Below are 57,671 nucleotides of genomic sequence, written 5' to 3'. Positions count from 1 at the left end.
GTTCTGCTGCGTGGCCTGGTCCATCTCGACGATGGCCCGGTTGACCTGGCCGATGCCATCGCTCTGCTCGGCGCTGGCGGCGGTGATCTCGCCGACGATATCGGCCACGTGACGCACGCTGGCGACCACCTGCTCCATCGTGCTGCCGGCCTGGCCCACCAGGGCGCTGCCGGTGCCGACCTTGGCCACCGAGTCGTCGATCAGGCCCTTGATCTCCTTGGCCGCCGCCGCCGAACGCTGGGCCAGCGAGCGTACCTCCGACGCCACCACCGCGAAGCCGCGCCCCTGTTCGCCGGCGCGGGCCGCTTCCACCGCGGCATTCAACGCCAGGATATTGGTCTGGAAAGCGATGCCGTCGATCACGCTGATGATGTCGACGATCTTGCGCGAAGACTCATCGATCGCGCCCATGGTCGAGACCACCTGGCTGACCACGCCGCCGCCCTGCTGCGCCACCGCCGAGGCCGAGGCCGCCAACTGGTTGGCCTGGCGCGCATTGTCGGCGTTCTGGCGCACGGTGGAGGTCAGTTCTTCCATGGCTGACGCGGTTTCCTCCAGCGAACCGGCCTGGCGCTCGGTACGCGCCGACAGGTCGAGGTTACCGCTGGCGATCTCGCGCGAGGCGGTGGAAATGGCGTCGGTGCCGCTGCGTACCTGGCCGACGATGCGCGCCAGGTTGCCGGTCATGGCCTGCAAGGCATGCAGCAGCTTGCCGGTTTCATCGCGGCGCGATGCCATGCGCGCGTCCACTTGCACGGTCAGGTCGCCGGCGGCCACGGTCTCGGCCACGTCGACCGCCCGTTCCAGCGGGCGGGTGATGCCCAGCGCCAGGCGCCAGGCGAACAGCCAGCCCAGCACCAACAGCAACGCGCCCAAGGCCAGCATCAGGTTGCGGCTGTGCTCATAGATCGCCTGGATGTCCCCGGCGATCCGGTCAATGCCTTCCCGCTGTACATTGAGCAATTGCTGCAGCAGGTCGAGGTAGCCCTTGGCCGCCGCATCGTAAGGACCGGCCAGGATCTTCTCGACCTCCTCGACCTGGCCGTCGGCCTTGGCCTTGGAGATGGCGTCGCGGTATTTGATGTAGTCCTTGCGAACGGCCGAGAGTTTGTCGAAGACGGCCTTCTCGGCATCCGAACTCAGGAGCGCCTCGATCGCCTTCTGTTGCCCGCTCGACAACTTGGTTGCGGCAGCGGCATCTTCGGCGAAAAAGGCGGCCAGGCTGGCGTCGGAACTCTTGGCGATTGCCGTGGTGCGGCGCACGCTGGTATGGATGGTGCGGTACCAGTCCGACACCAGGCGCTCCTTGGTCAGCGGCTGCTGCATCATGGCGGCGGTGGCTGCGGCGATGCCATGCAGGCGCCAGATGGAAAAGGCGACCACCACGCAGGCGGCAATCAGGATGAAAGCGAAGCCCAAGGTCAGGCGCCGGCCTATCTTCATATTGGCGAAGTAGCTCATTTTTTCTCCTTCCGGAGTTGTTGATTTTTCATGTCGGGGGAAGAAGCTTGCCGGCCACCGGATCGTGTTGTCGCACCGCCGTTGTGGACCGGCAGCATGGTTCCGATAGCCGCGCCGCCGGCTCTCGCTCTCGTCTCCCCTCTTGCGAAACTGCCACCCGGCGCGCCGGTATTGTGTCCATGAACGCCTGCCGGCAGATATTCGTATTTCTACCTAGCACGCAGTTCCGAGCAGCCAACCCGTTGGCGTTGCCCGCGACCTGCCTGCGCTGCGACAATCGGCCATGAAAAAAGGATGCCATGGCATCCTTTTTTGCATTTTCGTCATTTGACCGGCACAAAATCCTCAATCGTCTGGCTGGCCGGAAAGTGTACGGTAAAGGTGCTGCCCCGATCCGGCACGGACTGGATATCCAGCACGGCGCGGTGGCGCAGCAACACATGGCGCACGATCGCCAGGCCCAGGCCGGTGCCTTGGGTTTCGCGCGAGCGGCTCTTGTCGACGCGGTAGAAACGCTCGGTCAGGCGCGAAATATGCTCTGGGCTGATGCCGATGCCGGTGTCCTGCACGGAGAAATGCGCGCCCTGTTCGTCGCTTTTCCAGCGCAGCATGATGCGCCCCGACGGCGGCGTGTAGCGCACGGCGTTGGTCACCAGGTTGGTAAAGGCGCTGCGCAGTTCATCGATGTTGCCCTTCAGGTCCGGGCCGTCAACTTCCAGCGTGATGCCGTGCTTGCCGGCCGACAGCGCGCGCGCTTCTTCGGCAATGCCTTCGAGCAGCGGCCGCACCCGCACCACTTCCGAACGCAGCGGGTAATCGATCGATTCCAGCCGGGTCAGGGTCAGCATGTCATCGATCAGGTTTTGCATGCGCTGGCCCTGTTCGGTCATGAGCGTCAGGTGCGCGGCGCGGGTCTCGGGATCGAGCTTGGGCTGGGCCAGGGCGATTTCCAGGAAGCCGTTGATGACCGTCAACGGCGTGCGCAGTTCATGCGAGGCATTGGCCACGAAATCGCGCCGCATCATGTCGATGCGCTCGGACTCGGTGGCGTCATGGGTGACCAGGATCTGGCGGCGGTTCTCGAACGGGATGATCTGCACGATCAGCTTGCGCTCGTGCAGCGTCAGCGTCAGCGGCTGCTCGTAGCGGCCCAGGATGATGTAGTCGATGAAGGCCGGATTGCGGATCAGGTTGGTGACGCGCATGCCCTTGTCGCGCTCCAGCTTCAAGCCCAGGTGATGCTGCGCGGCCGGATTGCACCATTCGAGGAACAGCACATCGTCCATGATCACTACGCCATCGGGCAACAGGCTCATGGCCTGGCGAAAGCGCGCCAGCCACTCGGCCAGTTCGGCCTGGTTCTTTTCGTCGTCCCGGCGCATGCGGTACAGGCGGGCATAAACGTCGGTCCACGCCCCCCAGCCGTCCGGCAGGCGGGACTGGCCGGAATCGTCCAGCCAGCTGGAAAGGCGGAACAGGTAATGCAGGTGGGTCACCATCATCGCCCCCACGCCCAGCACGGCGACGACCAGGCCGGCAATAATGCCGAAGAAGAAACCGACGACTCCCGCTCCGGCCAGGCACAACACCAGGCGCAAAATGGCGGGAATCCAGAACAGCAGTTGTGGACTCATTGAAATCGAAAGAAAGACGTGGAGCGCTGTGCGCTTATTATGGGCCCGATTATGTCACCGGGTCCTATTCTCGCTCTATTTTGTCGACAGCATGTAACCGACGCTGCGCACGGTCTTGATCAGGAATTCCGCATCGCGCAACGCCTTGCGCAGGCGCAGCACGTGCACATCCACCGTGCGCTCTTCAATCACCACATGGTCGCCCCACACTCTATCCAATAACTGACTGCGCGAAAATACCCGGTCCGGGTGGGCCAGGAAGAACTTCAGCAGCTTGTACTCGGCATGGCCGATATCGATCTTGCCGCCCGACAAGGTCACCGAGCAACTGGCCGGATCGAGCGTGATCGGGCCGGCCGACATGATTTCCTGCGCATGTTCGGGGCTCTTGCGGCGCAGCAGCGCCTTGATGCGGGCGGTGAGCTCGCGCGGGGAAAACGGCTTGGTGATGTAATCGTCGGCGCCATTGTCGAGGCCGGCGATCTTGTCTTCTTCCATGCTCTTGGCGGTGAGCATGATGACCGACAATTGCTGCAACTGGCGGTCGGCGCGAATGCGCGAAAGCAGGTGCAAGCCGCTGCGGTCGGGCAGCATCCAGTCCAGCAACACCAGTTGCGGCGCGCGGTGCTGGACGAAGTCCCAGGCCGCGGCGGCATTCGACACGACAAAACTGGACCAGCCGGCTTCCTTGAGCGTGAAGGCAATCAGCTCGGCAATCGACGGTTCGTCTTCGACGATCAGGATAGTGGTCATTGGGTCAACGTCTTCTCAAGTTTGCGGGTCTCCCACCGCACTGCGGATTTCCGCGCGGGCCGGCAATTCAGCGGTACTGCTGCCGTTTTTCTCCGCGCGGATCCTGGTACCGCCTGTTCAGTCAGCCGCTTCGTCAACCACCTTGGCCGAACCGACGTCGGTATGGCGGATGTCGACGCCGCCCACCACATACACCACATACTCGGCGATGTTCTTGGCGTGGTCGCCGATGCGCTCGATGGCCTTGGCCACCCACAAGGTGTCGATGGAACCGGAAATGGTGCGCGGATCTTCCATCATGAAGGTGATCAGGCTGCGGGTGATCGAGCGGAAGCCGTGGTCGATGCTGGCGTCCTGCTTGATCAGCTCCAGCGCCTGCTGGTCGTCCAGGCGGGCGAAGGCATCGAGCGCGCTGCGCAGGATGTCGCCGGCCTGTTCGGCGATCATGCTGACCGTCTCGTAGTGATTGATCAGGCCGATGCTGCGCTGGTGCAGGTGGATCGCGGTGCGCGCGATCTTGGTCGCCTCGTCGCCGACGCGCTCGAGGTCGGTGATGATCTTGATGGTCGCCATCACGGTACGCAAGTCGTTGGCGGTCGGCTGGCGGCGCACGATCAGGTGGCTGCAGGCGTCGTCGAGTTCGACTTCCAGGCGATTCACCGCCTCGTCGTCCTTCATCACGCGCTTGGCCACTTCAAGGTTGCCGGTGCGGAAAGCCGAGATCGCATCCTGGAACTGATGCTCGACCAGCCCGCCCATGGCGAGCACCTTCGAACGGATGGCTTCCAGATCGCTGTCGTATTGCTTGGAGGAGTGATCGCCTGTCATGTGACGTTCCTAATTAATATAAAAATATGATGTTCTTACTGCGCTGTTGAATCGTCGGATCGGCGTAGCGAGCGCTTCGAATTCGCGTCGAGAAGCGCAGCCGTACGGATGTACGGTGAGCATCACAGGCGCGAAGTCGGAGCGCGCAGTAGCCGAGACGATGATTCCAACTTAGCCAAAACGACCAGTAATGTAGTCTTGGGTTTCCTTGCGCGCCGGATTCATGAAGATCTGGTCCGTCTCGCCAAACTCCACCAGCTCGCCCAGGTACATGTAGGCGGTGTAGTCCGAGCAACGCGCGGCCTGCTGCATGTTGTGGGTGACGATGGCGATGGTGTAGTCGTTCTTGAGCTCGCCGATCAATTCCTCGACCTTGGCCGTGGAGATCGGGTCCAGCGCCGAGGTCGGCTCGTCCAGCAGCAGCACTTCCGGCTTGACCGCCACGCCGCGCGCGATGCACAGACGCTGTTGCTGGCCGCCGGAGAGCGACAGTCCGCTCTTGTGCAGCTTGTCTTTCACTTCGCCCCACAGCGCGGCCTTGTTCAGCGCCCATTCGACGCGCTCGTCCATCTCGCCCTTGGGCAGGTTCTCGTACAGGCGGATGCCGAAGGCGATGTTGTCGTAGACCGACATCGGGAACGGGGTCGGCTTCTGGAACACCATGCCGACCTTGGCGCGCAGCATGTTCAGGTCCTGCCCGGCGTCGAGGATGTTGCGGCCGGCGTACACGATCTTGCCCTCGGCGCGCTGGCCGGGGTACAGGTCGTACATGCGGTTGAAGGTGCGCAGCAGGGTCGACTTGCCACAGCCCGAGGGGCCGATGAAGGCGGTGACCTTGCCTTCGTAGATGTCGAGGTTGATGTTCTTCAGGCCCTGGAATCCGCCGTAGTAAAAGTTCAGCTGCGAGATCTCGATCGTGGACTTCTTGGCCGCAGCGGCGTTGGCGGATGCGGTCGGAGCAGAGTTTGCCATTTGAGCAGTAGTCATGTCGGTCACTTGAAAAATTAGCCGGGGATTTGTTGCTTGAACAGGGTACGGGACAACACGTTGAGCAGCAGCACGCTGAAGGTGATCAGCAGCGCCCCGCCCCAGGCCAGCGAGACCCAGTTGTCGTACGGGCTCATCGCGAACTGGTTGATCACCACCGGCAAGTTGGCGATCGGACGGTTCATGTTGGTGCTGAAGAACTGGTTGTTGAGCGCGGTGAACAGGAGCGGCGCGGTCTCGCCCGAAATGCGGGCCACCGCCAGCAGCACACCGGTCACCACGCCGGCCTTGACGGCGCGCAGGCGCACGATCACGGCCACCTTCCAGCGCGGAGCGCCGAGCGCGAAAGCTGCCTCGCGCAGGCCGCTGGGAACCAGCTTGAGCATGTTGTCGGTGGTGCGCACGATCACCGGAATGGCGATCAGCGAAATGGCGAAGGTGCCGGCCCAGCCCGAGAAGTGGCCGACATTGGCGACGTAGATCGCGTAGATGAACAGGCCGATGACGATGGACGGCGCCGACAGCATGATGTCGGTCACGAAGCGGGTTACCTGGGCCAGCTTGCTCTCTTCGCCGTACTCGGCCAGGTAGACGCCGGCCAGGATGCCGATCGGGGTGCTGATAAGGGTGCTGAGGCCAACCATCAGCAGGCTGCCGACGATGGGGTTGAGCAAACCGCCGCCCTCGCCGCCGGGGCCCGGGGTATTTTCGGTCAGCAGGCCGAAATTGAGCGCGGCCACGCCCTTGACCACCAGCGTCAGCAGGATCCAGGCCAGCACGAACAGGCCCAGGCCCATCGCCAGGAAGGAGAACAGCATGCCGATGCGGTGCTGGAACAGGCGGCGGCGGTACACCGGGTTCATCGCCTCCGGCTTTTCCATGCCACCGGTTGCGGAAACTTGATTGGTCTGGCTCATTTGGTACCTTCCTTGCGGGCCATGCCCATCAGCATGATCTTGGCCGCGGACAGGACGATGAATGTGATGACGAACAGGATCAGCCCCAGCGCGAACAGCGAGGAGACGTGCAGCTTGCTCGACGCCTCGGCGATTTCATTGGCCAGGGTGGAGGCGATACTGTTGCCGGCGGAGAACAGCGACCAGGACAGGCGGTGCGAGTTGCCGATCACGAAGGTGACGGCCATGGTCTCGCCCAACGCGCGGCCCAGTCCCAGCATGACGCCGCCGACCACACCGGTCTTGGTGTACGGCAGCACCACCTTGCGCACCACTTCCCAGCGGGTGCATCCCAGGCCATAGGCCGACTCCTTGAGCACCGCCGGCACCACTTCGAACACGTCGCGCATGACCGAAGAAATGAACGGGATGATCATCACCGACAGGATCAGGCCGGCGGTCAGGATGCCGATGCCCATGGTCGGGCCGGAGAACAGCATGCCCAGGCCGGGGATCTGGCCCAGCGTCGCCTTCAGGAAAGGCTGGCCGTATTCCGAGAACAGCGGCGCGAAGACAAACAGCCCCCACATGCCGTAGATGATGCTGGGCACGCCGGCCAGCAGTTCCACCGCGGTGCCCAGCGGGCGGCGCAGTCTGGCGGGGCAGATCTCGGTCAGGAACAGGGCGATGCCGAAGCTCACCGGGAAAGCGATCAGCAAGGCGATGATCGACGTCGACAAGGTGCCGACGATGGCGATCATGGCGCCGTATTCGTCATTGGTCGGATCCCACTCGACGCGCGTGATGAAGCCCGGGCCGAACGCATGGAAAGCCGGCCAGGCGCCGATGAAAAGGGAAACGATGATGCCGCCCAGCATCAGCAGCACGGTCAGTGCGAAGATGAGCGTCACCTTGTGGAACAGGAAATCTTGCAGGCGCTGCCTGCGCATGACGGCCAACAGCTGCCCGTGCGCAGCCTGCGCGCTTTGAGCATCTGCCGCGGATTTTTTTACTTCGGAATTCGACATAGCCGTAGCGGGGTAATTTGCGCTCATTTTGAATTCACCATGAAAACAGGCCATCGCCGCGAATGCTCTGCTGCCCAGAGTTGCTCGTTCTCGCTTCGATGGCCCATGTGCTTCGTTGAAGGAAGCTTTCTTTTCAGCTTGCCAGCCGTCCTGGCGAGGATGCCTTGCGGCATCCCGTCAAGGGTTCGGCGATAAAGCGATTACCAGATCGCCTTGCCGCTGCTGTCCTTGATGTTGGCTTTCCAGGAATCTTCCACCAGCTTGGTGACCGAAGCCGGTAGCGGGACATAGTCCAGCTCGGATGCCGACTTGGCGCCGTTCTTGAAAGCCCAGTCGAAGAACTTCAGGACTTCCTTGCCCTTGGCGCCATCGCCAGCCTGCTCCTTGTGCAGCAGGATGAAAGTAGCGCTGGAGATCGGCCACGAAGCCTTGCCGGCTGCATCGGTGAAGTCGACGGCGAAGCCCGGGGTCTTGGCCCAGTCGCCGGCGGCGGTAGCGGCCTTGAAGGATTCGTCGTCAGGCGACACGAACACGCCGTCCTTGTTCTTCAGCTGGGTGAAGTTCAGCTTGTTCTTCTTCACGTAAGCGTATTCGACATAGCCGATTGCGCCCTTGACCTTCTGCACGTTGGCGGCGACGCCTTCGTTACCCTTGCCGCCCACGCCGGTGGGCCACTTCACGGCCGTGCCTGCGCCGATCTTGCTCTTGAAGTCTTCGTTGGCCTTCGACAGGTAGCTGGTGAACACGTACGAGGTACCCGATGCATCCGAACGGTAGACCACGGTGATGTCATCGGCCGGCAGCTTCAGGCCCGGGTTCAGGGAGACGATTTCAGCGGCGTTCCACTTGGTGATCTTGCCGGCGTAGATGTCGCCCAGCACGTGGCCCGACAGCTTCATCTGGCCCGGGGTGATGCCGTCCAGGTTGACAACCGGCACCACGCCGCCGACGACTGCCGGGAATTGGGTCAGGCCGGCTTCGGTCAGTTCTTCCTGCTTCAGGGGAGCGTCCGATGCGCCGAAGTCGACGGTCTTGGCCTTGATCTGCTTGATGCCGCCGCCCGAGCCGATCGACTGGTAGTTCAGGCTGTTGCCGGTAGCCGCCTTGTACAGCTCCGCCCACTTGGCGTAGATCGGATACGGGAAGGAGGCGCCAGCGCCGGTGATTTCTGCTGCATGCACTGCGCCGCTGAATACGATGGTGCCGGCGACGGCGACTGCAACAGACTTAATCAGTTGGTTAAACCCCATTTCTGATACTCCTATGTTTTTGAGAGATTGAGTGTCACTGAGACATCGCGATTGGAAGGATGCCCTTCTGGGACAGGGCGAACTTTAACCAGCAAATGTGACGAGTTTATGACGGAGTCTTGTCATGCAGCCCAGAGCGGGAATTTGTAAAAATCTCGAAATCCGACAACCATCCGGGCAACCGGAAAGCCACCGGAAAAGATGCGCCGATTGCCCTGGCGTCATGAAAAACGCCGTACCGGCGTGGGGTGCCGGCTTGCTGAAAAAACACGGCCGGCGATATCAAAAAGACATTCCTTCGAAAAAATATCTGTGAAGCAATAAATATCATCCCCACCTCAGCGCAATTCTGTGACAAAGGCCTTCGAGAGTTGTCATAAACTCGTCACACATCCTAAATACACTGCCCGGAAAACAAGGATGGACAGGGAACATTGAATGACCAGAAAAGCAAAACCGGAAACCAGAGACCTACCTGAACTTCCTCCCCATACGATTTACCTCAATCGCGAACTGTCGCAGTTGGCGTTCAACCGCCGCGTGCTGGCCCAGGCAGAAGATCCCAGCGTGCCGCTGCTGGAACGGCTGCGCTACCTGTGCATCTGCAGCAGCAACCTCGACGAATTCTTCGAAGTGCGCATCGCCAGCCTGCTGGCCAACCGCATCGAGGGCGAAAACATCGATCCGCCCGAACTGCGCGCCGCGCTGGAACACACCAGCGTCGAATGCCACCGCATTGTGGCGCGCCAGTACCAGTTGCTCAACGACGAGATCCTGCCCCAGCTGGCCGCCAACGGCATCCACCTGCTGCGCCACGAAGACCGCAACGAAGCCCAGCGCGCCTGGGTCAAGGGCTACTTCGACCAGAACGTGCGCCCGCTGCTCACGCCCATCGGCCTGGATCCGGCCCACCCTTTCCCGCAGGTGGTCAACAAAAGCCTGAACTTCATCATCGAACTGTCCGGCAAGGACGCCTTCGGGCGCGGCACCGGCGTCGTCATCGTCAAGGCGCCGCGCGTGCTGCCGCGCGTGATCCGCTTGCCCGACCACCTCTCGGCCAAGGGCGCGGCCTCGTTCTGCCTGCTCTCTTCGGTCATCCACGCGCATATCGCCGAACTGTTCCCGGGGCGCGAGATCACCGCGTATTCGCAATTCCGCGTCACCCGCAACAGCGACCTGTGGGTGGACGAAGAAGAAGTGAAGAACCTGCGCCAGGCGCTGGAGACCGAACTGCAAAGTCGGCAATTCGGCGTGGCCGTGCGGCTGGAAGTGGCCAGCAACTGCCCCGAGCACCTGGCCCAGTTCCTGCTGAACCAGTTCAACATCGAGCGCAATCGCCTGTACGCGGTCGAAGGGCCGGTCAACATGGTGCGCCTGGGCGAGATCGCCAACCTGGTCAACCAGCAAGAGCTGCGCTTCCCGCCCTTCTCGCCCACCCTGCCGCACCAGCTGATCAGCGATAACATCTTCCGGGTGCTCGACAAGAAGGACGTGCTGCTGCATCACCCCTTCCAGTCCTTCCAGCCGGTGGTCGACTTCATCCGCACCGCCGCGCACGACCCCGACGTGGTGGCAATCAAGCAGACCATCTACCGCACCGGCATGAACTCGGACCTGATGGAGGCCCTGATCTACGCCGCCCAGCACGGCAAGGAAGTGACGGTGATCGTGGAACTGATGGCGCGCTTCGACGAAGAGGCCAACATCAACTGGGCGGTCAAGCTCGAACAGGCCGGCGCCCAGGTGGTATACGGGGTGGTCGGCCTGAAGACGCACGCCAAGCTGGCGCTGGTGATCCGCCGCGAAGAGCAGGCGCTGCGCTTCTATGCCCACCTGGGCACCGGCAACTACCACCCTACCACCACCAAGTTCTATACCGACTTCGGCCTGCTGACTTCCAACCAGGAACTCACCTCCGAGGTCAACGAGGTCTTCATCCACCTGACCAGCCTGACCAAGCCGCGCCATCTCACGCACCTGTGGCTGGCGCCGTTCTCGCTGCAAAAGGAAATCATCCGCGCCATCCGCAACGAGGCGCAGATCGCGCGCGAAGGCCGGCCTGCGCGCATCATCGCCAAGATGAACGCGCTCCTGGACGAATCGGTGATCCGCGCGCTGTATGCGGCGTCCAGCGACGGCGTGAAGATCGACCTGATCGTGCGCGGCGCCTGCGCGCTGCGTCCAGGCGTGCCGGGCCTGTCGGAACACATCAAGGTACGTTCCATAATCGGCCGCTACCTGGAACACTCGCGCATCTATTACTTCCGCAACGACCTGGCGCACGACGTTTACCTGGCCAGCGCCGACTGGATGAACCGCAACCTGTTCCGCCGTATCGAAGTCGCCTTCCCGGTGCTGGACAAGGCGCTCAAGAAACGCGTGATCACCGAGGGCCTGAACCCGTACCTGAAAGACAACGCCAATGCCTGGCATCTCGATGCCAATGGCGCCTATACCTTGAAAAAGCCACGCAACAAGCAGCATACTTTCAGCGCCCAGCAGCATCTGATGAACACCTTAGGCATTCCGGCCACGTTGCCGGAAGAATGAAGGCCCACAGGCCATACGCTAAACAGACCGGAGCCTGAAATGGATTTGATTTTATGGCGGCATGCGGAAGCGGAACTGGGCGAGCCCGACGAAGGCCGCGCCCTCACGCCCAAAGGGCACAAGCAGGCCGGCAAGATCGCCGACTGGCTGGATCGCAACCTGCCGGAAAGCTGCCGCATCCTGGTCAGCCCGGCCACCCGCACGCTGCAGACGGTCGAGGCGCTGGGGCGCAAGTACCGGGTACACCCGGAACTGGCGCCGGACAAGTCGGCCGAGGATCTGCTGCGCGCGGCCAACTGGCCCGACAGCCGCGAACCGGTGCTCATCATCGGCCACCAGCCGACCCTGGGCCTGGTGGCTTCGCAGCTGATCTGCGGCCAGCCGCAGGAATGGTCGCTGCGCAAGGCCAACGTCTGGTGGATCGCCCAGCGCGAACGCGGCGACATCACCACCAATTACCTCAAGGCGGTCATCGCGCCGGAACTGATCGCCAGCTCGGGCAAACACCACCCGCGCTGACCCGGCGTCCATCTGACCCGGCGTCCATCCGATTGCCCCGCTGAAGCGCAAAAAAACGGCCCGGTCATCCGACCGGGCCGTTTCGCATGCAGAGGCATCATGCCGTCGGCGCTTAAAAGGTCTCCCATTCGTCGCCGTTGTCCGACGCCGGCGCGCTGCGTGCCGGCTTGGCGGCAGGCGCCGCCGCCTTCGGCGCCGGCCTGGGGGCAGGCTTGGCCGGCGGCGTTGCGGCAGGACGCACAAGTTGCGCAGGTTGCGCCTTGGCCGGCGCTGGCGCTGCAGTCACCGCTTGCACCGCATAGGAACGGGAGGATTCGGCGCCGTCGATGCGGAAGATCGACACTTCCTGCATCAGGCTCTGCGCCTGCTGCTCCAGCGCCTTGGCGGCGGCACTGGCCTGCTCCACCAATGCGGCGTTCTGCTGGGTGGCTTCATCCATCTGCGATACCGCGCGCGATACCTGGCCGATGCCGGCGCTCTGTTCGCTGGAGGCGGCCGAAATCTCGCCCATGATGTCGGTCACGCGCTGCACCGCATTGATCACGTCGCTCATGGTGGTGCCGGCCTGGCCGGCCAGTTCCGAACCGGCCTGCACCCGGTCCACCGACAGCATGATCAGCTCCTTGATTTCCTTGGCGGCGCTGGAAGAACGTTGCGCCAGCGCGCGCACTTCCGTGGCCACTACCGCAAAGCCGCGGCCCTGTTCGCCGGCGCGCGCCGCCTCCACCGCGGCGTTCAGCGCCAGGATGTTGGTCTGGAACGCGATGCCGTCGATGATGCTGACGATGTCGGTAATCTTGGTGGAGCTCTCGCGGATCTCTTCCATGGTCTGCACCACGCGGCCGACCACGGCGTTGCCGTCGGACGCAATGGTCGAGGCGTTGACCGCCAGCGTCGAGGCCTGGCGGGCATTGTCGGCATTGTGCTTGACGGTGCTGGTCAGCTCTTCCATGCTGGAGGCGGTCTCTTCCAGCGAGGCCGCCTGCTGCTCGGTACGGGAAGAAAGGTCGAGGTTGCCCGAGGCGATCTCGCGGGTGGCGGTGGCGATGGCGTCGCTGCCGCTGCGCACCGCGCGCACGGTGCGCGACAGGTTTTCCTGCATCCGCGACAGGCCTTCCAGCAACTGGCCCATTTCGTCCTTCGAATGCACGCGCACTTGCTGGGTCAGGTCGCCGGCGGCGATGGCGTCGAAATGCCGGAGCGCGCGCTGCATCGGTTCAGCGATGGCGCGCCGCAGCGACAGCCAGCTGTACAACGCCAGGATCAGCCCAAGGGCGATGGCCACGATGGAGAAGGTGCGCGATGCCTCATAGCGGCGGGTGGCGGCGGCCAGGCTATGTTCGGCCTGTTCGCTTTCATATTTGCCCAAGGCCCGCCCATCGCCCTGCATGGCGGTGTAGATGGTGCCGACCAGGCGCGCCTGGTCGCCGATCGCCTTGCGGTCGCCGGTCTTGATGGCTTCAGCGAACTTGACCAGCGCATCCTCGGTCTTTTCGATACCTTCCGAGACCTTCTTCACCAGCACCTTGCCCTCTTCGGTCTGCGGCAGCGCGGTGTACTGGGCCCACCAGTTCAGCGCTTCCTTGCGGCTGTTGGCATCCATGCCGAACATGCGCTCGGCCCAGGCCGGGTCATCGGTCAGCGCGGCCTGGTCCAGCGAGGTGCGCTGGCGGCCGATCCAGATCAGCACATTGTCAGCGGCGACGGTCTTGGGAATGCGTTCTTCGGTGAGTTCGCGGCTGATGCCGACGGCGGCCGACATGCCGAGCAAGCCGGAGGTGCCGATGGCCACCAGCAACAGCGACAGGATAAAGATGGCAATGGCGAGCCGTGCTTTTATGGAAATATTTTTGAAGGACATAAGAGACAGTGTTCCAGTGGATGAGAAAAAACACGGCAAGCCGTGCTACAGCCCAAAGAGCGCATATAACGCACGAAGGACAACCCCTGCTCTCTCAGGACATGATGCTTGAACCTTGCAGGCCTGTTCGCATTCAATCCACGCCTGTCGGCAGTTCCCGGAAGCTTGCTTGCGGATTCGAGGCGAACCGGCTCTGGCTAAACGTGCTCCCCTTGATACAGCAATGCAAAGAGCGCGCCATTGGCTGTTCTATCTTAACGGCAACATTTCAGGAAACTTCAGCTCCCGTCCATCGTCCCGGCCAGAAAAAAAGCGCCGCAAGCAGAGGCTTGCAGCGCTTTTTACATCCATTGATTCCGATTTAACTTTTTTTACATCGCCGCCGCCCGATGGGCGCCATGGCTTGCCTTTTTGACATGTGAACGAATCAGAACTCTTCGAACTCGTCGTCGCGCACCGCCTGCCCCGGTTTGCGGGCCGGCGCGGCCGGCGGCAAGCCGGCAACCGGCTTGGCTGGCTTGGCGACCACATCGATGGCGGCAGGCGGATTGACCGGACGCATCGGCATGGCGGCCAACGGCGCACTGGCGCCAGGGATTGCTGGCTCCCCCATCTTCAGCTTGAAGATGGCAACCACCTGGGCCAGCACATCGGACTGCTCCTGCAGGCTTTCGGCCGCCGCCGCGGCCTGTTCCACCAGGGCGGCGTTCTGCTGGGTGATCTCGTCGATCTGCGCGATCGCGTGATTGACCTCGGCGATGCCGGCGCTCTGCTCCTGGCTGGCGGCGGTGATTTCGCCCATGATGTCGGCCACGTGCTTGACCGAGTTTACGATCTCGCTCATCGTCGCGCCGGCTTCATCGACCAGCTTGCCGCCGGCATCGACCTTATCCACCGAATCGCTGATCAAGCCCTTGATTTCCTTGGCCGCGGTCGCCGAACGCTGGGCCAGCGAACGCACTTCCGAAGCCACCACCGCGAAGCCGCGCCCCTGCTCGCCGGCACGGGCTGCTTCCACCGCCGCATTCAAGGCCAGGATGTTGGTCTGGAACGCGATGCTGTCGATCACGCCGATGATGTCGACGATCTTGCGCGAGCTTTCCTTGATCGAGCCCATGGTCTCCACCACGTCGCCGACCACCCTGCCGCCCTTAGTGGCGAAATCCGAGGCCGACACCACCAATTGATTGGCCTGGCGCGCATTCTCGGCATTCTGTTGCACGGTCGAGGTCAGTTGCTCCATCGAGCTTGCGGTTTCTTCCAGGCTGGAAGCCTGCGACTCGGTGCGGTTGGACAAGTCGACGTTGCCGCGCGCGATCTCATGCGAGGCCACGGCAATGATGGCCGCGCTTTCCTTCACTTCGTTCAGGGTGGCCGCCAGGTTGGACTGCATCGCCCCCAATGCGTTGACCAGCGTCGCCGCCTCATCGCGGCCCCGGTCACGGAAGTCTTGCGTCAGGTCGCCGCTGGAAATGGTTTCGGCGATATTGCCGGCGCGCTTTAACGGATTGACGATGGAACGGGTGATCACGAAGGTAAAGAAGAATCCCAGCCCCAGCGTCAGCACGCCGATCACCAGCATGCCGATCTGCGCCTTGCGGTAGCTTTCCTTGGCCTCGGCATGGGCGGCATTCATGTCGTCTTGCTGGTAGACCGCCAGCGCAGCCACGCCGGACATCCATTTTTCATGGGCAGGCAAGAAGTCGCTCTTCAGCAATTGCGCCGCATCGAAATAATTGCCGCTGCCGACCTGCCCGCGGATGGTTTCGACGATGGGGAACAGCTTCTTGCGCTCGGCCACCGCCGCATCCAGCAACTCCTTGCCGCGCCCGCTGCTCGACAGCGAGGTCAGTTGGCCTTCGAAGCCGGCATACGCTTGCAGGATCTTGGTCAGGTGTTCATTCTCGGCCGTGCCTTCGGCGGCGTCGGTGGGCGTGACCACCTTGCGCAGCGCCAGCGCCAGCTGGCTGCCGGCCTCGCGCATGTTCATCGCGGTGGTCATGCCGGCCACCTTCTTGTCGATCACGTATTCGCTGCTGGTTTCCAGTTCGGCCATGCGCCACAAACCGATCAGCAGGATCGCGGTCGCGCACAGCAGGATGAGGCAAAAGCCGAATGCAAGGCGTGTGCCGATCTTGAGATTTTGGATCATGAATGTGTTCTTCCCTGTTAGAACAACCACTGTAGTGCAGGCGCCGCTCCCGTGACGGCGCACCGGCGTTCCCTCTTTTCTTCCCCCATGCATGCCGACCTGCATGATTCATGCCTGCCGCCCCACCATCCCGCAGGCGACACGCACCAAGGCATACGACAACAGGCGGCGCGCCGAAACCGGCGCGCCGCACAGCGAACATCTTGTTTTTTCTGAATGATTTGGCCGGAACCCAGCTCAGGCTGGCAATGTGCGCCGTTGCAACTGGCAAGCGGCATATTTTTGTGACGAACCGACGTGCCGCATCTTAGAAGACGCATCAGCGGCCAGCAAATGCTTTGTCTGCATGCGTTTATGTGGCTTTTGCATAGTTTGTTCAATTCGGGGCACGCGCCCCGAATAAGGGCATGCGCCTCATGTCTCCATACAACGCATTGCCGCTTCTGCAATGCCTTCTCGCCAGTGCATCAGAACTCCTCCCAATCATTGGCGCCGCCATTCGCCTTGGCCATCCTGGTCATTTCTGGCGCGTCCGTATGTTGCGGCGTCGCCTTGGCAACGGGTTGCGTAGCCGGTTTGGCCGGCGGCGCAATCCGCGGAACCGCTTTCAATGCCGGCTTATGCGGCGCAACCACCGCTGCCGGAGGAACCTCCTTGCGCTGCCGGGCTGGCGGAGCCGCCATGGTTGCCGCTTCAGTGTCGACCATCTTGAACACGCTGACCGTATCCCATAACAGCTCGGCCTGCTTCTGCAGGCTTTCCGACGCGGCGGCGGCTTCTTCTACCAGCGCGGCGTTCTGCTGGGTGATGGATTCCATCTGCACGATCGCATCGTTGACCTGGGCGATGCCGCTGCTCTGCTCCTGGCTGGCCGAGGTGATTTCGCTCATGATGCGCTCCACCTGGCGCACCGAGTTCACGATCTCCCCCATGGTGGCGCCGGCCTCATCGACCAGCTTGCCGCCGGTGTCCACCTTTTGCACCGAATCGCCGATCAGCTCCTTGATTTCCTTGGCCGCCGTGGCGCTGCGCTGGGCCAGCGAACGCACTTCGGACGCGACCACCGCGAAACCGCGGCCCTGCTCGCCGGCGCGGGCCGCCTCCACCGCCGCGTTCAAGGCCAGGATATTGGTCTGGAAGGCGATGCCGTCGATCACGCTGATGATGTCGACGATGCGGCTGGAACTGTCCTTGATGGCCCCCATGGTCTGCACCACGCTACCGACCACGTCGCCGCCGCGCACCGCCAGTTGCGAGGCGGAACTGGCCAACTGGTTGGCCTCGCGCGCGTTCTCGGCATTCTGCTGCACGGTAGAGGTCAACTGCTCCATGGCGCTGGCGGTCTCTTCCAGGCTGGAAGCCTGCGATTCGGTGCGGCGCGAGAGGTCGGCGTTGCCGGTGGCGATCTCGCGCGAGGCAATCTGGATGACGTCGATGCTGGAGCGCACATTGCCGACGATACCGCCCAGGCTGCCGGTCATCTCGTTGAGCGAACCCAGCAACTGCGCCGACTCATCGCGCCCTCGCGCGCCGCTGCGCGCGGTGAGGTCGCAAGCCGCCACGCGCCTGGCCATGTTCACCGATTCCTGGATGGGCGCGGTGACCGAACGCGTGATGAGCATGCCGATCCAGGTCGCCGCCAGCGCCAGCAGCAGGATCGAACCCAGTATCATCATCTGGCGGCTGCGCAAAACCTTGTTCTGCTCGCCGAGCTGGGCGGCGAGCACTTCGGTCACCTGCCCGATCGCCTTGAACTGGTCGTCGATCGCAGCGGTGAACGCCTTGAAGTAGGCATCCGCGGCATAAGTCACTTCCTGCGGCAGCAGCACCTGCTCGCGGGCCAGCTTGATGACGCTGTTGCCGCCACGGTTGGCGACGTCGAAAGTCGCGCCCAGTTTTCCTTGCAACGCAGGATTGGCTTCCACCGCCTTGGCGAAGGACTTCTGCGCGGAGTTCAGGCGGTCCTGCGCGCGTTCCAGCATTGCAACCAGTTCCAGGCGGTCTTCGCGCTTGATGTCTTTCCTGATCAGCAAGCCGGCGCCGCGCGCGCGGGCCCGGCCAAGATCCTCTGTCAGGGCGGGCATGGCGATGAAGGCTGCGTTGATCAGTTGGGTACTGTCGAAATCGGGGTCGGTGCTGTATTTGAAATAATCCAGCATCCGCTCGTTGAGCTCGAACAGGCCGGCGACGATCGCACTATGGCCGGCGAAACTGTCGGGGGCCGCGATGCTGTTCCCCGCCACGGCATCGCGTATCCTGGCCCAGGCGGCCTGTTGCGCCTTGAAGGCATTTTCGGCCCGGCCATCGTCCCGCATCACCTGATGCAAGCCGTCTGCCAGCGCTTGCAATGCCTGGTCGACCTCCTTCGCCTTGCTTTCGCGGGCCGGCGCCATGGCGGCATCGCCGCTGAGCAGCACGGCCGACATACCGCGGTGCTGCTGCACCAGTTGTACGCTGCGCAGCAGGCGGCGTATCGGTTCGACGCCTTCGATCTCCATCTTCTTGAAGGCGATCACCCGCTCGGTACTGCTGACAAACAACGCGGTAGGCACGCCGAACAAGACCAGCGCTATCCCGCCCAGCAAAGCAAATTTCTGCCAAAGCATCAGGTTGGCAAGCAAACGTTTCATCACATCCCCCCCAGCAACATGTTGAAAAGTGACCGCTTAGCGGAAGATTGGACATCCCCCCTTTTTTCATCGGAGGGGCTGTGGATGACCAGGCAACCGTTTCAGTTTTAGCAAATTTCGTTCCAATGGCAAGGCCGGCAAGCGCAAAGCCTTGCCTGTAACGGACATTGATGGGGAAGGAAAACCAGGAAGGGGAATGGAGAAGGAGAGCCGCATCCGCGGCCGGCCATGCTGCACAAAGGCGACATCGCGCTGCCGTCATCCGTCAAGGGGCGCGAAAGACAGCACGCAAGACGGAATGCAAGACGATTCGTATCGAGCCATCCCAAGAGGCCATCCCGCGCCCCGACCGGCCGATGATCTGGCCAGCCGAAGGCTTCAGCGCGATTCGCGCGCCGGCGCGATGGCGACGGCTACCTTGCCCGGTTCGGAAAGGTGGACATGGCGTACATGGTGCAGGTGCTGCAGGAACTGCTGCGTGGCCGACTCCCATGAACGGCGTTCGGCGTGCGAACGTACCACGTCCTTGTCCAGCCGCAGCGCCTGCAGGCAGGCCTGCCGCAGGTCGTTCTTCAATATCCCGGAGACGCCGTTATCGACCACGTCGATCGGCCCCTCCACCGGATAGGCCGCCACCGGAATGCCGCAGGCCATCGCCTCCAGCAGCACCAGGCCGAAGGTATCGGTCTTGCTGGGGAACACGAAGGCATCGGCGCAATTGTAATAAGCCGGCAGTTCGTCATGCCCCTTGGCGCCGAGGAAGCGCACCTTGGGATAGCGCTGCGACAGCTCTTCGTACTGCGGGCCGTCGCCCACTACCCACTTGGTGCCGGGCAGGTCCAGCTTGAGGAAGGATTCGATATTCTTTTCCACTGCCACGCGGCCGACGTACAGGAACAGCGGACGCTCGATGCAGGCATGGTCCTCCGCCGACGGCCGGAAGTGCTCGGTATCGACACCGCGCCCCCATAGCACGACATTGCGGAAGCCCTGCTCCTCCAGCGCCAGTTTCATCGCCGGCGTGGGCGCCATCACTGCCTGCGAACGGCCATGGAACCAGCGCAGCAGGCGGTAGGTGATGGCCTTGGGCAGCAGCTTGCGGGCCGCCAGGTATTCCGGGAAGCGGGTGTGGTAGGCGGTGGTGAAGTTGAGCTTGCGGCGCACGCAATAGCGCCGTGCCGCCAGGCCCATCGGGCCTTCGGTGGCGATGTGGATGCAATCGGGCTGGAAGCGTTCGAGCGCCTCGGTGATGCGCGCATAAGGCTGGTAGGCCAGGCGGATCTCCGGATAGGTGGGGCAGGCGAATGTGCGGAAATCGCGTGGCGTGAGCATCAGCACTTCGTGCCCCGCCGCGCGCAGACAGCGCACGGTGGAGCGCAGGGTGTTGACGACGCCGTTGACCTGCGGCTCGCCGGCGTCGCTGATGATGGCAATGCGCATAGAACGTTGATCCTGGAGGTGCTGTTCAGGCAAGAACCAGATCCCTGGCCGCGGCCTTGGATTTTCCGGCTTTCTTGAGCTGCATGATTTCCTGCCACGACACCAGGCGCAGCTCGCCGCTGGGTTCTTCGACCAGCGCCGACAGGCTTTCCACCCAGTCGCCGTCGTTGCAGTAGGTGACGCCGCCGATGTCGCGGATTTCCGGCTTGTGGATATGCCCGCAGATGACGCCGTCCAGGCCCTTCTTCCTGGCCTCGTCGGCCAGCGCGTCTTCGAACGAGGAGATGTAGTTGACCGCGTTCTTGACCTTGGACTTCAGGTATTGCGAGAGCGACCAGTAAGGCAGGCCGGCGCGCGCGCGCCAGCTGTTGAACCACTGGTTGAACTTGAGGATCATGGTGTAGAGCGAATCGCCGACATAGGCCAGCCACTTGGCGCAGGCGATAACGCCGTCGAAACGATCGCCGTGCAGCACCAGCATGCGGCGGCCGTCGGCGGTGACGTGCACCAGTTCGTCGCGGATCTTGATGCCGCCGAAATCGAGGTCGATGAACTGGCGGATCACCTCATCATGGTTGCCCGGCACGAAGATGACGTTGGTGCCCTTCTTGGCTTTCTTGAGCACCGTCTGCACCACGTTGTTGTGGCTTTGTTCCCAGTACCAGCGGCGCTTCAACTGCCAGCCGTCGATGATGTCGCCGACCAGGTAGAGCGTGTCGGATTCGGTGGCGCGCAAAAACTCCAGCAGGCGCTCGGCCTGGCAGCCCGTGGTGCCGAGGTGGATGTCGGAAATCCAGATGGTGCGAAAGCGCAGCGGATCGCGCTTGTCGTCGCCATCGGCCGCATCGCCGAACAGGCCGTGGGCATCGTCCATGAACTGTTCGCGTGGCTTCATGCGGTCCTCGTTTCCTTCAGGTAGTGGCGGGCGTAGCGGTTGTCCAGCTTGGACAGCGGCAACAGAAGGAAGAAGTCGGCCGAGTGGAAATCGGGATCCCATGCCGGTTCGCCGCATACCCATGCGCCGCTGCGCAGGTAGCCCTTCAACAGCGGCGGCACTTGCGGCTCGTGGCCCGTCTCGCGCTCCTCGATCGGGAACGGCAGGTGCGGCGTGACCCGATAGTCGGGCGGCGCCATGTTCTTTTCGGCGAACGCATGGTACAGCGCGGCGGCGTTATGCCCGCCATCGGCCAGGCTGACGCTGGCGCAGCCCATCAGGTATTCGCAGCGTTCGCGGCGCATGTAGGCGGCCAGGCCGGCCCACAGCATCATGATCACGCTGCCGCTGCGGTAGTCGGGGTGGATGCATGCGCGGCCGGCTTCGGCGATCGCGCCGCGGATGTTGTCCAGGCGGGAGAGGTCGAACTCCTGCTCCGAGTAGAACTTGCCCATGCGGCGCGCGCCGTGCGGGCTGAGCACGCGGTAGGTGCCGACCACGCTCAGGGTCTTGGAGTCGCGCACGATCAGGTGGTCGCAGTAGTTGTCGAAATCATCCTTGTCGAGGCCTTCGGCGTTGGCGAGCGCCGACAGGTTCATGGCTTCGATGAAGACTTTGTAACGCAAGCGCTGCACTTCACGCACTTCTTCCGGGGTGCTCGCGAGGCTCAAGCTCAGCTTGGAAAAACTCGGGTTGGCATCGGCAGGAATGGTAAGCAGTCTCATGCATCGTCCTTTATAGGTCATGGGATAACGCTGCACAGACTAACGATTGATTATTTCAGCCACATGACGTATGCGCCGACTTTGGCGGCACAACAACAGCGCCGCGCGCGGCGTTACAATTGCATGACAAAGACGGTGCGGCAGTCGCGGAGGAGAATGGCGTTGGATGCCTGGAACCTGCGCGCCGTCCGGGCTTCGGAGACACAGGGAAGCGCCGGGATACGGCTGCCGGCCGCTGAACTTTGCGGCACAGGCATCATCGAACCGGCATCGTGTCCGGCGCCGCTGCAGGCCCGGCCGTCAGTCCGGCGTCAGTTTCGTTTCGCATGTCCATCAACTCGAACCATAAAAGGAAACATATGCTACTCAAGGATAAAGTCGCGCTGATCACCGGCTCGGCCAGCGGCATCGGCAAGGAGATCGCCCAGGAATACGCCAGGCAAGGCGCCAAGGTGGTGATCGCCGACCTCGCGCTGGACGCCGCCCGCGCCGCCGCCGATGAGATCGTCAAGGCCGGCGGCACCGCCATGGCCGTCGCCATGAACGTCACCGACGAAGCCCAGGTCAACCAGGGCGTGGCAGACGCCGTCGCCGCCTTCGGCGGACTGGACGTGCTGATCAGCAACGCCGGCATCCAGATCATCAGCCCGGTGGTCGATCTCTCGCTGGACAACTGGCGCAAGATGCTGGCGATCCACCTGGACGGCGCTTTCCTGACCACCCGCGCGGCGATGAAGGCGATGGTCAAGCAAGGCCGCGGCGGTTCGATCATCTATATGGGTTCGGTGCACTCGCACGAAGCCTCGCCGCTGAAGGCGCCGTATGTCACCGCCAAGCACGGCCTGCTGGGCCTGGCCAAGGTGGTGGCCAAGGAAGGCGCCAAGGACAAGATCCGCTCCAACGTCATCTGCCCCGGCTTCGTGCGCACCCCGCTGGTGGAAAAGCAGATTCCCGAACAGGCCAAGGAATTCGGCATCAGCGAAGACGACGTGGTCAAGAAGATCATGCTGAAAGACACCGTGGACGGCGAATTCACCACCACCCAGGATGTGGCGCAGACGGCCGTGTTCCTGGCCGCCTTCCCGACCAATGCGCTGACCGGCCAGTCGGTCGTGGTCAGCCACGGCTGGTATATGCAATAAGCCGCCGGCATTACCGGCACCGGCAAGCCGCCCCATGTGGGCGGCTTCGTTTTTCCTGCCAGGCGCTATCGGCTATCATGGCAGCTTCATCCCCCTCCCCGCTATTGCCGGATTGCCATGCCCGCAATTTCATCCGAACCGCTCCGTGCCACCCAGCTGCCGGCCGAACTGCACCTGCGCAGCTACCGCGCCGAGACGCTCACGCACAGCCATGATTTCCCGCAGGTGGTGCTGCCGGTATCGGGACGAATCGAGCTCGACATCGCCGGGCGCCAGGGCATGGCCGACGCCGCCAACGCCGCCTTTGTGGAACCGCACGCCCGGCATGCCACCAGCGCCGCTGGCCTCAACAGCGTCATCATCCTGGATCTGGCGCCGTCGATGCTCACCGCCGAACTGATGGAACGGCTGGCGCCGCGGCCCTTCATGCCGCTGTCGCAGGCGGCCGGCAAGCTGGTCGATTTCATGGCACTGGCGATGGGGCAGCAACACAAGATGGCGCCGGCGCAATTGCAGCATTGGGTGCCGCTGCTGCTGGACACCCTGGCGATGGCGACGCCACGCCCCCACTCACGGCTGCATGCATTGATGGCGAAGATCGAGGCCGAACCCGGCCTGCCGTGGGCGGTGGCCGACATGGCAGCGGCCGCGGCAATCAGTCCCAGCCGCCTGCATGAATGGTTCCAGCAAGAAATCGCTACCTCGCCCCGCGCCTGGCTGGCCGAAGTCCGCGTGCGCCGCGTCTGCGAACTATTGAGCACGAGCGCCCTGCCCTTGTCCGAAATCGCCCTGCGCTGCGGCTACACCGACCAGAGCGCCCTCTCCCATGCCATGCGCAAGCTGCGCGACACCACGCCTGCCGCCTACCGGCGCGCGGCACACGCCGCGACGGCTTGAGGCTTATTTCACGAAAACGATGCCGACCGGCGTCGGCCCATCGGCCGGCATGCCGCTGGCATGATCGATACTGAACACATTCACTTTCCCGCTACGCTGGTTAGCGACCTGCATCCACTTGCACGAAAAATGGACTCCAAGCAATGGACTCCAAGCCATGGAATCAGCGCAATGGCATCAGAGCTTCTCGGTCTCGCCGCTCTTGGGTTGCCATTTCATCAGGCGCTTCTCGATCACGCCCACGGCCAGGTCGAGCACCAGCGCGAACACCGTCAGCACGACGATGCCGGCGAACACGGTATTGATGTCGAAGGTGCCCTCGGCTTGCAGGATCAGGTAGCCGACGCCGCGCGCCGAGCCCAGGTACTCGCCCACCACGGCGCCGACGAAGGCCAGGCCGATCGAAGTATGCAGGCTGGAGAACACCCACGAGGTGGCCGACGGCAGGTATACCGTGCGCAGCAGCTGGCGCGCGTTGGCGCCCAGCATGCGGGCATTGGCCAGCACCACCGGGCTGACTTCCTTGACGCCCTGATAGACGTTGAAGAAGACGATGAAGAACACCAGCGTGACCGCCAGCGCCACCTTGGACCAGATGCCCAGGCCGAACCACATGGCGAAGATCGGCGCCAGGATCACGCGCGGCATCGAGTTGGCGGCCTTCACGTAGGGATCGAGGATGGCCGAGGCGGTCGGCGACAGCGCCAGCCACAGGCCGATGCCAAGGCCGGAGACGGTGCCGATGATGAAGGCCAGCACGGTTTCGGTCAGGGTCACCAGCAGGTGCGAATAGATTTCGGCCGGGAAGGACAGCGTGAAGAAGGTATAGTCGCCGAAGCCCACTTCCAGCGAACCGCTGCCGACCGTGAACCACGCCCAGATGCGCTGCGCGACCTTGATCGGCTCGCCGAAGAAGAAGGCGGTCTGCGGATTGCGGGTGGCGACGTGCCAGACGATGAGCACCACCACCAGCACCAGCAGTTGCCAGAAGCGGATGTTCTTGTGATTCGGTTTCAGGTATTTCCACATGATCGGCGACTTTCTTACGCTGCGCGCTTTTGTTGTTGATAGCCCTTGAGCACTTCATCGCGCAGGACGTTCCAGATCTGCTGGTGCAGTTCCACGAAACGCGGATGCGTGCGGATTTCCGCCACATCGCGCGGGCGCGGCAAGTCGATCTTGAATTCGCCGATCGGATGGGTGCCGGGACCGGCTGCCAGCACGATGACGCGATCGGACATGGCGATCGCCTCGTCCAGGTCGTGGGTGATGAACAGCACCGCCTTCTTCTTGGCGTTCCACAGGTCCAGCACTTCGTTTTCCATCAGTTGGCGGGTCTGGATGTCGAGGGCAGAGAACGGCTCGTCCATCAGGATGATGTCGGGGTCGAGGATCAGCGTCTGCGCCAGCGCCACGCGCTTGCGCATGCCGCCGGAGAGCTGGTGCGGATAGCGGTCGCCGAAACCTTGCAGCCCCACGCGCGCCAGCCATTGTTCGCCCAGTTGCTCGGCTTCTTTTTCATCGTGGCCGCGGTATTGCAGGCCCGCGATGACGTTCTGCAAGGCGCTGCGCCAGGGCATCAGCGCCTCGCTCTGGAACATGTAGCCGGCGCGCTTGTTGATGCCGGTCAGCGGTTCGCCGAATATCTTGACGCTGCCCGACGACGGCTGCAGCAGCCCGGCGCCGACATTGAGCAAGGTCGACTTGCCGCAACCGGTCGGGCCGACCACGGAGACGAACTCGCCGGGCGCGATCGCCAGGGTGGTGTTGGCGACCGCGGTGTAGCGCTGCGATCGGTCGTCCTTCGAGATGAAGGTGCAGGTGATGTCGTCGAAAAAGAGTGCTGGGGTCATGACTGGTACGGGCTATGTGGCAAACCCGGGTTGATGGATCGTGTGTTGCCTGGTTTTACTGCTGTTCCTGCTTCTTTGGTGCTGCGCTTGCCGACGCATTGCTGCGCTGCCGCTTTCCCTTTTACGCCGCGCCAGATGGACAAATGCCCGTTGCCGGGCATTTGTCGTCCATTCGCGTTGTACGGGAATCAGGCTGTCCTGCGCCTCATTTGTACTTGGCGTTGGCCTTCGCCACGAACGCGTTGGTGAAGGTCTTGGACAGGTCGACCTGCTTGTCGGCCAGCGAAGGTTCGAAGGCCTTCAGCGTGCGCAGCGCGGTGTCCGGGCCGCCCGGCGGGAAATAGCCGTCCGGCGAGATGGCCTGGCGCACCTTCATGAAGGCATCGATGTACAGCGAACGGTCGCCCAGCAGGTAACTTTCCGGCACGGCCTTGATGATGTCGGACGGGCCGGCCTTCTGGATCCACTTCAAGGCGCGCACCATGGCGTTGGTCAGGGCCTGGGTGGTGTTCGGGTACTTCTGGATGAAGGCCGCCGGCGCGTACAGGGTGGCGGCCGGCATCGGGCCGCCGAAGACGTCGTTGGTGTCTTTCAGGGTGCGGGTGTCGGCGATGACCTTGATCTCGTTGTGCTGTTCCAGCATCGAGATGACCGGGTCCAGGTTGGCGATGGCGTCGATCTGGCCGGAGCGGATCGCCGCGATCGCGCCGGCTGCCGCGCCCACGCCGATGAAGGACACGTCGGTCGGCTTCAGGCCGGCCTTGGCCAGCACGTAGCTGGCCATGATGCTGGTCGAGGAGCCCGGCGCGGTGACGCCGATCTTCTTGCCCTTCAGGTCGGCCACGCTCTTGTAGTTGGGCATGGTCTTGTTGCTGGCGGCCAGCACGATCTGCGGCGCGCGGCCTTGCAGCACGAAGGCTTCGATGGGCTGGTTCTTCACCTGCATGTTGATGGTGTGTTCATAGGCGCCCGAGACCACATCGGCGCTGCCGCCCACCATGGCCTGCAGCGCCTTGGCGCCGCCGGCGAAGTCGGAGATCTCGACCTGCAGGCCTTCATCCTTGAAATAGCCGAGCTGTTCGGCAATGGTCAGCGGCAGGTAATAGAAAAGGTTCTTGCCGCCCACCGCGATCGAGACCTTGGGCTTTTCCAGGGCCTGGGCCGAGGCCTCGCCATTGAAAGAAAAATAGCCGGCCAAAAACAGGCCCGCAGCGATTATCAACTGCTTCCAGCTTAATTTCATTATGTCTCCTCCGTGGATTGGTGCTTCGTCTTCGTTCTTGCGGCGTATCAGGCTTGGGCGGGACGCGCGCCGCGCCGTAGCGGCGTCTGCTCGCGCCTCCCTTGTTATTGGCCTGGATTTGTCAGATCACGCGCTCCTCGCGCAATCGTTTAATTTGGGCATCATCATACCCCAGCGAACGCAGGATTTCATCGCTGTGCGCGCCCAGCTCCGGACCCAGCCATTTGGTCTGGCCGGGGGTTTCGGACAGCTTGGGGGTGATCGCCGGTAACTTGATCGGGGTGCCGTCGGCGAAACGGTGCTGTTCGAACATGCCGCGCGCCAGGAATTGGGCATCGTCCATCATGTCCCTGACCGAATAGATCTTGCCTGCAGGGACATCGGCCGCCTGCAACGTGGCCAGCGCCTGCTCGATGGTTTGCGTATCGCACCATTGCTGGATCACGGCGTCGATTTCCTCGGTGCGCGGCACGCGGCCGTCGTTGCGCGCCAGGCCGGGATCGTTGGCCATGTCGTCGCGGCCGATGGCGCTCATCAGGCGCTTGAAGATGGCGTCGCCGTTGCCGGCGATGACGATGTTCTTGCCGTCGCCGGTAGTGTAGGTATTGGAGGGCACGATGCCCGGCAACGCGCCGCCGGTGCGCTCGCGCACCACGCCGGCGTGGTCGAACTCGGGCACCATCGATTCCATCATGTTGAACACCGCTTCATACAGCGCCACATCCACCATCTGGCCCTGCCCCGCCACGCAGTCGGCGCCGGATTTTCCGTTCCAGCGGCCGCCGGTGACGTCGCGGTGGCGCAGCGCCATCATGGCGCCGATGACGCCATGCAGCGCGGCGATGGAGTCGCCGATGGAAATACCGATGCGTACCGGCGGACGGTCCGGATGGCCCGACACGTAGCGGATGCCGCCCATCGATTCGCCGATCGCGCCGAAACCGGGCAAATCGCGCAGCGGGCCGGTCTGGCCATAGCCGGACAGGCGCACCATGATGGTGGCGGGGTTGAGTTTTTTCAGCGCCTCATAGCCGAGGTTCCATTTCTCCAGCACGCCGGGGCGGTAGTTCTCGATGATGACATCGGCTTCCAGCGCCAGCTGGCGGGCGATTTCCTGGGCCCGTTCGTCCTTCATGTTGAGGGTGAGGCTTTTCTTGTTGCGCGCCTGCACCGACCACCACAGCGAAGTGCCGTCCTTCAGCACGCGCCACTGGCGCAGCGGATCGCCGTTCTCGGGCGCCTCGACCTTGATGACATCGGCGCCGAACTCGGCCAGCATGCGCGAGCAGAAAGGGCCGGCAATCAAGGTGCCGAGTTCGAGCACCTTGACGCCTGCCAGCGGGCCGGGACGTGCGGCGTTTTCCTGGTTGGATGCGGTTGTCGTCATTGTTCATGCACCGGATGCTGCGCTCGCGCATGGGGCGCGGTTCCGGTGTTCTCCTCATTTGTCTTATTGCCGGAGCGGGCTCTGCGGCCCGCGTCCATCGTTCGTTCCGTGCCTGTGCGCCGATGTCTGCGCAGACGCAGGCATGTTGCGCCGCCATATTGCCTGACATCGTACGTGCCAGCCGGCAAGCTGCCTATTCTATTGCAGCGGGCAGCCGCTGTCGCGCCTTTCAAGATCTTTTACGGGCGCAAATTTTTCATCAGAAGATCCGTTGGGTTGCGCGATCAGGTGCTGCGCCGGTCCAGCATGGCGCGCGCGATGGTGCCCGCATCCACGTATTCCAGCTCGCCGCCGACCGGCACGCCGCGCGCCAGGCGGCTGGCCTTGAGGCCGCGCGCCTTGAGCGTCTCGCTGATGTAGTGGGCGGTGGCTTCGCCTTCATTGGTGAAATTGGTGGCCAACACCACTTCGGCCACCACGCCGTCGGTGGCGCGGGTGATCAGCTTTTCAAGATGGATGTCGCGCGGGCCGATGCCGTCCAGCGGCGAGAGATGCCCCATGAGCACGAAATACAGTCCCTTGTAGGTGAGCGTCTGCTCGATCATCATCTGGTCGGACGGCGACTCGACCACGCACAGGAGCGTGTGGTCGCGCTGCGGATCCTGGCAGGTTTCGCAGATGACTTGCTCGGTGAAGGTATTGCACAGCGCGCAATGGCGGATGGTGTCGAGCGCGTGGGCCAGCGACTTGCTCAGCCCGAGCGCGGCGTCGCGGTCATGCTGCAAGAGATGATAGGCCATGCGCTGCGCGGTCTTGGGGCCGATGCCGGGAAGCTTGCGCAGCGATTCGGTCAGCAGGGTGAGACTGGATGGAGTTTTCAACCTGGATCCTGCAGTTGAATGCGTTCGCCCACACGGGAAACGCTATCGATACTGTCAATGCTTGTTTTGATACGACTCTCCAAATGATAGCAAGCGGTCAACCAGGTTTAATTGCGGTCAACCGAATAGCGGAAGGCCTCCAGCGCCTCCGCCGTCATCGAGGGGACAAATTCGATTATTTCATACTCGGCCACGCCGGCGATGTAAAAGGGATCGAGTTCGATGATCGCCTCCATTTCGGCACGGTCCGATGCATCCGCCAGAATGATGCCGCCGGTGCGCGGCACCTTGCGGCCCGACATCAGGAACACGCCGTCCGCATACTGCTGGTTGAGGAATTTCTTGTGCGCGGTCAACAGGCTGTCGATTTCGCTCGCCGGCTTGGTGTACGTGATCGAGATAATGAACATGTTCCCTCCACAATGCGGTTCCTGCCATCCTGCCGGACATCGTTGCGACAACATCCCTGCGCCGGCGCATGCACATCATCGGGCAAGGCGCGCCGGCATGCGCACTTGCCCGGCTGCCAGGCGATCAGAACGGCATCTTGAAGCCCGGGGGCATCGGCATACCGGCGGTGACGCTGGCCATCTTTTCCTGGCTGGTGGCTTCGGCCTTGCGCACTGCGTCGTTGAACGCGGCGGCGACCAGGTCTTCCAGCATGTCCTTGTCATCGGCCAGCAGCGACGGATCGATGGAAACGCGCTTGACGTCGTTCTTACAGGACATGACGACCTTGACCAGGCCGGCGCCGGACTGGCCTTCGACTTCGATCTGCGCCAGCTGGTCCTGCATTTTCTTCATGTTGTCCTGCATGGCCTGCGCTTGCTTCATCAGACCTGCCAATTGACCTTTCATCATCGCATTGCTCCTTCATCTTTCAATTCACGGAATTCTATCTTGTTTGCCCGCGGCCCCGGCGAATTCGCCGTCGGCCCCGGATCATAAGGGATGTATCGATCCCGGCACAATCGAGGCGCCGAACTCGCGCATCATGGACAGCACGAAGGGATCGTTCTGCATCTTTTGTTCGGCCTTGCGCTGGCGCTCGGCGCGGTCGGCTTCGGCCACCGCGTTGGCGGTGTCGGCCACGGCGCCGATCTCGGTTTCCACGCGCACTTCGCGGCCGAAGCGTTCCGACAGCGCCGCCATCAGCTTTTCCACGCTGCCGGAGGAACGCAGCGTCTCCAGCGGGATGCGCAGATGGAAGCAGACATTGCCGCCGGCCAGGCTTTCGCAGCGCACCAGCTCGCTCTGGAACGCCATCTGGTGCACCACCCCGCGCAGCGGCAGGCTGGCGGCCAGGCTGGGCCAGTGGCCGTCCCAACCGAGATCGGCGGCGATACGCAGGGTTTCCTGCTTCTGGGCAGGCGTCGCCGCGGGGCGCTGCGGCGCGGCTGGCACCGCAGGCGGTGCGGGGGCAAAAGCCTCTTCGCTTACGTCTGGCGGGCGGGAGTATTCAGTTTTTTTTTGAGCGTCGATGCCGGCCGGCATCGCATCCTCTTCCCACGGCGGCATGGAATCGAATGGCGGCGGTTCCGGCATGGATGGCGGCATCTCCGGCGCGGCAGATGCCACAGGCGCGGCTGCGGGCGCAGGAGCGGGTACTGGCGCAGCCGGACGCGGCGCAGAGGGCGCCTTGCCATTCTTGCCGATAGACGCGCGCGCGGCCATCAATGCAGCTTCGCGGGCCGAACTCGGCGCGGCGGCGGGGGCCGCGGAGGGTGCGGGTCGCGCTGCCGGCGCCGCTGGCGCAGGGGCCACCGGCGCACGGACCACAGGCGCACTGGTCACCGCCGCTTGTGGCGCGACCAGGGGCGCCGCCTGGCGCGCAGCGGGCGGACGCGGCCCCGGTGCGCCACCGGCTGCCGGTACCGGCGCCGCGGCGTTCGCGCTGACCGGCCGGAAGGCCAGCATGCGCAAAAGCGTCATGGAAAAGCCGGCGTATTCGTCGGGCGCCAGGCCCAGCTCATTGCGGCCATGCACGGCGATCTGGTAGAACAGCTGCACATGCTCGGGACTGAACTGGGACGACAGGCGCAGGATGTCTTCACGGTTGGGCACATCGTCGGCCAGTGCCGCCGGCACGCTCTGCGCCAGCGCAACCTGGTGCAACAAGGTGCCCAGGTCCTGCAAGGCGGCGTTATAGGACAGGCTGCGCGCGGCCATGTCGTCGGCCACGCCGAGCAGGGCCGCGCCATCTTGCGCCGCCAGGGCGTCGAGGATACGGATCAGGTAGGACTGGTCGAGCGCGCCCAGCATGCCCTGCACCGCTTCCAGCGTGACCTTGCCGGCGGCATAGGCGATCGCCTGGTCGGTCAGCGACAACGCGTCGCGCATGGAGCCGGAAGCGCCTTGCGCGAGCAGGCGCAAGGCCGGCGGGTCGAATTCGATGCCTTCCTGGTTCAGGATGTTGTCGAGGTGGCCGATGATGTGGCCCGGCGGCATCTGCTTCAGGTTGAATTGCAGGCAGCGCGACAACACGGTCACCGGGATCTTTTGCGGGTCGGTGGTGGCCAGGATGAACTTGATGTGCGCGGGCGGCTCCTCCAGCGTCTTCAGCATGGCGTTGAAGGCGTGGTTGGTCAGCATGTGCACTTCGTCGATCATGTAGACCTTGAAACGGGCATTGGACGGCGCATAGACCGCCTGCTCCAGCAACTGCGCCATTTCATCGACGCCGCGGTTGGAGGCCGCGTCCATTTCGATGTAGTCGACAAATCGCCCGGCATCGATGGCCACGCAAGCCTCGCACACGCCGCAGGGCGCGGCGGTAATGCCGCCGTTGCCGTCCGTGCCGACGCAGTTGAGCGACTTGGCCAGGATGCGCGAAAGCGTGGTCTTGCCCACGCCGCGGGTGCCGGTGAACAGGTAGGCGTGGTGCAGCCGCTGTTGCTCCAGCGCATGCGTCAGCGCGCGCACGACGTGCTCCTGGCCTACCAGGGTGTCGAAACTGCGGGGACGGTACTTGCGGGCGAGAACTTGATAGGACATGACGATGGCGGCGGTCGGCTTTTTGGCTCAGGTGGGCATTTTATTCTATTTCGCCGCCGGCATCGCCTTTGACGTGGTCGCGTCCTGAGATGCACGCCAAAAACGGCAATCCCGCCAAAACGGGATTGCCCGGTTGCCCGCGGTTACTTCTTGGCGGTTTCCGCCGGCTTGTCGCCGGCCGGCGCTGCCTTGCCGCCCTTGGCCGGCTGGCCGGAAGCCTCCGGCCTGGACTTGCCATTGACGGTCAGGCCATTGGCCGACAACTTGGCCGCGCTCTTTTCCTTGATGCCCTTGACGCGGTTCTGGAGGTCGTCCCAATCCTTGAAGCTGCCGCCCTTCTGGCGTTCTTCGAGGATACGCTTGGACATGGCCGGCCCGATGCCGCGAATGCCGTCAAGCGCGGCCTGGTCGGCCTTGTTGACGTCCACCTGGGCGAAAGCGAAGCCGGCGGCCATCAAAGCGGTAGCGATGAACAATAGAAATTTCTTCAACATATCAGGTTCCTTTCAAAATTGAGGTCTGAAAACAAAAGGCAGTTGCACCATGGGATGCAACTGCCTGTGCTAACGTGACCTCAAGACCTGCGTTGACAGAAATATAACGAGAAATGACCGTTGAAAAATCAGCGCCCGATTCAGCCTGCCAGCAACTCATCGCGCGTGACGGTCGCCGTCCCCAGCTTGCCGACGACGATGCCGCCGGCGCGATTGGCCATGGCAACCGCATCGACCAGCGAAGCGCCGGCGCCCAGCATGACCGCCAGCGTGGCGATGACGGTGTCGCCCGCGCCGGAGACGTCGAACACTTCGCGCGCCATGGTCGGGAAATGCTGCACGTCGCCCTCCTGGTACAAGCTCATGCCTTCCTCGGAACGGGTCAACAGCAATGCCTCCAGGTTGAGCGAAGCGCGCAGGTTCTGGGCGCGCGCGGTGAGGTCTTCTTCGTTTTTCCACTGGCCGACGATGCGCACCAGCTCGGACTTGTTCGGCGTCAGGATGCTGGCGCCCGCGTAGCGCTTGAAATCGTCGCCCTTGGGGTCAACCAGGATGCGCTTGCCCAGCGCGCGCGCGGCGGCGATCATCTCCGCCACGTTGACCAGGCTGCCCTTGGCGTAATCGGAAAAGACGATGACGTCGTAGTTGCCGACCAGCGAATTGAACTGCGTCAGCTTGTCGCGCAGCACGGTGTCGGTGGGCGCTTCCTCGAAGTCGATGCGCACCAGCTGTTGCTGGCGGCCGATCACGCGCAGCTTGACGATGGTGGAGATGGTGGCGTCGCGGTTGAGATGGCTGCTGATGCCCATCTCGCCCAGCATGCCTTCCACCACGCGCGCCGGCTCGTCGTCGCCGGTCACGCCCAAAAGCGCCGTCTGCGCACTCAGGCTGGCGGTATTGCGCGCCACGTTGGCGGCGCCGCCCAGGCGCTCTTCCTTGCGCTCCACGCGCACCACCGGCACCGGCGCTTCCGGTGAGATGCGGTTGACTTCGCCGAACCAGTAACGGTCCAGCATCACGTCGCCCACGATCAGGATGCGGGCGGAATTCCAGGCTGCTGCGATATCCATGCTCATCTTATTGTCCACGGGTCAGGATGGAACGGCCGATGCCGTAATACTCGATGCCGCTGTCGGCCATCACTTGCGGTTCGAACAGGTTGCGGCCGTCGAAAATCACGGGGTTCTTCAAGGCCACCTTGACGCGGTCGAAATCTGGGCTGCGGAAGGCCTTCCATTCGGTCACGATGGCCAGCGCATCGGCGCCCTCCAGCGCCGCCATCGGATTGGCCGCGAAGCTGATGCGCTCGAACAGCTTGGCGTCGTCGGCGCAGTCCAGCTTGAGTACGCGCTGCGCTTCCTTCATCGCCACCGGGTCGTACACCGATACGGTCGCGCCGCGGCGCACCAGTTCGCCCACCAGCACGCGCGAAGAAGCTTCGCGCATGTCATCGGTATTGGGCTTGAAAGCCAGGCCCCAGATCGCGAAGCGCTTGCCCGACAGATCCTCGCCGAAACGCTGGACCACCTTCTTGCCCAGCACATGCTTTTGCAGATCGTTGACCTGCTCGACCGCGCGCAGGATCAGCAGATCCTGGCCGTAGTCGCGCGCGGTGCGTTCCAGCGCCTGCACGTCCTTCGGGAAGCAGGAACCGCCATAACCGCAGCCGGCATACAGGAAACTGTGGCCGATGCGCGGGTCGGAACCGATGCCGTGGCGCACCGCCTCGATGTCGGCGCCGACCTTGTCGGCCAGGTTGGCCAACTCGTTCATGAACGAGATGCGGGTGGCCAGCATCGCGTTGGCCGCGTACTTGGTGAATTCGGCCGAGCGCACGTCCATCCAGAAGGTGCGCTCGTGGTTGCGGTTGAAGGGGGCGTACAACTTTTTCATCAGCGCGTAGGCGCGCTGCCCTTCGGGCGTCTGGTCGTGGCCGATGACAATGCGGTCGGGGCGCATGAAGTCTTCCACCGCCGCGCCCTCTTTCAGGAATTCGGGATTGGAGACCACCGAGAAACTGGCGTCGGACTGGCCGCGCCTGGCCAGCTCATCCGCAATGGCCGCCTTGACGCGGTCGGCAGTGCCGACCGGCACGGTGGACTTGTCGACCACCACCTTGAAACCGTCCATGTAGCGGCCGATGTTGCGGGCTGCCGCCAGCACGTATTGCAGGTCGGCGGAACCGTCTTCATCGGGCGGCGTGCCGACGGCGATGAACTGGATCTCGCCATGCGCCACGCTGGCGGCGATGTCGGTGGAAAACTGCAGGCGGCCGGCGGCGCGGTTGCGCGCCACCACGTCTTCCAGGCCCGGCTCATGGATCGGGATGCCGCCGTTGTTGAGGATATCGACCTTGGATTGGTCGACATCCAGGCAAAACACGTCGTTACCCAGCTCGGCCAGGCAAGCGCCGGTCACCAGGCCTACGTAGCCGGTGCCGATGATGGTGATTTTCATAGTGGATCCAGATTCAAAAAGTTGGCGTTCTCACGCCTCAGTTCATGACGTTGAGCTCTTCAGTGCGGCGCGGCGGGTAGGTTTCCCAGCGGCTGCAGCCGGGGCACTGCCAGTAGAACTGGCGCGCCTTGAAGCCGCAATGGCTGCACTGGTAGCGGGCCAGCTTCTGGGTATAGCCGTGCACCAGGGTCTTGACCACCGACAGCTCCGGCCGCACGCTCAGCGGCGCGGTCATCATGCGCGCTTCCAGGAACTTGTCCAGGCCCAGCAGCGTGGGGGTGCGGCGCAGTTCTTCGCTGACCAGGTTGTTGGCCGCTTCGACGCCCTCGGCATCGAGCACGGCCTTGAACACCACTTCCAGCAGGTCGATGGAAGGCGCTTCAGCCAGGTAGGCACGCAGCAGGTTGATGCCTTCCTGCGGACGGCCGATGGCGATATAGCCGTCCATCAGGCGCTGCGCCACCAGCGCCGTATGCGGCACGCTCTGGTGTTCGACCCGGCGCCAGGCTTCCAGCGCGCCTGCGATGTCGCCCTTGGCGCGCAGCGCATCGCCCATCAGCATGGTGGCGCGCACGCTCTTGCGGTCGGTGGCCAGGGCCTTGTCCAGCAGCGCGATGGCGGCATCGGCATTGGTGCGCACCAGTTCATCGGCGGCCAGTTCGCAATAGAACTGGGCGATCTCGCGCTGGCGACCGCCGGCGCCGGTGGCTTGCAGGATCTCGGCGGCGGAAATGGCGCGCGTCCATTCCTTTTCGCGCTGGTAGATTTCCAGCAGCGCGCGGCCGGCCTGGGCGCTGTATTGCGTATCGATGAGCTTGTTGAAGCTCTCTTCAGCGCGATCCAGCAGGCCGGCCTTGAGGTAATCCTGGCCCAGTTCATACAGCGCATGGCCGTGGTGTTCGGCCGGCAGGTCCGGGCGCGCCAGCAGGTTCTGGTGGACGCGGATGGCGCGTTCGGTCTCGCCGCGGCGGCGGAACAGGTTGCCCAATGCGAAATGCAGGTCCACCGTTTCGGGATCGAGCTTGACGATTTCGATGAAGGCGTCGATGGCCTTGTCGGGCTGTTCGTTGAGCAGGAAATTCAGCCCCTTGAAATAGCCGCGCGGCAATGTGCGCGACTCGGACAACAGTTGGTTGATATCAACCCGCGCGGCAATCCATCCCAATCCGAAGAAGACAGGAATACCGAGCAACCACCAGAATTCAAATTCCATGACGAGAGGGGAAAATTAAACCTAGATTCAGCAGTTGAATGCCTTCGCCGGCGCCGTGATCGGCGTGCCAGGCAAGGCGCGACGACGCGGCGCACTTAATGTGCGCAAGGAGGAGCAACGCCGCATGGCGCGGCGAGCGCGGTGCCGGAGAAGGCATAGCGCTCTCACCAGCAAGGTGAGCGGTATTGATACAGATAATGCTTGTGTTCATGCGGCTTTCCAAGGGATAGCAAGCGGTCAACTGCTGAATCTAGGTTAAAGGATGTGCTGCGCCATGATCACGCTGTCGGGCTGCGGCGGCTGCGCCTGGGCCTGAGCGATCTCTTCCTGTTGCTTCTGGATCTGGGTCAGCGCCTTCTTGTAGCGCGCCGCTTCGCGGCGATGGCGGAACACGATGGGCGTCATGGCCAGCACGCCGAGAATGGCGCCGACCACGAAGAACGCGAGCAGGACCAGCACCAGCGGGTCGGTACGCTCATAGCCGAGGAAGAAATGCAGCGTGACTTCCTGGGTATTGCGCAGCGCGAAGAAAAAGAAGCAGACGAACAGGATGGCCGCAATCAACCGGGAGATTATTTTCATGGCGCTTATCCTTTTTTGGGCTGGTCGATAGTATGGGGTGAAGCTTGTTCATGCGCCTTGCGCCGGATCAGGGCGCCTTGCGGCGGTCGCAGGCGTGCATGTCAGAACCTGTTCAAAGAGGTAACGAAATTGTACGTGAAAAAAAACGGCATCCAAAGATGCCGTTCATTTTGTTGATAAGCCTTTACACCCATCCTTCATGAAGTTTCAGGGCCGGGCTGACCAACGGATGTTGCTCAAGTACTGCCTGCGGGACAATGACAGCCGGTTCAATCCTCTCGAATAGGCTGTCCGACCATCGCATCCACGCGCTCGCGCAATTCCTTACCCGGCTTGAAGTGAGGAACCCGTTTTTCAGGGACCATCACCTTGTCGCCGGACTTGGGATTGCGGCCGATGCGCGGCGGACGGCGATTCAGCGCAAAGCTGCCAAAACCACGGATCTCAATGCGCTGCCCGGTCGCAAGCGCGTCGACCATCGCATCGAGTATGGTTTTGACCGCGTAATCCGCATCCTTTGCAACCAGTTGCGGATAACGCTCAGCCAAGCGGGCAATCAGCTCCGACTTTGTCATGTGGCCCGAAGAATCAGTTCTTGTTATCGAGCTTGGCCTTCAGCAGCGCGCCCAGGCTGGTGGTGCCCGAAGCAGCGTTGGAGTCGGCCGACATCTTCTGCATGGCTTCCTGGGTCTCGGCGTTGTCCTTGGCCTTGATCGACAGCTGGATGCTGCGTGCCTTGCGGTCGATGTTGATGACCAGGGCTTCGACGGCGTCGCCGACCTTCAGGTGGGTACCGGCATCTTCCACGCGGTCGCGGGAGATTTCGGATGCACGCAGGTAGCCTTCGACTTCATCGTTGAGCTGGATCACGGCGCCCTTCGGCTCCACCGACTTGACGGTACCGGTCACGATCGCACCCTTGTCGTTCAGGGCGGCGAAGTTGTTGAACGGGTCGCCTTCCAGTTGCTTCACGCCCAGGGAAACGCGCTCGCGCTCGACGTCGATCGCCAGCACGACAGCTTCCAGTTCGTCGCCCTTCTTGAACTTGCGCACGGCTTCTTCGCCGGCTTCGGTCCAGGACAGGTCGGACAGGTGCACCAGGCCGTCGATGTTGCCGGTCAGGCCGATGAACACGCCGAAGTCGGTGATCGACTTGATCGAACCCTTGACCTTGTCGCCCTTCTTGTGGCTCACGGCGAAGTCGTCCCAAGGATTCGGCTTGCACTGCTTCATGCCCAGGGAGATACGGCGACGCTCTTCGTCGATTTCCAGGACCATGACTTCGACTTCGTCGCCCAGCTGGACAACCTTGTTCGGCGCCACGTTCTTGTTGGTCCAGTCCATTTCGGAGACGTGCACCAGGCCTTCGATGCCTTGCTCGACTTCAACGAACGCACCGTAGTCGGTCAGGTTGGTGACCTTGCCGAACAGGCGGGTGCCTTGCGGGTAGCGACGCGACAGGCCGGTCCACGGATCGTCGCCCAGTTGCTTGACGCCCAGCGAGACGCGGTTCTTTTCCTGATCGTACTTGAGGACCTTGGCGGTGATCTCTTGACCGACCGACAGGACTTCCGACGGGTGACGCACACGACGCCATGCCAGGTCGGTGATGTGCAGCAGGCCATCGATGCCGCCCAGGTCGACGAACGCGCCGTAGTCGGTGATGTTCTTGACGATACCGGTGACGACTGTGCCTTCCTTCAGGGTTTCCATCAGCTTGGCGCGCTCTTCGCCCATCGAGGCTTCGATCACGGCGCGGCGCGACAGCACCACGTTGTTGCGCTTGCGGTCCAGCTTGATGACCTTGAATTCCAGGGTCTTGCCTTCGAACGGGGTGGTGTCCTTGACCGGACGGGTGTCGACCAGCGAACCCGGCAGGAAGGCGCGGATGCCGTTGGTCAGGACAGTCAGGCCGCCCTTGACCTTGCCGTTGACGGTGCCGGTGACGATCTCGCCGGACTCCATCGCCTTTTCCAGCGAGAGCCACGATGCCAGACGCTTGGCCTTGTCGCGCGACAGGATGGTGTCGCCGAAGCCGTTTTCCAGCGATTCGATCGCAACGGAGATGAAGTCGCCGACATTGACTTCGACTTCGCCGTTGTCGTTCTTGAATTCTTCAACAGGGATGAAAGCTTCCGACTTCAGGCCGGCGTTGACGATCACGAAGTTGTGGTCGAGACGGACGACTTCTGCGGAGATGACTTCACCCGAACGCATGTCCTGACGCGACAGCGATTCTTCAAACAGAGCAGCAAATTCGCTGGCGGTATCAACACCTGCAGCGATAACGGTAGTGGTAGACATATGAGAAAAAGAAAGATTTTGCCAATATTCGTCGATGCAATCAGACCGCCTTGCACTGCCGCCCTCGTTGCCGGGATGGCATGAAATATTGGGTTAGGTTTATCAACACCCGCCAGACTTTGCATCTGCCGGGCACCAATGGCACTACGGGTACTGCAACTTGCCTCTGCCCCATATGCGCCTGCCATGCCGGTAAATCAAGCGCGACAGTCGCATGCGGGCCGTATTACATGCTTTATTACATGCTTCAATGACCCAGGGCAGCGTACCAACCGAGCACCTGCTGCACCGCTTCATCAGCGGTCATATCCGAGGTATCCAGGTGATATGCGCCTTCCGCTGGCTTCAAAGGCGCCGACGCGCGGCTCATGTCGCGTTCGTCCCGCTCCTCCAAATCCCTCGAAAGGTCGTCGATATTAGCAGAAAAACCCTTGTCAATCAATTGCTTATAACGCCGGGATGCGCGCGCCGCCACACTGGCGGTCAAAAACACCTTCAGGCGGGCATTCGGAAAGATCACCGTGCCCATGTCGCGCCCGTCCGCCACCAAGCCGGGCGGCTGGCGAAAGCCCAGTTGCAGGCCGTACAGGGCCTGGCGAACCGTTGTCAATGCCGCAATCTTCGATGCCGTATTGCCGACTTCCTCGGCCCGGATGGCCTGGGTCACATCCTCGTTGGCAAGAAAAATATGGGCGCCGTCGAAATGGCAATGCAGGTGCTCGGCCGCCTTGGCCAGCGCGTGCTCGTCGTTGAGCGCGATATCGCGCCGCAGAACCGATAGCGCCGTCAGGCGATACAGCGCCCCGGAATCCAGATAATGGAAGCCCAGTTGCTGGGCCACTTTCTGGGCCACGGTGCCCTTGCCGGATGCGGTCGGGCCATCGATGGCGATAACCGGAATTTTTGCCTTTTCCATGCAAACCTGTCTGTGAAAATAATTTACGTCAATAACGGGATACAAACCCTTGAAAAGGGTTTATCAGATCAAGATTTGCTCGGCAATCCTTTGGAAGACCGCGAAGTAGTCCGGAAAGGTCTTGGCCACGCACTTGGGGTCATTGATGCGGATATGGTTGCCGCGGCGCAACACGCCATCCAGCGATGCCAGCGAAAAACACATCGCCATGCGATGGTCGTCATAGGTATCGATGGCGGCCGTGCCGATAGCGGCCGGCGGCGTCACCTTGAGGTAATCCGCGCCCTCCTCCACCTCGGCGCCCAGCTTGCGCAGCTCGATGGCCATGGCCGCCAGACGGTCGGTTTCCTTGACGCGCCAGCTGCCGATGTTGCGCAAGGTGCTGGGGCCATCCGCATACAGCGCGGCCACCGCGATGGTCATGGCGGCGTCGGGAATGTGATTGAAGTCGGCGTCGATGGCTTTCAACGGGCCATTGGCCGACGCCTCGATCCAGTTTTCGCCCATGCTGATGTTCGCCCCCATTTGCTGCAACGCTTCGACGAAACGCACGTCGCCCTGGATGCTGTCGCGACCGACGCCTTCGACGCGGATCGGGCCGCCGGCAATCGCGCCTGCGGCCAGGAAGTAGGAAGCCGAGGAGGCATCGCCCTCGACATGGATGCTGCCCGGGCTGCGGTAATGCTGGCCCGGCTTGAGCGTGAACTGCTGCCAGCCCTGGCGCTCGACCTCGACGCCGAAACGGCGCATCAGGTTCAGCGTGATCTCGATATAGGGCTTGGAAATGAGTTCGCCCACCACCTCAACCGACATCGGCTCGTCGCGCGCCATCAAGGGCGCGGCCATCAGCAGCGCCGTCAGGAACTGGCTGGAGACGTTGCCGCGCACCTTCATGCGGTGCGAATTGAGCGTGCCGCGGCGGATATGCAGCGGCGGATAGCCGGGGTTGCCGGTGTATTCGATGCGCATACCGACCGCATTGAGCGCATCGACCAGGTCGCCGATCGGCCGCTCGTGCATGCGCGGCACGCCATGCAGCGTGTAGTCGCCGCCCAGCACCGCCAGCGCCGCCGTCAGCGGACGGATCGCGGTGCCGGCATTGCCCATGAACAGGTCGGCCTGGTGCACCGGCAGCACGCCGTTGACGCCATGCACGATGTAATCCTGGGTGCCCTCGACCTGCTCCCATTTCACGCCCAGCGTCTGCAAGGCCATCAGCATGACCAGCGTGTCGTCGGAGGCCAGCAGGTCGAAAATGCGGGTAGTGCCGCCGGACAACGCCGCCAGCAGCAGGATGCGATTGGAAATGCTCTTGGAGCCCGGCAGCTTGACCGTGCCCTGCACATGCGGCACCGGCGCGAGATCGATATGGCGGGGATAGGAAGGCTGTTTCATCGGGATCGGGAATGAAGGTTTATCGTCACAAGCGCCGCAGGTGCGGCGGATGATGCATTGTAGCCGCGGCGGGCGTGGCCTCAGGATTCCTTGCGCTCGGCAGCTTCGATGGCCGCGGCCCATTGCAGCCGGGCATGCCGGGCGCTGGCGTAGATCTTCTCCAGCGCGGCGCCGTCGCTGTCGGCGATCATCTGCCGCATCGATGTGAGCTGGGCCAGATAGGCATCGACTTCGGTCAGCAAGGCGTCGCGGTTGGCCAGCGTGATGTCGCGCCACATTTCCGGCGACGAGCCGGCGATGCGCGTGAAATCGCGAAAGCCGCTGGCGGCATACTGGAACAGCGTGGCCGCATGCGGCTTGCCGGCGATGTCGTCGACCAGCGCGAAAGCCAACACGTGCGGCAAGTGGCTGACCGAGGCGAATACCGCGTCATGCTCTTGCGGCGAGAGACGATGGATGAGCGCACCGCAGGCCCGCCAGGCGGCAGCCACGCGTTCGACATCGTCGGCCCGGTTTTCCGGCAAGGCGGTGAGCACCACCTTCTTGCCTACATAAAGGTCGGCCAATGCCGCTTCCGGGCCGTGCATCTCGCGTCCGGCGATCGGGTGGCCCGGCACGAACTGCCCGATCTTGCCGCCCAGCGACTTGCGCGCGGCGGCGACCACGTCGCCTTTGGTGCTGCCGGCATCGGTCACGATGGCGCCAGCCGGCAGGTGCGGCGCGATGGCGGCGAGGATGGCTTCCGTCTGCGCAACCGGAGCGGCCAGCAGGATCAGGTCGGCGCCGTCGACGGCGAGCGCCGCATCGGTGGCGACCGTATCGATGATGCCCAGCTCCCGGGCGCGCGCCAGGCTCGCCGGCGAGCGGCCGACGCCGACGATCTGTTCGACTTTACCGGCATGGCGCAACGCCAGCGCGAAGGATCCGCCGATCAGGCCGACGCCGAAAATGACAACCTTTTTGAACACGGCGGACTCAGGCAAGGACGGTTTTCAGGGCGGCGATGAAAGCGGCGTTCTCTTGCGGCAGGCCGATCGAGATGCGCAGCCATTGCGGCAAGCCGTAGTTGCCCACCGGGCGCACGATGATGCCCTTTTTCAGCAAGGCCAGGTTGACCCGCGCCCCGGCGCCGTCGTCCTCGCCGACCTTGACCAGCACGAAGTTGCCGTAGGACGGCACATAGCGCAGGCCCAGTTCGTCGAACGCGGCCGTAAGCTGGCGGTAGCCGGCGCTGTTGATTTCGGCGCTCTTCTGCAGGAAGGCCTTGTCATTGAGGGCGGCCACCGCGGCCGCCTGCGCCAGCGAGTTGACGTTGAACGGCTGGCGGATGCGGTTCATCAGGTCGGTCACCTCCGGCTGCGCGATGGCGAAACCGACGCGCAGGCCGGCCAGGCCATAGGCCTTGGACATGGTGCGCGAGACCACCAGATTCGGGAACTGGCGCACCCATGCCGTCGATTCGTACTGGTGCTCGGCGGCCAGGTATTCGTTGTAGGCTTCGTCCAGCACCACCACCACCTCGGGCGGCACCGACTTCAGGAACGTTTCCAGTTCAGCGGCAGACACGAAGGTGCCGGTCGGGTTGTTGGGGTTGGCCAGGTAGACCAAGCGGGTGTCGGCGGCGATCGCTTTGGCCATTGCTGGCAGATCGTGGCCGAAATCCTTGGCCGGCACTTCGATGGCGCGCGCGCCGACCGCCTGCGTGGCCAGCGCATAGACCAGGAAACCGTACTGCGCATACACCACCGACTGGCCCGGCTGCACGAAGGCGTGCGCGGCGATCTCAAGGATATCGTTGCTGCCGTTGCCCAGCGTGATCCAGCTTTGCGGCACATCGTACTTGGCGCTGATGGCGGCCTTCAGTTCGAAACCGTTGGCGTCCGGATAACGGCCCAGTTCGGCCACTGCCTGCTGCATCGCCAGCTTGGCCGACTCGGGCATGCCCAGCGGGTTTTCGTTGGAAGCCAGCTTGACGATGGCGGCCTCGTCCAGTCCGAATTCGCGCGCCACTTCGGCAATCGGCTTGCCGGCCTGGTAGGGCGCGATGGCGCGGACGTAATCGGGTCCTAACTGAGCGGGTGCTAACTGAGCGGGTGCAAATTGTTTGGACATACTGGTCTTTCCGGAAAATGAGGGTGCGCCGCCTGGGCGGCACGATGTTCGTCAATCGTCGTCGGTATCGCTTACAGGCCCAGCGGATACGAGCCCAGCAGCTTGAAGAAAGCCGCGTTCTGCTTCAGCTCGGCCAGCGCCTGCGCGACCTTCTCGTCCTGCTCGTGGCCTTCGAGGTCGACGTAGAAGTAATACTCCCACGCCCCCATGCGCGCCGGGCGCGACTCGAAGCGCGTCATCGACACGCCGTGCCTGGCCAGCGGCGCCAGCAGGTTATACACCGCGCCGGCCTTGTTGGGCACCGACAGCACGATGGACGTCTGGTCGCGGCCGGAAGGCGCGGTGCGCAGGCGGCCGATGATGGCAAAGCGCGTGCGGTTGTGCGGGTCGTCCTGGATATGGGCATTGACGGTCTGCAAGCTGTATTTCTGCCCGGCGATCTCGCCGGCAATGGCCGCCACGCCTGGGTCTTCGCCTGCCATGCGCGCCGCTTCGGCATTCGACGCCACGGCCTGGCGCTCGATACCCGGGTAATTCTGGTTGAGCCAGGCGTTGCACTGCGCCAGCGCCTGCGAGTGGGCGCAGATGCGGGTCACGCCGTCCATGCTGCCGCCCTTGGTCATCAGGCTGTGGTGCACCGGAATCGCCACCTCGCCGCTGATGGTCAGCGTCGTCTGCAGCAGCAGGTCCAGCGTGCGGTTGATCACGCCTTCGGAAGAGTTCTCGATCGGCACCACGCCAAAATCGGCGGTGCCGGCCTCGGCGTCGCGGAACACTTCATCGATGGAGACGCAAGGCAGCCCCTCGATCGCGTGGCCAAACTGCTGGTAGACGGCCTGTTCGCTGAACGTGCCGGCCGGGCCGAGATAGGCGACCACCACGCGCTTTTCCAGCGCGCGGCAAGCCGACATCACTTCACGGAAAATGGTCTGGATATCGGCGCCCTGCAAGGGGCCGGGATTGCGCTCGGCCGCGCGGCGCAGCACCTGCGCCTCGCGCTCGGGACGGAACACCGGCGCGTTGGTCTCGGCCTTGACATGGCCCACTTCCTGCGCGACGCGGGCGCGCTGGTTCAGCAGGTCGAGAATCTGCGCATCGATGGCATCGATTTTCTGGCGCAGTGGCAGCAACTTGTCGTCACTCATTTCGCTCTTTCTTGTTCAATGGCTTGCGCCCCGCCCTGCCTTGCGCAGGTGACGGCATGGCGCCGCTATCCGGCGGCAGCCATCGCCGCACCGGGAAAGCGGCCCGCCCGCAGGCAAAAATCAGCCGTGCTTGCGTTCGAATTCTTTGAGGTAATCGACCAGGGCCTGTACGCCCTCGATCGGCATCGCGTTGTAGATCGATGCGCGCATGCCGCCGACCGACTTGTGGCCTTTCAGCTGCAGCAGCCCGCGCTCCTTGGCGCCGGCGAGGAATGCGTCATTCAGCGACTCGTCGCGCAAGAAGAACGGCACGTTCATCCGCGAACGGCAATCTTTTGCAATACGGTTGCTGTAGAAATCGGTGCCGTCGAGATAGCCGTACAGCAGTTCGGCCTTGACGATGTTGCGCTGTTCCATCGCCGCCACGCCGCCCTGGCGCTTCAACCACTGGAACACCAGGCCGGCGATATAGATCGCGTAGGTCGGCGGGGTGTTGTACATGGAGTCGTTGTCGGCCACGATCTTCCAGTCGAAGGCCGAGGGACAGATCGGCAGCGCGTGGCCCAGCAGGTCCTCGCGCACGATGACGATGGTCACGCCGGCCGGGCCGATGTTCTTCTGGGCGCCGCCGTAGATGACGCCGTACTTCGACACGTCGACCTCGCGCGACAGGATGTGCGAGGACATGTCGGCCACCAGCGGCGCGCCGTTGGTGTCGACGGCCACATCCGGCGTGTATTGGTATTCGACGCCGTCGATGGTCTCATTGCTGCAGATGTGGACGTAGGCCGCATCCTTCGACAATGCCCAGTCGGCACGCGCCGGGATGCTGGAAAACTTGTGGTCGGCCGACGAAGCGGCGACGTTGACGGTGCAGTAACGGGCCGCCTCCTTGATCGACTTGGTCGACCACGAACCGGTGTTGATGTAGTCGGCCACGCCCGGCGCATGCTGGCCGGCAGGAGAACGCAGCGCCGCCAGGTTCATCGGGATGATGGCGTTCTCGGCGATCGCCCCGCCCTGCAGGAACAGCACCTTGTAGTTCGAGGGCACCGCCAGCAGATCGCGCACATCGGCCAATGCCGCCTCGATGATGGACATGTATTCCTTGCCGCGATGGCTCATCTCCATCACGGACATGCCGCTGCCATGCCAGTCCAGCATTTCATCGGCTGCCTGCTGCAGCACTTCCTTGGGCAATACCGCCGGGCCGGCGGAAAAGTTGTAAACCATATCTGCGATCACAATCAAAAAAGGCGGCTCACCTGATATGAACCGCCTTGCGTTGCAACGTATTACGCGTCTGCGGCGGGTGTTTCGCCACCGGCAGCTTCCGTCCCTTCCGCGCCTTCGGCAGTTTCGCCGCGCTCGTCCTCGACATCCGATTCGACCACGCGCTGCAGGCCCGACAGCTTGGTGCCGTCTTCCACCGCGATCAGGGTCACGCCCTGGGTGGCGCGGCCCATTTCGCGGATCTCCGATACGCGGGTGCGGATCAGCACGCCGCCGGTCGTGATCAGCATGATCTCGTCGGTCGGCTCGACCAGGGTAGCGGCCACGACCTTGCCGTTGCGCTCGCTGGTCTGGATCGCGATCATGCCCTTGGTGCCGCGGCCGTGGCGGGTGTACTCGGTGATCGGGGTACGCTTGCCGAAACCGTTCTCGGTCGCGGTCAGCACCGACTGCTGCTCGTTCTCGGCCACCAGCAGGGCGATGACCTGCTGCGTTTCTTCCAGGTTCATGCCGCGCACGCCGCGCGCGGTGCGGCCCATCGGACGCACGTCGTTCTCGTCGAAGCGCACCGCCTTGCCGGAATCGGAGAACAGCATCACGTCATGCGCGCCATCGGTCAGCGCGGCGCCGATCAGGAAGTCGCCCTCGTCAAGGTCGACCGCGATGATGCCGGCCTTGCGCGGATTGCTGAAGTCCGACAGCGGGGTCTTCTTGACAGTGCCCAGGCTGGTCGCCATGAACACGTAGCGGTCTTCCGGGAAGGTCCGGTTCTCGCCCGACAACGGCAGCACCACGGTGATCTTCTCGCCGTCCTGCAGCGGGAACATGTTGACGATCGGCTTGCCGCGCGAGTTGCGCGAACCCTGCGGCACTTCCCACACCTTCAGCCAGTACAGGCGGCCGCGGTTGGAGAAGCACAGGATGTAGTCGTGCGTATTGGCGATGAAGAGCTGGTCGATCCAGTCGTCATCCTTGGTCGCCATGGCCTGCTTGCCGCGGCCGCCGCGCTTTTGCGCGCGGTATTCGGAGACCGGCTGCGACTTCATGTAACCGGTGTGCGACAGCGTCACGACCATGTCCTGCGGCGTGATCAGGTCTTCCGTGCCGAGGTCGGTGGCATTGAGTTCGATGGTCGAACGGCGCTCGTCCTTGGCGCCGATGCCGTAGTCGTTCTTGCCGGCATTGAGCTCGTCGGTGATGATCGCGGTCACGCGCGCCGGCTTGGACAGGATGTCGAGCAGATCGGCGATCTGCGCCATCACGTCCTTGTACTCATTGACGATCTTGTCCTGCTCCAGGCCGGTCAGGCGTTGCAGGCGCATCTGCAGGATTTCCTGGGCCTGCTCGTCGGACAGCTTGTACAGCCCGTCGGACTGGATGCCGTAATGGGCCGGCAGGCTTTCCGGACGGAAGGCCTCGATGCCGCCTTCATTGGTTTCGCCTGCGCGCGCCAGCATCTCGCGCACGGTCGACGAATCCCAGGCGCGCGCCATCAGCTCGGTCTTGGCGATCGGCGGCGTGGGCGCGGCGCGGATGATGGCGATGAAATCGTCGATGTTGGCCAGCGCAACCGCCAGGCCTTCCAGCACGTGGCCGCGTTCGCGCGCCTTGCGCAGCTCGAACACGGTACGGCGGGTGACCACCTCGCGGCGGTGCGACAGGAAGCATTCCAGCAGTTGCTTCAGGTTCAGCAGGCGCGGCTGGCCATCGACCAGCGCCACCATGTTCATGCCGAAGGTGTCCTGCAACTGGGTCTGCTTGTACAGGTTGTTGAGCACCACTTCCGGCACTTCACCGCGCTTCAACTCGATGACCACGCGCATGCCCGACTTGTCGGACTCGTCGCGCATGTCGGAAATGCCTTCCAGCTTCTTGTCGCGCACCAGCTCGGCGATGCGTTCCAGCAGCGCCTTCTTGTTGACCTGGTAGGGCAGCTCGTCGACGATGATGGCGGTACGGCCTTCGCGCCCGAATTCCTCGAAGTGGGTCTTGGCGCGCATGATCACGCGGCCGCGGCCGGTGCGATAACCGTCGCGCACGCCGGAGACGCCGTAGATGATGCCGCCGGTCGGGAAGTCGGGCGCCGGAACCAGCTCGATGAGTTCATCGATGGTGCAGTCGGCATTGCCCAGCAGGTGCAGCGCGGCGTTGATGACTTCGGTGATATTGTGCGGCGGGATGTTGGTGGCCATGCCCACGGCGATGCCGGAGGAGCCGTTGACCAGCAGGTTCGGGATACGCGTCGGCAGGACCGAGGGTTCCTTTTCCTTGCCGTCGTAGTTGGGCACGAAATCGACGGTTTCCTTTTCGATATCGGCCAGCAGTTCGTTGGCGATCTTGTCCAGGCGGCACTCGGTGTAACGCATCGCCGCGGCGCCGTCGCCGTCGATCGAGCCGAAGTTGCCCTGGCCGTCCACCAGCGTGTAGCGCAGCGAGAAATCCTGCGCCATGCGCACCAGCGTGTCATAGATCGAGGCGTCGCCGTGCGGGTGGTACTTGCCCATGACTTCGCCGACCACGCGGGCGCATTTGACGAACGGGCGGTTCCACACGTTGTTCATCTCATGCATCGCGTACAGCACGCGGCGGTGTACCGGCTTCAAGCCGTCGCGCACATCCGGCAGTGCCCGTCCCACGATCACGCTCATGGCGTAATCGAGGTAACTCTTGCGCATCTCTTCTTCGAGGGAAATGGGGATGGTTTCTTTAGCGAATTGATCCATTGGAGAGTCGAAAGATGTTTCCCGGTCTTAAAAAAACCATACCGGGCGGGCCATGCCCTTGGACGTAATCTGAACAGTGCATTCTAGCATGCCGCAGGGCTGAACCACCTGCTTGGGAACCCCGCAGCCGCATACCCGTCATCGCCTCGCGCCATGGATCGGCCGCAACCTGCCCGCTGCGAACGATGGCCTATATATTATTAGCGGCCAGATAGCCTGGAGGACCCGGATTGCCGGCAAAACATTTTCCATAAGACAACATCGCGACGGGAATGAGGCTTCCGGGAGGTTTCTTTGAAATCGGATTCCCTGAACCCTGAAACGGGAGGGATCTGAACCTTCACTCGCATCGATATGGCATGCAAAAGGCAACTTCCATGGTCATGCAAGGATTGGCGAACTACATGAAAAATAAGGATTTTCTTGCTGAAAAGGTGATTTTTTAAGCTCTTCGGCGACAAAAATGCCGCTAAAAAAGCGCGTTGCGCGGAAACAACACAGTCCCAAAAACGTTGTCTGGACCAAATAGCAAGCATCACTCAAGGGCAATCCCTGTGGCAGAATGGCGGCTAAGTTCATCGCATGCCACCTAGGAAACAAGGGGCTGTGACGACCTGAACACATGATATTATTCATTTTTTTGATGTCGTAATCTTGTAGCGCAGTTTATCTGCGGATATCTCACCCGAGAGGAGAAACATGAACAAATTAGCAAAACTCGTCTTCGCTGCTGCGTCCGCAGCCATCGCTCTGTCTGCCACCGCTCAGGAAATCAAGGACATCAAGGTCCGTCCGGGCAGCGCATACCTGCAAGATGGCCGTGACGTCGTTACCCGCAGCGGTTACGGTCTGTGCTGGCAAACCGCCTATGTGAACGGCCCTTGCGAAGAGCCGCCTGCACCGGCACCGGTTGCTGCTGCCGCTCCTGCTGCTCCTGCTGCCGCTCCTGCTGCTCCGACATCCGAAAAAGTGACCTACGCTGCTGACGCGTTCTTCGACTTCGACAAGGCAGTCCTGAAGCCTGCCGGCAAGGCCAAGCTGGACGAGCTGGTCGGCAACCTGAAGGCGATCAACCTGGAAGTCATCATCGCTGTCGGCCACACCGACTCCGTTGGCTCGGTTGCCTACAACCAGAAGCTGTCGGTTCGCCGCGCTGAAGCTGTCAAGGCATACCTGGTTTCCAAGGGTGTCGAAGCCAACCGCGTCTACACTGAAGGCAAGGGCAAGTCGCAACCGGTCGCAGACAACAAGACTGCAGCTGGCCGCGCCAAGAACCGCCGCGTGGAAATCGAAGTTGTGGGTACCCGCAAGTAATCGATTGACGCTACAAGGCCTCAATGAACCCCGCTTCGGCGGGGTTTTTTTATGCCTATTTGATTTCCGGCCATCCGACACCCGCTCCTGTTTCGGCTATCATTGCGCCTATGAATGCGACCAATGCCGACCCCCAAGAACTCCAGAAATTCAGTGAGCTGGCCCACCGCTGGTGGGATCCCGGCTCCGAATTCCGCCCCCTGCACGAGATCAATCCGCTGCGCCTGGAATGGATCAATGCCCGCGCGCCGCTGGCCGGCAAGAAAGTGCTCGATATCGGCTGCGGCGGCGGCATCCTGGCCGAATCGATGGCGGCCAAGGGCGCCAACGTCACCGGCATCGACCTGTCCGACAAGGCCCTGAAGGTTGCCGACCTGCACAGCATGGAATCCGGCGTGCAGGTGCGTTACGAAAAGATCGCCGCGGAAGACATGGCCGCACGCGAACCCGGGCAATTCGATGTCGTCACCTGCATGGAAATGCTGGAACACGTGCCCGATCCGTCTTCCATCGTGCGCGCCTGCGCCACCCTGGTCAAACCCGGTGGCAAGGTATTTTTCTCGACACTCAACCGCAATCCCAAGGCTTACCTGCTGGCGATCATCGGCGCCGAATACCTGCTGCGCATGCTGCCCAAAGGGACCCACGATTACGCCAAGTTCATCACCCCGGCCGAACTGGGGCGATATATCCGCCAGGCGGACCTGGATATCGATGCCTTCAAAGGCATGAGCTACAACCCGATCACCAAGATCTATTCGCTCAACAACGATACCGACGTCAACTATCTGGTCGCCTGCACCCGGCCGCTCGCCTGAACGGCCGCAGCAGTTGCCGGGCGCCGCTGCCCATGCGCGGCGCCCTTCCTCCAACCCCATCCTGTGACGCACCATGCCGCTACGCCCACCGCGCGCCATCCTGTTCGACCTCGACGGCACGCTTGCCGACACCGCCCCCGACCTCGCCGCCGCGGCCAATTTCCTGCGCAGCGAACACGGCCTTGAACCGGCGCCTTACGAAGTGCTGCGCCCTGTCGCATCGGCCGGCGCGCGCGGACTGATCGGCGCCGCGCTGGATATCCACCCCGGCCACGCCGAGTACGAGTCCCTGAAAGTACGCTTCCTGGACCGTTACGAAGCCAACATGGCCGCCCACAGCAAACTGTTCGACAATATCCCCGACATGCTGGCCCAGCTGGAAGCGCGCGGCATCGCCTGGGGCATCGTCACCAACAAGGCCGCCCGCTTTACCGATGCGCTGGTGCCGCAGATCGGCCTGGGGCATGCCGCCTGCGTGGTCTCGGGCGACACCACGCCGCATCCCAAACCGCACCCCGCCCCCCTGCTGGAAGCGGCCAAACGCTTGCAACTGGCGCCGGAGGATTGCTGGTACGTCGGCGATGACTTGCGCGATGTGCAAGCCGGCAAGGCTGCCGGCATGCCCACCGTGGCGGCGGCCTGGGGCTATTGCGGCCACTCCGCACCGGCCTCCTGGGATGCCGACGCGCTGCTGCACGAGCCGCAAAAACTGCTGGAACTGCTGGGGCCTGCGCCGATCTGATTTGCGCAGGGCCGATGGCAAGCCCCGCCCCGTTCAATCGGCTGCCGCGCGCAGCCGATTTGCATTCCGCCACCACGCTTGCTTGCCCCTATTTCGAGATCTATGCTCCACGCTTGCCGATGCCGCATTAGAATGATGCAAGTGGCCAACCATACCGCCACCTGTTCTTCGCACACATAACAAATATCGTTGAACGCACCGGTGCCGCCCGCCTGCTCCTGCGCAGCGCCTTCGCCGCCCGGTTGCATCGAGAAGGAACATCCAGCATGGCAAATCCAGGCATTGCAGCAACCCTCAACAACTGGAAATCGCAGCAGCGCTTGCGCCGCCCGCTCAAATGGCTCGCCTGGATCCTGGTTGTCCTGCTCGCGCTGGCCGCCGCCAGTTGGCTGGCGCTGCCGTCCTTCATCAAAAAGATCGCCATCGAGCAGACCCAGGAAAAGATAGGCCGCAAGCTCGACATCGGCAAAATCGACTTCAACCCGTTCCGGCTGGCGCTGACCGTCTCCGATGTCACGCTCTACGAACCGGACCAGAAAACGCCCTTCTTCGCGGCCAGGAGCCTGCTGGTCAACGCCTCTTCCGCCTCCCTCTTCCGCCTGGCACCGGTACTCGACGAAATCAAGCTGACCGCGCCCGACGTGCACGTGGTACGCCTGGACGCCGAGGGCATCGGCCACTACAACTTCTCCGATATCCTCGAGCGCATCGATGCCATGCCCAAGAGCGATTCGAAGTCGCAGTTCTCGCTGGCCAACGTGCAACTGCAGGACGGCAAGATCCGCTTCGAAGACAAGGTCACCGGCAAAGACATCAACGTCCAGGCGCTGCAGATCGGCCTGCCCTTCATTTCCAACCTGCCCGGCAGCATCGACAGCTCGGTGCAGCCCCAGCTCTCGGCCGACATCAACGGCACGCCCTTTCATCTGCAGGGACGCAGCAAGCCTTTCGCCAGCACCCAGGAATCGACCTTCGCCATCGACATCGACCAGCTCGATGTGGTCAGCTACCTGCCCTTCGTCCCCGTTGCGCTGCCGGTCAAGCTGCAAAGCGCCAAGCTCACGACCAAACTGGACCTGGGCTTCGTCCGCACCGACGGCAAACCCAAGGTGGCACTGAGCGGCGATCTCGCCCTGGAAGACATCTCGGTGCAGGACAAGAGCCAAGCCCAGTTGTTCAAGGCCAAGAAACTGGCCGCCAACATCAAGCAGTTCGATGTGCTCAATGCCAGCGGCGAGATCGCGCAAATCAGCCTGGAAGCGCCGCAAGTGTGGGCAGCGATGAATGCGCGCGGCGACATCAACTGGGTACGGGCGCTGGCCTCGGGCCAAACTGCCAAACCCGCCAAGCCCGCCCAGGCAAGCGATGCGCCGGCGGCGCAAACTCCCGCCCCCAGCGCCGCTGAAAAGAAAGACGCCGCCATCCTCGTCCAGCAACTCAGCGTACGCGACGGCGAAATCAACTGGCGCGACGAAGCCAACGCAGCGCCCGCGCAAAACGTACAACTGAGCCAATTCAGCGTCGACGCGTCCCAACTCTCGACCGACGCCGACGCCAAACCCGCCGCGCTGAAAATCTCCCTGGTCGAGAACGGCCGCGGCAAGCTGGCGTTCGACGGCGACATCGCACCGCTCAAGCCGCAGCTCAACGGCAAGCTGACGCTGGACGGCATCGACATCGCCGGCTACCAGAATTACCTGAACCGCTCGCTGGCAGCCAATGTATCCGGCGCCTTGTCCGGCGCTTCAACGATCCAGTTCCAGGATAAGCAACTCAAGCTGAGCGATACCAGCCTCGACCTCGCCAACCTCAAGCTGGCGCCCAAGGTAAAAAATGCCAACGCCATCACGGTCAAATCGATCGCCTTGCAACAAGCCTCGCTCGACCTGGCCGCGCATCTGGCGCAAGCCGACGCCATCCGCATCAGCGGGCTGAGCGGCGATATCCGGCGCGAAGGCGACGGCAGCTTCAACCTGCAACGGCTGCAGGCGGCAGCCCCTGCCCCCGCCGCCGCGGAGCGCGCACCCGAGCCATCCGGCAACAAGGCGCCGGCCAAGGGAACGCCGCCATCGCCATGGGTGGCGCGCCTGAACACCTTCAGCCTGGCCGACAGCAGCCTCAACTTTGAAGATGCGGCCGCCGGCGCCAAGTCCCGCTTGAAGATCCACGGCATCAACCTGCAAGTGCAGAACCTTTCCAGCAAGCTCGACCGCGACACCAAGTTGAGCCTGCAAGCCCAGTTCGACAAGAGCGGCAAACTCGACATCAACGGCCAGGCCGCGCCGCAGTTAAAGGACATCAACCTCAACCTGGATGCGAAAAGCCTGCCTATCGCCCCCTTCCAGGGCTACTTCGCCAATGCGCTCAACGTCACGCTGACCAGCGGCTTGCTCAGCGCCAAGGGCAAGCTGGCCGTCACGCCGCCGCTGGAGCAGCGGAAGTTCGCGCTCAGCTACAACGGCAGCGCCGCCGTCAACAACCTGCGCATGCAAGACAAGATCACCTCCACCGACTTCCTGCGCTGGCGCGCGCTCGACCTCAGCGGCATCCGCGCCAAGCTGGGCGGCCGTACGCAAATCTCGCTGGACAAGATCGCGCTGACCAACTTCTACGCGCGCACCATCCTGTCCGAGAAAGGCCGTCTGAACCTGCAGGACATCCTGGTGTCCGACGCGCAATCGCAAGGCTCGATCACCAATGCCGACAAGCAGGACAACAAAGAACCCAAGGACACCGCCAGCGCGCCCAAGACCGTCACCTCGGCCGCCCCGGTAACCGCCGCCGCCGATCCGAATGCGCCGATCGTGCGCATCGGGCAAGTCGTGCTGGCCGCCGGCAACATCAACTACACCGACAATTTCGTCAAGCCGAACTACACCGCCAACATGACCGACCTGGCCGGCACCATCGGCGAAATCTCGTCGGAGAAACCGCAACCGGCGCCCGTCAACATCAGCGGCAAGATCGACAACGACGCCCCGTTGCAGATTTCCGGCTCGCTCAATCCGCTGTTCAAGCCCATGTTCCTCGACATCAAGGCCAGCGCCAACGGCGTGCAGTTGCCGCGCCTGACGCCCTACTCGGCCAAATACGCCGGCTACCCGATCACCAAGGGCAAGCTGTCGATGGATGTGCAATACAAGATCGAGAACGACAAACTGGTCGCCGAAAACGACGTGCGCATCGAACAACTCACCTTCGGCGAACGCGTCGACAGCCCCGACGCCACCAAGCTGCCGGTGATGCTGGCGGTTTCGCTGCTCAAGGACCGCAATGGCAACATCAACCTCAACCTGCCGATCTCGGGCTCGCTCTCCGACCCGCAGTTCTCGGTCGGCGGCATCATCTTGCGCGTGTTCGTGAACCTGATCGTCAAGGCCGTCACCTCGCCGTTCGCGCTGATCGGATCGATGTTCAACGGCTCCGACGACATCGGCGAACTGCGGTATATCGAATTCGCTCCCGGCTCGGCCGAGATCACCCCGGAAATCCGCAAGAAGCTTGACGCCCTCGGTTACGTCCTCAACGAACGCCCCGGCATCAAGCTCGACATCACCGGCCGCGTCGATCCCAAGATCGATGACCAGGGCCTGCGCCAGGAAGCCCTGAACCGCCAGATGCGCACCCTCAAGCGCAAGGATCTGATGGACAAGGAAGGCCAACCTGCCGGCGCAGTGCAAATCAGCGATGCCGAGCGCCCCAAGTATCTCGAACGGGTCTACAAGGACGCGAAGTTCAAGAAACCGCGCAACATGATCGGCCTGGCCAAATCGCTGCCGCCGGAAGAAATGCAAAAGTTGATCACCGACAACACGGAAGTCACGCAAGACGACCTGCGCAACCTGGCCCAGCGCCGCGCCGACCAGGTCCGTAATTACCTGCAGGAACAAAGCGTGATCCCCGCCGAACGCATTTTCCTGATCGCCCCCAAACTCAGCGCCGACGGCATCCCGGACAAGGAAGCCACCACCCGGGTCGACCTCGGCATCCAATAAGGCAGGAAACAGCACCGGAAGACTTGATAAAACCGAAAGCGCCCCTACAGTAGGTTATAATTCCCTTTCTGCGTTTCTGCGGGGGCGACTTGGTTTCGACGTGGGTTGCAAAGCAGCGCGGGGCATACCGAGGCCTGATTACCTCGTAAATACAGTCAGAACGTAAATAACTGCTAACGATAACTCGTACGCACTGGCCGCTTAATCGCGGTTAGCTCCACACCATCTCGTCTCTGGGGTGGGCTGGCAACAGCAGTGGAGTCATTTACAGAGAATCGCCTCGGAACGGGTCACTTGAACCGGGGTTAAATCCAAGGTGACTAGCCTTGCCGCAGCGTGTGCGTCCGCGGCGGCCGGGTTAAATCAAATGACAGCACTAAGTATGTAGAACCGTCTGTAGAGTGCTTGCGGACGCGGGTTCGATTCCCGCCGCCTCCACCAACAAAAGGAAATGGCCCCATCGGGGCCATTTCCTTTTGTTTTTGATGCTCCGAGAACCGAATCCGCGTCCGGCACGGACGCGGGGCGAGCCGGGGGTTGCGCGACGCATGCGTCACGCCCGGCGAGCGGATTGCGCTTGCAAGCGCAATCCCGGGAGATTCCCGCCACCCCGCCCCCATCGGGGCCATTTCCTTTTGTTTTTGATGCTCCGAGAACCGAATCCGCGTCCGGCACGGACGCGGGGCGAGCCGGGGGTTGCGCGACGCACGCGTCGCGCCCGGCGAGCGGATTGCGCTTGCAAGCGCAATCCCGGGAGATTCCCGCCACCCCGGCCCCATCGGGGCCATTTCCTTTTGTTTTTGATGCTCCGAGAACCGAATCCGCGTCCGGCACGGACGCGGGGCGAGCCGGGAGTTGCGCGACGCACGCGTCGCGCCCGGCGCGCGGATTGCGCTTGCAAGCGCAATCCCGGGAGATTCCCGCCACCCTGCCCCCATCGGGGCCATTTCCTTTTGTTTTTGATGCTCCGGGAACCGAATCCGCGTCCGGCACGGACGCGGGGCGAGCCGGGGGTTGCGCGACACATGCGTCGCGCCCGGCGAGCGGATTGCGCTTGCAAGCGCAATCCCGGGAGATTCCCACCTCCACGACATGGCCCCCGATGGGGTGACAACAATAGTCGGATTCACTCGCGTTCAAAGTTGCGGTGCCCCTCGAGGCGCCGCCGGTGCTGCGTGGGCAGTGACGTAGAACGCAATGACCAGGCAGATGGCATAGATGCTGGCAGAAAGCCATCCGACCGCTCGGAAGTGGTTGCCGCTCACGAACAGCGCTGCCATGACCGGCCCCAGCCCCTGGCCGATGAAGACAGCGGCATTGGCCAGACTCGTGAGGCGCCCGGTCGGATCCAGTTCGGCAGACAAGGCAAACAGGTAAGTCAGTCCGAAGAACCACACCGCCATCACCAGCGCCGCCGCCGCCGCATAGACCAGCGGTGTCTGGCCGTGCACGATGGCCAGCGAGGCCACGATAGAGCCAACAAACCCGATCACCTGTGCTGGCAGGTGCCCCAGACGTTTCCCCAATATGCCCGCGCTGGCCGCGCCAGCTGCCCCAGCCAGCGTGCTCAGACCGAGAATTGCACCAATCACGTGACCGGGCAGGCCGATGGAGACACCGATACGCTCCTGATAAACCCACAGCACGCCATGCCCGGCAAAGAGCAAACCGAACAAGACCAGCAACAAGGTGGTCCGTAGAGTGAGCGGAGGCGCCGCCAACGGCTCAGCGCTGCGAACAGGCAAGCGGGCCTGGCGCGGGATCAGACGCGTCATGGCCAAGGCCGGCATCACCATCAGCGGGAAACTCAAGAATACCGCACCGACGCCGGCAGCCGAGATCAGCAGCGGCGTAGCGCCAATCGAGATCGCCCCCCATAGCAGAAGCATGATGTTGGTGGCCGCATAGGTTCGATCCTTGTTGCTGCGTTGCGCGCTGGTGGCATACACCACCGTTTGCGCCACACCGCCGCCGAAACCGGCCACCGCGCGGGAAGCGCACAACAGCCAGTACTCGCCGTGCAAGGCGCTCAGCGCACTCCCTCCAGCCAGCAGCAGCAAGCCGCACTGACACAATCGGCGCCGGTCCCAACGATTGACCACCAGCGCGGAACTACCGCAGCCGATGGCCATGGCGATCAGTTCAGCGCCAAACAACATGCCCATCTGCTGCAGGCTCACCCC

Annotated in this window: 47 protein-coding genes and 1 other RNA gene (2 of these 48 only partly in view); 9 read left to right on the top strand and 39 right to left on the bottom strand. The window is 63.0% G+C overall.

Annotation, left to right across the window (positions count from 1 at the left end; translation table 11 throughout):
- From FB598_RS02285 to pstS, 8 genes are all read right to left on the bottom strand, one after another.
- On the bottom strand, positions 1-1,461 hold the 5' portion of the coding sequence (locus FB598_RS02285) for a methyl-accepting chemotaxis protein (RefSeq protein ID WP_141912362.1). 207 nt of this gene lie to the left of the window's left edge; the window shows 1,461 of its 1,668 coding nt (coding positions 1-1,461); the start codon lies at positions 1,459-1,461; its stop codon lies beyond the left edge, outside the window.
- Positions 1,462-1,784: 323 nt separating this feature from the next.
- Positions 1,785-3,095, bottom strand: a complete 1,311-nt coding sequence (phoR, locus tag FB598_RS02280) for a phosphate regulon sensor histidine kinase PhoR (RefSeq protein ID WP_141912359.1) — start codon at positions 3,093-3,095, stop codon at positions 1,785-1,787.
- Between the two features lie 75 nt (positions 3,096-3,170).
- Positions 3,171-3,848: a response regulator gene (locus FB598_RS02275; protein ID WP_141912356.1), complete on the bottom strand. Its 678-nt coding sequence runs from the start codon at positions 3,846-3,848 to the stop codon at positions 3,171-3,173.
- 117 nt (positions 3,849-3,965) lie between these two features.
- A complete protein-coding gene (gene phoU / locus FB598_RS02270; protein WP_141912354.1) occupies positions 3,966-4,676 on the bottom strand; it encodes a phosphate signaling complex protein PhoU in 711 nt (236 codons plus the stop codon).
- Positions 4,677-4,847: 171 nt separating this feature from the next.
- Complete coding sequence (gene pstB / locus FB598_RS02265; protein ID WP_141912351.1) at positions 4,848-5,648, bottom strand: phosphate ABC transporter ATP-binding protein PstB; 801 nt, start codon at positions 5,646-5,648, stop codon at positions 4,848-4,850.
- 32 nt (positions 5,649-5,680) lie between these two features.
- The gene (gene pstA, locus FB598_RS02260) at positions 5,681-6,580 is read right to left on the bottom strand and encodes a phosphate ABC transporter permease PstA (RefSeq protein WP_141912349.1); all 900 of its coding nucleotides are present in this window, start codon (positions 6,578-6,580) and stop codon (positions 5,681-5,683) included.
- Complete coding sequence (pstC, locus tag FB598_RS02255) at positions 6,577-7,587, bottom strand: phosphate ABC transporter permease subunit PstC (protein ID WP_370454980.1); 1,011 nt, start codon at positions 7,585-7,587, stop codon at positions 6,577-6,579. Before pstC ends, pstA begins: the two co-directional genes overlap by 4 nt.
- 200 nt (positions 7,588-7,787) lie before the next feature.
- Positions 7,788-8,837 carry a phosphate ABC transporter substrate-binding protein PstS gene (pstS, locus tag FB598_RS02250; RefSeq protein ID WP_141912344.1) on the bottom strand — a complete coding sequence of 350 codons (1,050 nt, stop codon included), beginning with the start codon at positions 8,835-8,837 and terminating at the stop codon, positions 7,788-7,790.
- Between the two features lie 438 nt (positions 8,838-9,275).
- On the opposite strand from pstS, the gene ppk1 reads away from it, so the two are divergent.
- Positions 9,276-11,387, top strand: coding sequence for a polyphosphate kinase 1 (gene ppk1 / locus FB598_RS02245; protein ID WP_141912341.1), 2,112 nt, complete (start codon positions 9,276-9,278; stop codon positions 11,385-11,387).
- Positions 11,388-11,426: 39 nt separating this feature from the next.
- Positions 11,427-11,906, top strand: coding sequence for a histidine phosphatase family protein (locus tag FB598_RS02240; protein ID WP_141912339.1), 480 nt, complete (start codon positions 11,427-11,429; stop codon positions 11,904-11,906).
- A 112-nt stretch (positions 11,907-12,018) separates the two neighbouring features.
- On the opposite strand, the gene FB598_RS02235 is transcribed toward FB598_RS02240, so the two are convergent.
- From FB598_RS02235 to FB598_RS02210, 6 genes are all read right to left on the bottom strand, one after another.
- Positions 12,019-13,767: a methyl-accepting chemotaxis protein gene (locus FB598_RS02235; protein WP_141912337.1), complete on the bottom strand. Its 1,749-nt coding sequence runs from the start codon at positions 13,765-13,767 to the stop codon at positions 12,019-12,021.
- Positions 13,768-14,194: 427 nt separating this feature from the next.
- Complete coding sequence (locus tag FB598_RS02230; RefSeq protein ID WP_141912334.1) at positions 14,195-15,919, bottom strand: methyl-accepting chemotaxis protein; 1,725 nt, start codon at positions 15,917-15,919, stop codon at positions 14,195-14,197.
- A 467-nt stretch (positions 15,920-16,386) separates the two neighbouring features.
- Complete coding sequence (locus FB598_RS02225) at positions 16,387-18,549, bottom strand: methyl-accepting chemotaxis protein (RefSeq protein ID WP_141912331.1); 2,163 nt, start codon at positions 18,547-18,549, stop codon at positions 16,387-16,389.
- 378 nt (positions 18,550-18,927) lie between these two features.
- A complete protein-coding gene (locus tag FB598_RS02220) occupies positions 18,928-19,989 on the bottom strand; it encodes a glycosyltransferase family 1 protein (RefSeq protein ID WP_141912328.1) in 1,062 nt (353 codons plus the stop codon).
- A gap of 25 nt (positions 19,990-20,014) precedes the next feature.
- Positions 20,015-20,884 (bottom strand): UDP-2,3-diacylglucosamine diphosphatase, encoded by an 870-nt coding sequence (locus tag FB598_RS02215; protein WP_141912326.1) that lies wholly within the window; start codon positions 20,882-20,884, stop codon positions 20,015-20,017.
- Entirely contained in the window at positions 20,881-21,648 is a 768-nt protein-coding gene (locus FB598_RS02210) for a GNAT family N-acetyltransferase (protein WP_141912323.1), read from the bottom strand. The genes FB598_RS02215 and FB598_RS02210 overlap by 4 nt, the downstream gene beginning before the upstream one ends.
- Positions 21,649-22,007: 359 nt before the next feature.
- Between FB598_RS02210 and FB598_RS02205 the strand changes: the two genes are divergently transcribed.
- Together FB598_RS02205 and FB598_RS02200 are read left to right on the top strand one after the other, a co-directional pair.
- Positions 22,008-22,790, top strand: a complete 783-nt coding sequence (locus tag FB598_RS02205) for a 3-hydroxybutyrate dehydrogenase (RefSeq protein WP_141912319.1) — start codon at positions 22,008-22,010, stop codon at positions 22,788-22,790.
- Positions 22,791-22,907: 117 nt separating this feature from the next.
- Positions 22,908-23,687 (top strand): AraC family transcriptional regulator, encoded by a 780-nt coding sequence (locus tag FB598_RS02200; RefSeq protein WP_141912315.1) that lies wholly within the window; start codon positions 22,908-22,910, stop codon positions 23,685-23,687.
- A gap of 177 nt (positions 23,688-23,864) precedes the next feature.
- On the opposite strand, the gene FB598_RS02190 is transcribed toward FB598_RS02200, so the two are convergent.
- The 24 genes from FB598_RS02190 to FB598_RS02075 all read right to left on the bottom strand — a co-directional run bounded on the left by FB598_RS02190 (position 23,865) and on the right by FB598_RS02075 (position 49,198).
- Complete coding sequence (locus tag FB598_RS02190) at positions 23,865-24,716, bottom strand: ABC transporter permease (RefSeq protein ID WP_141912311.1); 852 nt, start codon at positions 24,714-24,716, stop codon at positions 23,865-23,867.
- Positions 24,717-24,730: 14 nt separating this feature from the next.
- Complete coding sequence (locus tag FB598_RS02185; protein WP_141912307.1) at positions 24,731-25,540, bottom strand: ABC transporter ATP-binding protein; 810 nt, start codon at positions 25,538-25,540, stop codon at positions 24,731-24,733.
- Positions 25,541-25,745: 205 nt separating this feature from the next.
- Positions 25,746-26,783 (bottom strand): ABC transporter substrate-binding protein, encoded by a 1,038-nt coding sequence (locus FB598_RS02180; protein WP_141912305.1) that lies wholly within the window; start codon positions 26,781-26,783, stop codon positions 25,746-25,748.
- A gap of 121 nt (positions 26,784-26,904) precedes the next feature.
- On the bottom strand, positions 26,905-28,170 hold the full coding sequence (locus FB598_RS02175) for a CaiB/BaiF CoA-transferase family protein (protein WP_141912301.1): 1,266 nt from the start codon (positions 28,168-28,170) through the stop codon (positions 26,905-26,907).
- A gap of 284 nt (positions 28,171-28,454) precedes the next feature.
- On the bottom strand, positions 28,455-29,051 hold the full coding sequence (gene recR, locus FB598_RS02170; RefSeq protein ID WP_141912297.1) for a recombination mediator RecR: 597 nt from the start codon (positions 29,049-29,051) through the stop codon (positions 28,455-28,457).
- Between the two features lie 107 nt (positions 29,052-29,158).
- The gene (locus tag FB598_RS02165; protein ID WP_141912292.1) at positions 29,159-29,461 is read right to left on the bottom strand and encodes a YciI family protein; all 303 of its coding nucleotides are present in this window, start codon (positions 29,459-29,461) and stop codon (positions 29,159-29,161) included.
- A 124-nt stretch (positions 29,462-29,585) separates the two neighbouring features.
- On the bottom strand, positions 29,586-29,912 hold the full coding sequence (locus tag FB598_RS02160; protein WP_141912290.1) for a YbaB/EbfC family nucleoid-associated protein: 327 nt from the start codon (positions 29,910-29,912) through the stop codon (positions 29,586-29,588).
- Between the two features lie 81 nt (positions 29,913-29,993).
- Positions 29,994-32,045, bottom strand: a complete 2,052-nt coding sequence (locus tag FB598_RS02155; protein ID WP_141912287.1) for a DNA polymerase III subunit gamma/tau — start codon at positions 32,043-32,045, stop codon at positions 29,994-29,996.
- Positions 32,046-32,188: 143 nt separating this feature from the next.
- A complete protein-coding gene (locus FB598_RS02150; protein WP_141912285.1) occupies positions 32,189-32,539 on the bottom strand; it encodes a helix-hairpin-helix domain-containing protein in 351 nt (116 codons plus the stop codon).
- 140 nt (positions 32,540-32,679) lie between these two features.
- Positions 32,680-33,615 (bottom strand): D-glycero-beta-D-manno-heptose-7-phosphate kinase, encoded by a 936-nt coding sequence (gene rfaE1, locus FB598_RS02145; protein WP_141912283.1) that lies wholly within the window; start codon positions 33,613-33,615, stop codon positions 32,680-32,682.
- 1 nt (position 33,616) lies between these two features.
- Positions 33,617-34,996 carry a UDP-glucose/GDP-mannose dehydrogenase family protein gene (locus FB598_RS02140; protein WP_141912280.1) on the bottom strand — a complete coding sequence of 460 codons (1,380 nt, stop codon included), beginning with the start codon at positions 34,994-34,996 and terminating at the stop codon, positions 33,617-33,619.
- Between the two features lie 37 nt (positions 34,997-35,033).
- Complete coding sequence (gene lapB, locus FB598_RS02135) at positions 35,034-36,209, bottom strand: lipopolysaccharide assembly protein LapB (protein WP_141912278.1); 1,176 nt, start codon at positions 36,207-36,209, stop codon at positions 35,034-35,036.
- On the bottom strand, positions 36,199-36,420 hold the full coding sequence (locus FB598_RS02130; RefSeq protein ID WP_141912274.1) for a hypothetical protein: 222 nt from the start codon (positions 36,418-36,420) through the stop codon (positions 36,199-36,201). Before FB598_RS02130 ends, lapB begins: the two co-directional genes overlap by 11 nt.
- 44 nt (positions 36,421-36,464) lie before the next feature.
- Positions 36,465-36,791 (bottom strand): lipopolysaccharide assembly LapA domain-containing protein, encoded by a 327-nt coding sequence (locus FB598_RS02125; RefSeq protein ID WP_141912271.1) that lies wholly within the window; start codon positions 36,789-36,791, stop codon positions 36,465-36,467.
- Between the two features lie 269 nt (positions 36,792-37,060).
- A complete protein-coding gene (locus FB598_RS02120; RefSeq protein ID WP_006462119.1) occupies positions 37,061-37,366 on the bottom strand; it encodes an integration host factor subunit beta in 306 nt (101 codons plus the stop codon).
- Positions 37,367-37,379: 13 nt separating this feature from the next.
- Positions 37,380-39,095 carry a 30S ribosomal protein S1 gene (gene rpsA / locus FB598_RS02115; protein ID WP_082221371.1) on the bottom strand — a complete coding sequence of 572 codons (1,716 nt, stop codon included), beginning with the start codon at positions 39,093-39,095 and terminating at the stop codon, positions 37,380-37,382.
- A gap of 247 nt (positions 39,096-39,342) precedes the next feature.
- A complete protein-coding gene (gene cmk, locus FB598_RS02110) occupies positions 39,343-40,011 on the bottom strand; it encodes a (d)CMP kinase (RefSeq protein WP_141912268.1) in 669 nt (222 codons plus the stop codon).
- Positions 40,012-40,074: 63 nt separating this feature from the next.
- Positions 40,075-41,406: a 3-phosphoshikimate 1-carboxyvinyltransferase gene (gene aroA, locus FB598_RS02105; RefSeq protein WP_141912265.1), complete on the bottom strand. Its 1,332-nt coding sequence runs from the start codon at positions 41,404-41,406 to the stop codon at positions 40,075-40,077.
- Between the two features lie 80 nt (positions 41,407-41,486).
- Complete coding sequence (locus tag FB598_RS02100; protein ID WP_141912262.1) at positions 41,487-42,374, bottom strand: prephenate dehydrogenase/arogenate dehydrogenase family protein; 888 nt, start codon at positions 42,372-42,374, stop codon at positions 41,487-41,489.
- Positions 42,375-42,381: 7 nt separating this feature from the next.
- Complete coding sequence (gene hisC, locus FB598_RS02095) at positions 42,382-43,518, bottom strand: histidinol-phosphate transaminase (protein WP_141912259.1); 1,137 nt, start codon at positions 43,516-43,518, stop codon at positions 42,382-42,384.
- Positions 43,519-43,589: 71 nt separating this feature from the next.
- Positions 43,590-44,663, bottom strand: coding sequence for a prephenate dehydratase (gene pheA / locus FB598_RS02090; protein ID WP_141912256.1), 1,074 nt, complete (start codon positions 44,661-44,663; stop codon positions 43,590-43,592).
- 120 nt (positions 44,664-44,783) lie between these two features.
- On the bottom strand, positions 44,784-45,896 hold the full coding sequence (gene serC / locus FB598_RS02085) for a 3-phosphoserine/phosphohydroxythreonine transaminase (protein ID WP_141912253.1): 1,113 nt from the start codon (positions 45,894-45,896) through the stop codon (positions 44,784-44,786).
- Positions 45,897-45,958: 62 nt separating this feature from the next.
- The gene (gene gyrA / locus FB598_RS02080) at positions 45,959-48,619 is read right to left on the bottom strand and encodes a DNA gyrase subunit A (RefSeq protein ID WP_141912250.1); all 2,661 of its coding nucleotides are present in this window, start codon (positions 48,617-48,619) and stop codon (positions 45,959-45,961) included.
- 381 nt (positions 48,620-49,000) lie between these two features.
- Positions 49,001-49,198: a hypothetical protein gene (locus FB598_RS02075; RefSeq protein ID WP_141912247.1), complete on the bottom strand. Its 198-nt coding sequence runs from the start codon at positions 49,196-49,198 to the stop codon at positions 49,001-49,003.
- A 120-nt stretch (positions 49,199-49,318) separates the two neighbouring features.
- Between FB598_RS02075 and ompA the strand changes: the two genes are divergently transcribed.
- From ompA to ssrA, 5 genes are all read left to right on the top strand, one after another.
- Positions 49,319-49,933 carry an outer membrane protein OmpA gene (ompA, locus tag FB598_RS02070; RefSeq protein WP_141912244.1) on the top strand — a complete coding sequence of 205 codons (615 nt, stop codon included), beginning with the start codon at positions 49,319-49,321 and terminating at the stop codon, positions 49,931-49,933.
- Between the two features lie 110 nt (positions 49,934-50,043).
- Positions 50,044-50,751 (top strand): bifunctional 2-polyprenyl-6-hydroxyphenol methylase/3-demethylubiquinol 3-O-methyltransferase UbiG, encoded by a 708-nt coding sequence (gene ubiG / locus FB598_RS02065; protein WP_141912241.1) that lies wholly within the window; start codon positions 50,044-50,046, stop codon positions 50,749-50,751.
- Positions 50,752-50,824: 73 nt separating this feature from the next.
- Positions 50,825-51,493, top strand: coding sequence for an HAD family hydrolase (locus FB598_RS02060; protein ID WP_141912238.1), 669 nt, complete (start codon positions 50,825-50,827; stop codon positions 51,491-51,493).
- Positions 51,494-51,759: 266 nt separating this feature from the next.
- Positions 51,760-55,488 carry a DUF748 domain-containing protein gene (locus FB598_RS02055; protein WP_141912235.1) on the top strand — a complete coding sequence of 1,243 codons (3,729 nt, stop codon included), beginning with the start codon at positions 51,760-51,762 and terminating at the stop codon, positions 55,486-55,488.
- Between the two features lie 80 nt (positions 55,489-55,568).
- Positions 55,569-55,929, top strand: a transfer-messenger RNA (tmRNA) gene (gene ssrA, locus FB598_RS02050).
- 695 nt (positions 55,930-56,624) lie between these two features.
- Here the strand turns inward: ssrA and FB598_RS02045 are convergent.
- Positions 56,625-57,671 carry the 3' portion of an MFS transporter gene (locus tag FB598_RS02045; RefSeq protein ID WP_221292297.1) on the bottom strand. 144 nt of this gene lie beyond the right edge of the window, so 1,047 of the gene's 1,191 nt are visible here — the last part of the coding sequence; its start codon lies off the right edge, out of view — the gene reads right to left on this strand; the stop codon is at positions 56,625-56,627.

Source organism: Herbaspirillum sp. SJZ106 (genome assembly GCF_006715495.1).
In the GTDB taxonomy this organism is placed as follows: Bacteria; Pseudomonadota; Gammaproteobacteria; order Burkholderiales; family Burkholderiaceae_D; genus Herbaspirillum.
This window is presented reverse-complemented; position numbering and strand designations above follow the sequence as displayed.

Bases quoted from the DNA above. Each gene is read 5' to 3' on its own strand.
- FB598_RS02055 (WP_141912235.1), top strand. From the start codon at position 51,760: ATGGCAAATCCAGGCATTGCAGCAACCCTCAACAACTGGAAATCGCAG.
- pheA (WP_141912256.1), bottom strand. From the start codon at position 44,663: ATGAGTGACGACAAGTTGCTGCCACTGCGCCAGAAAATCGATGCCATC.
- lapB (WP_141912278.1), bottom strand. From the start codon at position 36,209: ATGGAATTTGAATTCTGGTGGTTGCTCGGTATTCCTGTCTTCTTCGGA.
- FB598_RS02220 (WP_141912328.1), bottom strand. From the start codon at position 19,989: ATGCGCATTGCCATCATCAGCGACGCCGGCGAGCCGCAGGTCAACGGC.
- ompA (WP_141912244.1), top strand. From the start codon at position 49,319: ATGAACAAATTAGCAAAACTCGTCTTCGCTGCTGCGTCCGCAGCCATC.
- phoR (WP_141912359.1), bottom strand. From the start codon at position 3,095: ATGAGTCCACAACTGCTGTTCTGGATTCCCGCCATTTTGCGCCTGGTG.
- ppk1 (WP_141912341.1), top strand. From the start codon at position 9,276: ATGACCAGAAAAGCAAAACCGGAAACCAGAGACCTACCTGAACTTCCT.
- aroA (WP_141912265.1), bottom strand. From the start codon at position 41,406: ATGAAACAGCCTTCCTATCCCCGCCATATCGATCTCGCGCCGGTGCCG.
- FB598_RS02210 (WP_141912323.1), bottom strand. From the start codon at position 21,648: ATGAGACTGCTTACCATTCCTGCCGATGCCAACCCGAGTTTTTCCAAG.
- FB598_RS02190 (WP_141912311.1), bottom strand. From the start codon at position 24,716: ATGTGGAAATACCTGAAACCGAATCACAAGAACATCCGCTTCTGGCAA.
- FB598_RS02275 (WP_141912356.1), bottom strand. From the start codon at position 3,848: ATGACCACTATCCTGATCGTCGAAGACGAACCGTCGATTGCCGAGCTG.
- cmk (WP_141912268.1), bottom strand. From the start codon at position 40,011: ATGGAAAAGGCAAAAATTCCGGTTATCGCCATCGATGGCCCGACCGCA.
- FB598_RS02205 (WP_141912319.1), top strand. From the start codon at position 22,008: ATGCTACTCAAGGATAAAGTCGCGCTGATCACCGGCTCGGCCAGCGGC.
- ubiG (WP_141912241.1), top strand. From the start codon at position 50,044: ATGAATGCGACCAATGCCGACCCCCAAGAACTCCAGAAATTCAGTGAG.
- pstS (WP_141912344.1), bottom strand. From the start codon at position 8,837: ATGGGGTTTAACCAACTGATTAAGTCTGTTGCAGTCGCCGTCGCCGGC.
- FB598_RS02230 (WP_141912334.1), bottom strand. From the start codon at position 15,919: ATGATCCAAAATCTCAAGATCGGCACACGCCTTGCATTCGGCTTTTGC.
- pstB (WP_141912351.1), bottom strand. From the start codon at position 5,648: ATGGCAAACTCTGCTCCGACCGCATCCGCCAACGCCGCTGCGGCCAAG.
- FB598_RS02155 (WP_141912287.1), bottom strand. From the start codon at position 32,045: ATGTCCTATCAAGTTCTCGCCCGCAAGTACCGTCCCCGCAGTTTCGAC.
- FB598_RS02235 (WP_141912337.1), bottom strand. From the start codon at position 13,767: ATGTCCTTCAAAAATATTTCCATAAAAGCACGGCTCGCCATTGCCATC.
- FB598_RS02180 (WP_141912305.1), bottom strand. From the start codon at position 26,783: ATGAAATTAAGCTGGAAGCAGTTGATAATCGCTGCGGGCCTGTTTTTG.
- FB598_RS02215 (WP_141912326.1), bottom strand. From the start codon at position 20,884: ATGAAGCCACGCGAACAGTTCATGGACGATGCCCACGGCCTGTTCGGC.
- FB598_RS02160 (WP_141912290.1), bottom strand. From the start codon at position 29,912: ATGATGAAAGGTCAATTGGCAGGTCTGATGAAGCAAGCGCAGGCCATG.
- rfaE1 (WP_141912283.1), bottom strand. From the start codon at position 33,615: ATGAGCATGGATATCGCAGCAGCCTGGAATTCCGCCCGCATCCTGATC.
- FB598_RS02120 (WP_006462119.1), bottom strand. From the start codon at position 37,366: ATGACAAAGTCGGAGCTGATTGCCCGCTTGGCTGAGCGTTATCCGCAA.
- FB598_RS02175 (WP_141912301.1), bottom strand. From the start codon at position 28,170: ATGACGACAACCGCATCCAACCAGGAAAACGCCGCACGTCCCGGCCCG.
- hisC (WP_141912259.1), bottom strand. From the start codon at position 43,518: ATGTCCAAACAATTTGCACCCGCTCAGTTAGCACCCGCTCAGTTAGGA.
- FB598_RS02200 (WP_141912315.1), top strand. From the start codon at position 22,908: ATGCCCGCAATTTCATCCGAACCGCTCCGTGCCACCCAGCTGCCGGCC.
- FB598_RS02075 (WP_141912247.1), bottom strand. From the start codon at position 49,198: ATGAACTTAGCCGCCATTCTGCCACAGGGATTGCCCTTGAGTGATGCT.
- FB598_RS02165 (WP_141912292.1), bottom strand. From the start codon at position 29,461: ATGTTCATTATCTCGATCACGTACACCAAGCCGGCGAGCGAAATCGAC.
- serC (WP_141912253.1), bottom strand. From the start codon at position 45,896: ATGGTTTACAACTTTTCCGCCGGCCCGGCGGTATTGCCCAAGGAAGTG.
- FB598_RS02185 (WP_141912307.1), bottom strand. From the start codon at position 25,540: ATGACCCCAGCACTCTTTTTCGACGACATCACCTGCACCTTCATCTCG.
- rpsA (WP_082221371.1), bottom strand. From the start codon at position 39,095: ATGTCTACCACTACCGTTATCGCTGCAGGTGTTGATACCGCCAGCGAA.
- FB598_RS02240 (WP_141912339.1), top strand. From the start codon at position 11,427: ATGGATTTGATTTTATGGCGGCATGCGGAAGCGGAACTGGGCGAGCCC.
- FB598_RS02225 (WP_141912331.1), bottom strand. From the start codon at position 18,549: ATGAAACGTTTGCTTGCCAACCTGATGCTTTGGCAGAAATTTGCTTTG.
- FB598_RS02130 (WP_141912274.1), bottom strand. From the start codon at position 36,420: ATGAACACAAGCATTATCTGTATCAATACCGCTCACCTTGCTGGTGAG.
- phoU (WP_141912354.1), bottom strand. From the start codon at position 4,676: ATGACAGGCGATCACTCCTCCAAGCAATACGACAGCGATCTGGAAGCC.
- FB598_RS02125 (WP_141912271.1), bottom strand. From the start codon at position 36,791: ATGAAAATAATCTCCCGGTTGATTGCGGCCATCCTGTTCGTCTGCTTC.
- FB598_RS02150 (WP_141912285.1), bottom strand. From the start codon at position 32,539: ATGTTGAAGAAATTTCTATTGTTCATCGCTACCGCTTTGATGGCCGCC.
- pstA (WP_141912349.1), bottom strand. From the start codon at position 6,580: ATGAGCCAGACCAATCAAGTTTCCGCAACCGGTGGCATGGAAAAGCCG.
- FB598_RS02140 (WP_141912280.1), bottom strand. From the start codon at position 34,996: ATGAAAATCACCATCATCGGCACCGGCTACGTAGGCCTGGTGACCGGC.
- gyrA (WP_141912250.1), bottom strand. From the start codon at position 48,619: ATGGATCAATTCGCTAAAGAAACCATCCCCATTTCCCTCGAAGAAGAG.
- FB598_RS02060 (WP_141912238.1), top strand. From the start codon at position 50,825: ATGCCGCTACGCCCACCGCGCGCCATCCTGTTCGACCTCGACGGCACG.
- pstC (WP_370454980.1), bottom strand. From the start codon at position 7,587: ATGTCGAATTCCGAAGTAAAAAAATCCGCGGCAGATGCTCAAAGCGCG.